The organism is Streptomyces sp. a15, assembly GCF_059026085.1.
The window spans coordinates 1-57,201 of the sequence record NZ_JBWLKM010000048.1 but is presented as its reverse complement, the minus strand read 5'-3'; the positions used below and the strand labels follow the sequence as shown (position 1 = coordinate 57,201).

The following is a 57,201-nucleotide window of genomic DNA, read 5'->3' as shown; positions in this document are numbered from 1 at the left end:
CCATGGTGCGATCGGCGATCAGCCGCGCGTTGGGCACGGTGCCGGCGCGGATCGATCTGGTCGCGGAGTGGCTGCACATGCATCCGCGCACGCTGCAGCGGCGACTGTCGCAGGAGGGCACCTCGTTCCAGGCGATCCTCGACGACGTCCGCAAGAACGCGGCGCACCGGCTGCTGACGGGGACCGACATGCCGTTCTCCCAGGTCGCGTCGTTGGTGGAGCTGGCCGGACAGGCGGCACTCACCCGTGCGGCGCGCCGCTGGTTCGGCAGGACGCCGACGCAGGTCCGTCGTGACGCAAGGGACACACCTCCTGCACGGCGTGTCGTGCAGGGGTAAGTTTTTGTCGCCCAGAGTTAAGCGGCGGCTGTGGAGCCCTTCCATACTCGGGTGCCATGACCCATTCCCCACACCCAACCTCGCTACCCGACCATGTCGACGTCCTGATCGTCGGCGCGGGGATCTCCGGTATCGACGCCGCGTACCGGGTGCAGTCGCGGTGTCCCGATCGGTCGTACGCCGTATTGGAGTCCCGCGAGTCTCTGGGCGGGACGTGGGATCTGTTCCGGTACCCGGGCGTCCGTGCCGACTCCGACATCTACACGCTCAGTTTTCCGTTCCAGCCCTGGACGGGCGAGAACTCCATGGCCGACGGGGACGAGATCCTCGACTACCTGCGGCGCACCGTGGACCGGTTCGGCATCGACCGCCACATCCACTGCTCCACCAAAGTAATCGCGGCCAATTGGTCGGGCGAGACGGCCCGGTGGACGGTGACCGTCGAACGGAGCGGAGGCGAGGACGGGCCGCGGCAGTCCACCGTGACCTGCTCGTTCCTCTACCTGTGCACCGGCTACTACGACTACGAGCGCGGGCACGATCCGCAGTTCCCTGGCATCGAGTCCTTCGCCGGCACGGTGGTCAATCCGCAGTTCTGGCCCGACGGGCTCGACCACACCGGCAAGCGTGTCGTCGTGATCGGCAGTGGCGCGACCGCGATCACGGTGGTCCCCGCGATGGCGCGCGACGCGGCGAACGTGACCATGCTGCAGCGCACACCGACCTGGATCAGCGCGTTGCCGCGGCGGGACCGATTCGCCGCCTGGGTCCGGCGGCGGCTGCCCGCCGGGCTGGCGCACCGGGTCATCAGGGCGCGGAACGCCGCCTACTCCAATGGCTTCTACCACTACTGCCGACGCTTTCCTGACCGGGCGCGGACGCTGCTGTCCAGGGCCGCCGCGCGACGGATCGGCGAGGACGCGGTGCGTGAGCACTTCACCCCGTCGTACGCGCCGTGGGACCAGAGGGTGTGCATCACGGCCGACGCGGACCTGTTCAAGGCGATCCAGCGCGAGGAGGTCGACGTGGTCACCGATCACATCGACGGCTTCGTCGCCGAGGGGATCCGGCTGCGGTCGGGCAGGGTGCTGCCGGCCGACATCGTGGTGACGGCGACCGGGCTGCGCATGCTGGCGTTCGGCCATATCGCGGTGAGCGTCGACGGCGAGCCGGTCGAGCCGGCGCGTCACCTGCTGTGGCGGGGAGCCATGCTCAGCGACGTGCCGAACTTCGCGCTCTGCTTCGGCTACGTCAACCTCTCCTGGACGATGCGGGCGGATCTCACCGCGCGGCTGGTGTGCCGGGTCCTCAACCACATGCGCCGCGCCGACCTCGCGGCGGTCACCCCGCCCGCAGAGCCCGGCGTCCAGGAGCAGCCCATGATCGAGCTGGCATCCGGCTACGTCCAGCGGGGCGTCCAGAGCTTTCCCCGGCAGGGCCACCGCGCCCCGTGGCGGATGCGCCAGACCTATCTGCTGGACGTGGCCGACATCGCGCGCGCGAGCCTGCGCCACGAGTTGCGCGGCGTGCCCCGCACGGCGGTGCGTCCGGCCGGCGACGACGTCCGGACGGGAGGCTGACCATGGCGGATCTGGACGGAGTGTGCGACGAGCGCTTCGCGGAGCTGGCCGCGCGACTGTCCGAGAACCTCGACGCGGGCGACGAACTCGGTGCCTGTGTCGCGGTCACGGTCGACGGGGAGCCGGTGGTCGACCTGTGGGGCGGATGGGCCGACCAGGACCGTACGGCGCCGTGGCGGCGCGACACCATCACCAACGTCTGGTCATGCACGAAGACGGTCACGTCCCTGGCGGCGCTGCTGCTGGTCGAGCGTCAACTGCTCGACGTCGACGCCCCGGTGGCCCGGTACTGGCCGGAGTTCGCCGCGCGCGGCAAGGAAGGTGTGCTGGTCCGTCACCTGCTGTCGCACACCTCCGGCGTCTCGGGGTGGGACCGGCCGGTGACCGTCGCCGACGTCCGCGACGTGCCGGCGTCGACGGCCCGGCTTGCCGCGCAGGCGCCGTGGTGGCCCCCGGGCACGGCATCCGGCTACCACCTGCTCAACTACGGCCACCTGGTGGGCGAGCTGGTCCGGCGGATCGACGGACGCACCCTGGGCCGGTTCGTCGCCGAGGAGATCGCCGGTCCGCTCGGCGCCGACTTCCACATCGGTCTGCCGGACTCCGAGTTCGGCAGGGTCGCCGATGTCGTACCGCCGCCGTTCCGATCGAGCGATCTCGCCGGCGCCGATCCGAACAGTGTGGCGATGAAGACCCTCACCGGTCCCGTGGGCAGTGCCGAGGAGTCGTGGCGCCCCGAGTGGCGGCGCGCCGAGATCGGTGCCGCGAACGGCCACGGCAACGCCCGGTCGCTCGCCAGGATCCACTCCGCCATCGCCTGCGGCGGCACGCTGGACGGCGTACGCCTGCTGTCGCCGTCGACCATCGACCTGATCTTCCATCAGCAGACCGACGGCCCCGACCTGGTGCTCGGAGCACATCTGCGATTCGGCATCGGGTTCGGGCTGCCGTCGCCGGCGGTGCCGTATCTCCCGCCTGGACGGATCTGCTTCTGGACCGGATGGGGCGGATCGGTGGTCGTGATCGACACCGAACGCCGGGCCGCAATCTCGTACGTCATGAACAACATGGGCACCGGGCTGCTCGGCCAGGGCCGCACGGCCCAGTACGTGAAGGCCGCTTTCGCGGCCCTGGATTGAAGGTGCGCTGATGAGTTTCGCCAGTCCTCACGCCGACGTGGAGCTGCCTGATGCGGGGCTGCACGCCTTCCTGTTCGCGGGTCTTGGCCCCTCCGCCCTGGAGCGGGTCGCACTGGTCTCCGCGGAGTCCGGTGAAGCGCTGACGTACGGGTCCTTGCGGACGCTCGTCGAGGGGTTTGCCGCCGAGCTGGCGGCGCGTGGCGTCCGCCCCGGCGACACGGTGGCGCTGCTGTGTCCGAACGTGCCGGCGTTCGCGGTCGCGTTCCACGGGATCCTGCGGGCCGGCGCCACCGTGACCACGGTGAACGTGCTGTCCACCGCGGCGGAGATAGCCAAGCAGCTGACCGCCTCCGGGGCGCGGACGCTGGTGACGGTGACATCCCTGGCCTCGACGGCCGGGGAAGCGGTGAACGCGGCCGGGCTCGACGCGGACGCGACCCTGCTGCTGGACGCCGAGCGTCCGCCCGCGTCCGTCCCGGCACCCGCGCCCGACCGGTTCGACCCGGCCGAGCGAGTGGCGGTGCTGCCCTACAGCTCCGGCACCACGGGCGTGCCGAAAGGCGTGATGCTGACCCATCGCAACCTGGTGGCCGACATCACTCAGCTCGCACCGGTGCTGGACCTGCGCTCCGACGACGTGGTCCTGGCGGTCCTGCCGTTCTTCCACATCTACGGCATGACGGCACTGCTGAACTCGACGCTGGCCGCCCGCGGCCGCATCGTCACCATGGCCCGGTTCGACCTGAGCGCGTTCCTTCAGGCCATCCAGCGCCACCGCGTCACCTACCTGTTCATCGCGCCGCCGATCGCGGTGGCCCTGGCCAAGCACCCTCTGGTCGACTCCTACGACCTGAGGTCGCTGCGGGCGATCGTCAGCGGTGCGGCCCCGCTGGACGAGGGGCTGGGCGCGGCGGTGGCCCAGCGCCTGTCGGTGCCGGTCGTCCAGGGGTACGGCATGACCGAGCTGAGCCCGGTCAGCCACCTGGTGCCGGTGGCCGACGGCGGGGCGGGGATCGCGGGGCGTCGCGCGCCGATCGCGGCCAGCGGCTGGCCGCTGCCCAACACGGTCAACAAACTCGTCGACCCCGCGACCGGTACCGAGATCGGCGTACCCGCCGACGGGCTGAGCGAGCCGGGGGAACTGTGGGTGCACGGGCCGAACGTGATGGCGGGCTACCTGGGCAACCCGGAAGCCACCGCGGAGACCCTCGACGCCGACGGATTCCTGCACACCGGGGACCTCGCGCGGGTCGACTCCACCGGATGCGTCTACATCGTCGACCGCATCAAGGAGCTGATCAAGTACAAGGGTTACCAGGTCGCGCCGGCCGAACTGGAGGCGCTGCTGCTGACCCATCCGGACATCACCGACGCAGCCGTGATCGGGGTGTCCGACGCCGAGGGCGAGGAGATCCCGAAGGCGTTCGTCGTCACCGACGCCCCCGCGCTGAGCGCGGAGCGGGTGATGGAGTTCGTCGCCGCGCAGGTCGCGCCGTACAAGAAGGTACGGGCCGTCGAGTTCATCGACGCGATCCCCAAGTCGTCGGCGGGCAAGATCCTGCGCAAGAACCTGAGATCCGACCAGCCGCTGTGAAGAGCGGCTGCGACATCTGCCATGATTATGACGAACGTTATATCGAGAGGAAGAGGTAACCCATGGCCGAGCCGGTAGTCCTGGTGGCGACGATGGTCGCCAAGCCGGGCCAGGAAGAGCTGGTCGAGAAGACGTTGACGGCGGCGCTGCCCAAGGTGCACGCCGAACCCGGATGCCTGCGGTACGCGCTGCACCGCAAGGCGGGCACCACCGGTGAGTTCGTCATGATCGAGAAGTGGGCCTCGCGGGAGGCGCTGGGCGCGCACATGAAGGGTGCCGCGATGCGGGAGATCGGCGGCGCCCTCGCGCAGGCACTGGCCGGAGCGCCGGACATGGTCTTCCTGGACGCGATCCCCGCAGGAGATCCGGACAGCGGCGCCGTCTGACCGACCACGGGGACCCGGCCGACAGGCGAGACCGACCGGCCCGGCATCCCATGAAACCGAGGAGCTTTCCCATGAAGAGCCTGATGTTCGTCGCGCCCGGACAACTGCGCTTCGACGAGGTCGACGCCCCCACCCTCGTCGAGGGCACGGACGCGCTCGTGCGCCCGCTCGCGGCCACGACCTGCGATCTCGACCACCATGTCATCGCCGACAAGACCCCCTTCTCCGGGTTCGGCCCGTTCCCGCTCGGCCACGAGTGCGTGGGCACGGTGGTCGAGGTGGGCCCCGACTGCACGAACGTCGCGGTCGGAGACGTCGTCGGCGTCGCGTGGCACATCGCCTGCGGCACCTGTGCGCAGTGCAAGCTCGGCCACACCGCTCGCTGTCTCGTCCACGGCGACGCCCAGTACGGCCTCCCGGTCAACGGAGCCTGGGGCGGCACCTTCGACGAACTCATCCGCGTTCCCTACGCGGACTTCAACCTCGCCAAGCTGCCCGCCGGTGTCGACCCCGTGCACCTGGCCTCCATCGGCGACAACCTCGCGCTCGGCTGGGAGACGGTGATGCCGACCGTCGCCGGCATCACCGACCCGAAGATCGCGGTCTTCGGAGGAACCGGCTCCATCGGCCTGTACGCGGCCGACGTAGCGGTCCACTGCGCCGGCGCCCGCACCGTCTACTACGACGACGACCCGGTCAGGATGAAGGTCGCCGAGCAGCTCGGCGCCGAGGTCCAGGACATCCACGGCAAGCGGGAGAAGGACTTCCACCTCGCCGTGGACGCCAGCTGCGACCCCGAGCGGCTGCGCAAGGCACTGCTGTCGGTCATGCCCGAGGGCCACGTCAACAGCGTCGGCATCTACTTCGACGAGGTCCAGCTCCCCTTGCTCGCGCTGTACCAGCGCGGAGTTCACTTCCACAACGGCAAGGGGCACGCGCGGCCGAACATGACACCGACCCTGGAGGCGGTGGCCGCCGGCACGCTCCACCCCGAGCTGGTCACCAGCGGGATCTACGGCTGGGACGAGATCCCCGACGTGCTGACCTCCGACCGCGCCGGCCACAAGCCGATCTTCGTCCTGGAGAACTGAGGCACCCGGACCTCGGCCCATCGCCATGAGCACCGCTCGAATGACGACGTCGAGCTGATCGGCGGCCCGTTCGAGCGGTTCGGGGCCCGCGGTGGGGCCGGGGCACCTCCGGTGTCCACGGACCGACCCGCCGCGCCGGGTGCTGTGCCGTCGCGGGCGCGGGACTCCGGTCGGCACAACACGTGCCGATATCGAGAGGTCTCCGGCGCCTGCAGACGTATCACGCGCGATCCTGCAGAGGGTGTCGGGATCGGTACGGCCGGACTTCGGCCCCTGGACGAGGTCCGGCCGGTCGCTGACCTTGCGGGTGTCGGGGGGTGTCGTCGACACTGCCTGTCGATAGGTGAGGGAGCAGTAGCGGCAGGCCACCTCCGGCCCTGGATGTTCGCGCAGTCATCGGCTGGACTGTTCGGCGTCTCTGCCTTCCCGGAGCGTCAGAGGGAGTCTGGTCGGCGTCGACCAGGAGGGTGCGGGTGTCGTCGCAGAGCGCGAAGTCGTCCACGCCGAGCACTCGGGGTGTCACCGGCGGCGGCACTGGCACCCGCATCGGCTGGGCGAGCACGGCGCACCGCAAGAGTCCGAAGTTGAGGATGCGCAGCATTCTCGCCCCGGTCGCCCGGCACGACGCCGATCGACTCGACGAGTTTCGGCAGCAGCGGAGTGGCGTCGCTGACAGCGCACGTTCACGTCGATACGGACCGGCCGACCGCCGAGCGCGACACCTCCGAGGTTCCGTATGTCGCCACTGCGCACCCACTCGCTCAGCGGGCCGCACCCCGCGTACCTCGCCGGAGAACGCGATCTCGTACGGCCGGAGACCACCACAACAAGACCAGAGACATCGATCGAGACCACGAGCACGCCTGCCAACTGCGAGAGCAACTCAGCAGTTCGACAGAACACAGCCCAAGGCTGCCCGTTGCGTGGGTGGACCGCCCACCGCGTCAAGATGACCTCCGCCTACGAAGATCTTGCCATGGCCGCGTTCACGTGTACTCCGACAGCTTCGGCCCATCCGGTCCTGACACCGCCGTCCGATCCATCCGGCCGTCATCCCGATCGCGGGACAGATCCGGCCAGAGGTGCCTTGACCGCACCGGAATCCGCCATGGCGGACGAACGCCTCCTGCAGCGGATGGTCGACCCGTTCGATCGTGCTGATCTCTCGACCGTCGCACTGCACGGCCGGCGAGACATGAGTCGATCCGCACCCCGTCCACCAGCACGGTGCAGGCGCAGCACACTCCTCCCCTGATCGCACCCCTTCTCCGTGCCCGTCAGGCCAAGGTGCTCACGCAGGGCGTCGAGGAGCGAAGTGCGGTGGTCGACGGACAGCACGCTTCTCACGTTGATCCTCCTTTCTCGGTTCCCGAAACATGCCACGGCGACGATCCGACAGGCAGACGGATCAGGGACGCGTCCGGAGACGGATGCCGGGTCGGCAACCGGCCATGCAACAGACGACCGCCGCCGGTCACACGTGTCATTAGCCATTCACATCGACCGTACGGCCGGTTATGGTGACAGCGGAACTGAAGCGGACAACAGTCCGGTACCGGAAAGGTAGCGGATGGGTATCCGGTTAGCAGGAGGAAGGCCGGGCACGCCCGGGAGGAGGACGAGTGGAACCAAAGAGCGAGATACCTCAACGTTCGGACGCGCAACGCAATCGCGAGCGCATCCTGGAGGTGGCACTGACCGAGCTGTCACAGTTCGCGGACGCTCCACTCAGCCTGATCGCCAAGAAGGCGGGAGTCGGGCAAGGGACGATGTACCGCAACTTCCGCAACCGCGAGGCGCTCGTCCTCGAGGTCCACCAGCGCGAGGTGCAGCATCTCGCCGACAGTGCGTCCACGCTGCTCCTGATGAATGGGAAACCCGACGCGGCCCTGCGCGAGTGGATGAGCCGCCTCGCCTGCTTCGCCATGGCCAGGGCCGATCTGGCCGATGCACTACGTCAGGCCATCAGCGCGACGGGAGGCCCGGCGAAGCCCGGATACTCCCTGGTGGCCGACGCGATCGAACTCCTGATCAACGCCAACCGTGAGGCCGGCACCATCCGGCCGAACGTGACCACCGACGACTTCATCCTCGCCATAGCCGGCATCTGGCAGATCGACAGCCATGGGGATTGGCGGGCCAAGTCCGGTCGACTGCTGGACCTTGCGATGGATGGCCTGCGCGTGGGAGCCCCTGGGCCACGGTGAGTTCCCCTTGATTCGGGTCCTCGTTGCCGGTGGGCGATTACCCGATCGGGGTCGCTTTTTTGGGGCACCGCCCTGTCCGGCACAACGCCGCACGCCACTGAAGTCCCGTGGTCAAGCAGAGACAGGTGATGTCCTCGCGAGCGGCGCCGAGAGCCAGAAACTCGCCGCTCTCCCCTGCCTGCCACCGCTGCGGGAATCGGCACGCGTGCTCACCTCGTCGAGCACCGGCCTGGTCACCGGGGGTCCCGGGCCGGAGCCACTACCCCGCGGCGAGGCCACTCAGCTCGTCGGCGATTTCCGCGTCGCCGGACCACGACTCATCCCCTTCCCGCCGGGCCGGCGGTGGAGACGGGTGACGCCGGATGGAGATGCCGCGGCCTTCTTCTCGGTCCCGGGCGCAGCGTCGGCACGACTGCGGGTGGCCGCCGGGGACGGTATCTGCGCCGCTTGACCGCGGCCCGGGACCCCGACACCGTCCTCCGCCGGCGGGGAAGGCGCGGGCAAGGGGGATGGCGAAGGAACGGGAGCAGGGGCAGCGGAGCCGGCCACCGGGTAGCAGTCCGACAGCGCCGGCGCGAGCGTCGCACGGGCCGGGAGCCGGGACACCGACACGACGCCGGATGTGGCGGCCAATGCCGCGGCCTGCCGGCCTGTGAGCCGGGCGGTGAAGGCAGGGGGCGCGTCACCGAAGGTGTCGCTGAGCCGCACCGCGTAGAAGCCATCCCGTCGCCCCACCGGCCCCGGAGCCTGGACGGTCGCCGTTCTGGCCTGCATGACAGTGAAGGCGAGCACCAGGGCTCCGGCGAAGACCGGGGTCAGCAGCGCGCCGATCACCCGGCCGCTTCCGTGATTCTGTGTCAACTCTGCTCCAAGGCGGTCTGTCCGACATGGCATACGTCCCATGACCTCCACGGACGGCCGGTCACCTCTGGCGGGTATAGATTCCGGGTCCATGTAGGGCGCCGACAGGTCGGCAAGGTGGGGGAAACACGGTCTGGAATGCGGTCAGAAGCCTGGCCACAAGGCCCCTCGTCACGAAGTACCCAGGGCCGGGACACGCACGGCGATGGCGGACGCATCGTCATCGCCGGGGCCCCGTCAGACGCCTGGGGCCCTCAGCGACGCCGATGTCCGGGCCGGCCGGACCCGGGCGGGAGCAGAGGCCGAGGCTCCGCGGTTCGTGCGACTGCCGCCCGCCCCGCGCGCACTGTCGCGCGGTATCGGCGCACCGGTCTCGGTCACTGATCACGTGCCGTGGTGGTTCCGCTCGCCATCGTGGAGTTCAGCCTCTGCGCGGGGCTCGACAACGCCGAAGGCGTGACCGAATGCGCTCCAACGGGCACGTCCTGGTGCGACGCGGCGCCTCCGGTGACCTGATCGGCCAGGTCACCCAGAGCCACCGGGCCACGCACCAGGGACGTGACCGAATCACCGGAACTCAGGGCCAGGTCGTGGCGACCCGTCACATCGAAAACGAGTAGTTCCATGGCAAGGGGTTCTTCCGCGTGGGGGCAGGTGAGCATCGAGCGAACGCCCGTCACGTGCCGGGCACGTGTGAGCCGTGACGGCGAAAGCCAACCGGACAACCGTCCGATACCCCGATGGTACCGGAGGGCCGTCCGGTTAACAAGATCGCGTCTCGCGTCAAAGAAGCAGGACGCCGACGCGCGGGAATCCGTCCACACCCATCGCCTCGGCATCCTCACGGACCGGATTGCCCGGATCAGGAAGTAACAAGAACTCCCGCCCCGACACCGACGTCATTTTCCCCACCCGAACGCTTGAGTACGGCTCTCGGAGGTTCCGCCGGGCCTGTCGCCGGCTGGGCGTCTTCCAGTCCATGGGCCGGGTCGGCTCGTGCCTCGACTGTGAGGATGATCGGGTACCGCTCCGGGCGGTGGCCTGACCCGTGCTTCGACTGGCGTTGTTGCCTTGGCGCACGGTCCCGGGTCGAGAGCCGATCAGCGGCTGGTGGCATGCCTACCGCCGCGGTGCGCTTCGATCTCCGGCAAGGCGGAGTGTGGCGGATTCTGTCGGTGCACGGAAGACTGCCTACGCCTGCTTCGAGGCGAGTTCGACGACGGTGATGTCCGACGGCGCGCCCACGCGGACCGGCGGGCCCCAGGCCCCTGCGCCGCGGCTCACGTACAGCTGGGTGTCGCCGTACCGCTCCAGGCCGGCGACGGTGGGATTGGCCAGTTCGGCGAGGAGGTTGCCGGGCCAGAGCTGGCCGCCATGGGTGTGGCCGGAGAGCTGGAGGTCGACGCCGTGACGGACGGCGTTGTGGATGACGATGGGCTGGTGGGCGAGGAGGACGGCGGCGCGGGAGCGGTCGCGGTCGCCGAGCGCCTTGGCGAAGTCGGGGCCCTGGCCCTCGCCTTCGCCCTGGATGTCGTTGACGCCCGCGAGGTCGAACCCGGGCATCTCGGTGCGGACGTTCTCCAACGGACGCAACCCCAGCTCCCGTACCTTCTCGACCCACTGTTCGGCACCGGAGAGGTACTCGTGGTTGCCGGTGACGAAGTAGGAGCCGCGCCGTGCCCGCAGCCGGGCGAGTGGTTCGACGGCCGGGCCGAGGTCCTCGACGCTGCCGTCCACCAGATCACCGACGACGGCGATCAGGTCGGGCCGGGTGGCGTTGATGGTGTCGACGACCCGCTGGGAGAAGCCTCTGCCCAGGATCGGGCCGAGGTGGATGTCGCTGACCACCGCGATCCGGAAGCCGTGTGCGCTGCGAGGCAACTTGGCCAGCGGAATGGTGAGCCGCTTCACCTCAGGTCCACGGAGTACGCCGTACGTGCCGTAGCCGACGGTGCCAAGGGCCACGGCCGCGGCCGCGCCGCCCACCACACGAGAGACGAAGAGGCGGCGCGACGGAGCGGCGCCGGACGAGTTCTCAGGCTCCCGCCCGCGCGGGCGTTCCGGCGCCGATACCGGCTCGGCCGTTCCCTGCGCGATACCGGAGTCGCCCAGCTCCGCCCTGCCGACTCGCTTGTCGCCGATCAGGGCGAGACGTTCTTGGCCCTCCGTCAGGCCGGGCTCGACGGGCCGTGCGGCTGTGGAGTCCTCCGCCGGTGAAGCCCGTTGCTCAGTGTCGGCGCCGGCGCCCGGGCGGGCGAGCCACCACCGCAGCACGGGGCGGACGGCCTCACCTGCCAGCAGCGCGAGCAGCAGATACAGGAAGAGGGCCAGCCACAGGTTTCCGGGCCAGGCGATGACGCGCTGCAGGCCGAACGGGATGTCCGTGAATCCGCCCGTCAGGGCACCAACCGTGAGCACCGGCCCGGCCACGAAGACTGCGTTCCCGACTCGCCGGTGGACGGAGCCCGGGAGCGAGGTTTCGCGTATGAGACGGCGCCACGCGTACCAGTGGAGCGTGACGAACACCGCCAGAACGGCGACTGCGACGACTACGAAGACGATGACCACGGCCTGGCGCAGTCCTTCCCTTGAGAACGCGGTATCCATTCCGCGATCGCCGAACAAGGACAATGACACGGCACCGGCCTGGGCGCCTTCCGCCGGGTCGCCGAACGCACGATGTGCGGCACGAGGCGCGGCGCGAACGTTCGAGCGTGCGCCACCGCCCTGGGGAGGGATGCACGAGGGCCCGCAACTCGAGTGTCCTGGGCGCCATCGGCGTCATGGCCGGGTCGTGTGTCGCTCCTGGTGACGATCAGCCGTCCACCGTCTGCCATGGCGAGCAGGAGCATCCCTGTCGGCAGGCAGTGGACGAGAGGGTTGACGGCGAAGATCGTCTCGTAGTCACCGGCACTGCGCCGGTCCGGGTTCATTGAACTGCGGGTCGGTCGGCGGGAGGACGGGCCGCGTGCCTACCGATTCCGGCGGTCGGCCCGTCATCACGACGATGCTCATGGCGGCGGTTCTCCCCAGGGGCGTTCCGACAGCCCGTGGAGGTCAGGCGAGGTCCGCGAGATCTTCTTCGGTGAGGGTGATCTCGTCGGCGGCCATGTTCTCCTCCAGGTGAGAGAGCGAGCCCGTACCGGGGATGGCCAGGGCTGCCGGCGAGGAGGCCAGCAGCCGGGCCAGGCTGATCTGGTGGGCGGTGGCGCCGTGCCGGGCCGCGACCTTGGGCAGCCGCTCGTCGTCGAGCCCTCCACCGCCCCCCACCGGGAAGAACGGCACGAAAGCGATGCCGGACTCCTCGCAAGCGGCCAGAAGGTCCGCTTCGTGGCGCTGACCGGCGTGGTTCTGCACGGCCGCCACGGGTGCGATGGCGCGAGCCTCCGCGAGATGGTCGGTGTCGACGTTGCTGAGGCCGAGGTGACGGATCAGGCCCTCCTCACGCAACGCCGCGAGGGCCTCGAAGCGGTCGGCGAGGGACTCGCCGCGCGGGGGTTCCATGGGACCGATGCGCAGGTAGACCATGTCGAGGCGGTCCACGCCCAGGCCTTCGAGGTTGGCCTCGACAAGGCCACGCATGTCGGCCGGGGTGGCGTGGTGGAGGCCACCGTCGCGGATGATGGGGCCCACCTTGGTGACGATGACCAGGTTGGACGGATAGGGGTACAGGGCCTCGCGAATCAGGGTGTTCGCGCGCACCGCACCGCCGGCGCTGACGTAGAAGTCGGCGGTGTCGATGTGGTTGACGCCGAGTTCGACGGCGCGGCGCAGTACGGCACGGCCGGTCTCGGGGTCGCGGGCGGGACCCCCCATGCCCTGCTGGGACGGCAGGCGCATGGTTCCGAAGCCGAGCCGATTGATGGCCAGGTCGCCGCCGAGACGAAAGACTTTGCTCATGGGCCCAGCCTCCACGGCCCGAAACGCGCCGACCAGGCTTTGGCACCTTGCTGCCAGAGGCACAATGAACGCATGCCACAGTTCATGGTCCTCAACGGTGATCTTGAGCTCCGGGCGCGGATCAAACCCTTGACGGAGTCGAACGACGCGGAATGGGTCAACACCGCGCGCGACCTCGATACCTGGCCCGGCGCCCGCGAGGCGCCCCGCCTGCGGATACAAGGTGACGGAGCACGTCGAGCCCGGAAGCTCTACAGTGCCGCCGTGCTCACCGACGAGCGGGACCGGCAGATCGTGCGCGAGATGGCCGAACACGGCATTCAGGTACGCATCGCCGCCACCCCGTTGCTCCAGGGAACGGTCTTCATAGACCGGCGCACCATGATCCTTACCGGCCCCACGCTCTCGCCCCCGTCCCCTCGCGGTCGTCGTCACCGCACGTACACGATGAGTGCCGAACCCGCCCTGGTCAGCGGGGCGTACTCGCTGTTCGAAGCCGCGTGGGAGACGGCCACCGACCTGGCGGCCTTCCTCGACCCCGACCGACCCCGGATCGACGCGCAAGCCCGCAAGGTGCTGTACGCACTGGGCTCCGGCGTGACCGACGTCCTGGCCTCACGTGAACTGGGCATGTCGCTGCGCACCTACCGCCGCAGGGTCGCCGAGCTCCTCGTCGCCCTGGGTGCGGACTCACGCTTCCAGGCCGGCGTGCGCGCGGGCGAGTTGGGCCTGACCCGCGGGTGAGCGGGGCCTTCACCCCTACCGGAGCGAGTCGGGCGTCGAGGTGTCGGTTCGAAGTGGTCGAGGTCCCGCCTGATCGGGGCCGGCGTTGCCTCGGGCCGGGATCCTCCGGCGTCCGGTTTCTCCGACCGCATCCCCATCGCCGGGTCGGCCATATACCGGGCGGCTTCCGCATCCGTGCAGTGATGGTCGCCGGGGTGGTGCCACCAGCGGAGCCGACGCAGAACGCCGTTGCCGCACGGGTCGGCTACGGCGGCATGGAACGTCACGGCCGCCGTCCCCGACATCAGGACAGCCGGTTCGGCCCGAACAGGCGCAGGTCCTGTAACCCGCTCACCGGATACCAGGACGGGCCCGAACAGGCGATGGAGCACCGCCGAGTCGGGGCCGCGAAGGTACTACCGCTGCTCGGTTGACGTACGCCGAGCATCTCGTTCGGCTTCCCAGCCGTTCTTCTCGACGCCGGGCCGACGCCCAGGAAACGTTCCTCGCGACCGCGGTCGCGGTCGCGGTCGACGGAGCCGAGCGTCTTGGTGAGGACGACCTCGGAGGACCGTTCACACGGGATACTCCCCCATCGGGCACGAGGCCGCCGGACCCGAATCGTCTGGAACAGCGACCACACCCCCGGGCCAGCACGCCGCCGCGGCGCGTGATCCGTTTGCCAGTTCCGGCGAAGGGACGGTTGCCCACACCTCACTTTCAATGTAGCTTTCCATAAAGCTTTTCCATGAGAGAAAGATCGAGCCATGACCGACACCCGCTTTCTGCTGCGCAACGGCTACGTCATCGACACCGAGCTCACGCCGGTCGCCCGGCCCGGCACTGACGTCCTGATCGAGGGCGACCGGATCACCGAGGTGGGACCAGGGCTGTCGGCGGACGGCGCCACCGTGATCGACGCCACCGACCGGATCGTGATGCCGGGGTTCGTCGACACCCACCGGCATCTGTGGCAGACGGCGCTGCGCGCTGGGGCCCCGGACCTGGACCTGGGTGCTTACATGGGTCTGGTCCTGGGGCAGTACGGTCCGCGGTTCCGGCCGCAGGACGTCCACGCCGCGACCCTGGTCGGCGCGCTGGAGGCCTTGGACGTCGGCATCACCACCCTGATCGACTTCTCGCATGCGCTGCACACCCCCGAGCACGCCGACGCGGCCGTCGACGCCCTGCACACGGCGGGGCTGCGCACCGTGTTCGGCTACGGCTTCCCGGCGCACGGCGCCCCGAATCGGGACGACGTACGCCGGATCCGCAGGGAGCGCCTGTACGACGACCAGGCCCTGGTCACCATGGCGCTGGCCCCGCTCGGGCCGTCTTTCGCGCCGATCGAGACCGTGAGCGCCGACTGGCACCTGGCCCAGGATCTGGGCCTCCCCCTGACGATCCACGTCAGCAGCGGTCCGGTCGCCGCGCGGCCGATCACCGCCCTGCGCGAGCACGGCCTGCTCCGCGCCAACACCCTGTACGTGCACGGGAACTCGCTCGACGACGACGAACTGAAGCTGATCGCCGAGTCCGGCGGCACCGCCTCGGTCACGCCTGCCACAGAGGCTCAGATGCGCGTCGGCGCGCCAGTGGCCGACCGACTGCGCCACGCCGGCGTGACCGTCGGCCTCGGCGTCGACGCGGTCTCCTCGCTGCCCGGCGACATGTTCTCCCTGATGCGCGCGGCGTTGCTGGCCAGCCAGATCGCCGACAACCCTCCGCTGACCGTGGGAGACGTCCTGAAGATGGCCACGCTGGACGGTGCCGCCGCCCTGGGACTGGCCGACCGTATCGGCTCACTACGCCCCGGCAAGCAGGCCGACGTCATCATGCTGCGCCTGAACGACCTCAACATGCTCACCGCCGAACGCGACCCCATCGCGGCCGTGGTCACGGCAGCGCAGCCGCACAACGTGGACACGGTCCTGGTGGCCGGACAGGTCGTGAAGGCCAACGGCAAGCTCGTCCACGGCGACCCCGACCAGGCCGCCCGCGCCCTGCGCGCCACCGCCGCCGCCGTCAACGATCACTGACCCGCGGCCCGGCCACCATCGCGTGAGACCACTGCTCCGCCGGCCGAGCAGGCCACCGTCGGCGTGCTCGGCATCAAGGTGCACAACGTGCTCCCCCTGTGCCTGGCAACCGAGGGACTTGCCACCCTCGCCTCCGGCACGGCCCGCGGCAAGATCGTCGTCACGATCGGCGACTGAGAACGTGCGTCCACGCCTACTTGCCCGGCCTTCGCAGGCCGGCACGCCCTGTCGGGTGCGCAGCCGGTCAAAGCCTTCCTCCAGGCGCTGAACACCGCCTGGACCGCGCAGACAACACCCGTCGAAGCGAACACGAACGACACATCCATGCAGCTCCCGGCCCCAGGGAGTTGCGAGCGCGGAGTTCACTCCCGAGTCCAGACCGCCGCCGCTCTTGCTTTGGCAAAAGCTTTGCACGGAGCGGAAGTTGGTCTCAGGATCTGGCTGCCGACGCCATCGCGCGCGTCTCCCGGAACCTGCATCACCATCACACCCACATGTAAAGGAACGAACATCATGGCGAAGAAGCTGGACGGCAGGATCGCCGTCGTTACGGGTGGCGCCGCCGGAATCGGCCGCGCTATCGCGCAGAAGCTGTCCGAGGAAGGCGCCGACATCGCAGTCCTCGACGTCAACCCCGCAGAGGAGACCCAGGCGATCGTCGAGGCGAACGGCCGACGCTTCTTCAGCGCCAAGGGCGACATCTCCGACCAGGAGTCGGTGAACGCATTCGCCCAGCAGGTCCACGCGGAGTTGGGCGCGGTCGACATCGTCGTCAACAACGCGGCCATCCCCTTGCTGGCCGTCCTTGAGGACACGTCGCTCGAACAGTGGACGAACCTGTTCTCGATCAACGTCACCGGCGCGTTCCTGGTCACGAAGGCCTTCGTCGAGGACCTCAAGAGGTCTGCGCATGGGCGGGTGATCAGCATGTCCTCGTCGAGCTACTGGGAAGCCCCGGCGGCCTTCGTCGCCTATGTCTCCGCCAAGGGCGCCATCAACGGCTTCACCCATGCGCTGGCCACGGACCTGGCACCTTACGACGTCACGGTCAACGCCCTCGCTCCCAGCGTCGTCCCCACGCCCGCCACCCTGACCCACCTCTCCGAGGAGGCCTTCGCCCACTACGTCGACATTCAGAACCTGAAGCGACAGCAGGCCCCCGAGGACGTCGCCAACCTCGTCTCGTTCCTCGCCTCCGACGACGCCTCGTTCATCACCGGCCAGGTCCACCTCGTCGACGGTGGCCTGCGGCGTCGCTGAAACCGCAAGGGCGCGTAGGTCGTCGCACAGATAAAGCCCGTGTGACGCGCCCCCACCGACACATTCAAGCGCTGGAACGGGCCTTGACACAGCCCAAGTTCAGTCCGAGGAGCCCCGAGCGCAACGCGCGGGGCTCCTCGCGAGATCAGGCCAAGAGTCACAACCTGTCGCTCGGGGGCGTCGGCCGCGGGTACCGGCACGGTCGTAGGGCCGGGGTCGGGAGGCCGGTTCCCGACGCCCTCCGCCGATGTCCGCCACCGCTCACAGCCCCGCTCCACCACGCGGCCGAACATCGCTCGGCGCACGTCCCGGCAGAACCGCAAGACCGCCGGATAGCCCCCGAAACCGTGGCCGCGGTGATGGGCGAAAGCCGAGATCGCGTCGGCCGCCACCATGAGAGTGTTCCCGAACCGCCGGCGGCAGGGGTCCGGACACGAGAGGCACTCGGACCGGTCGCCTCTCGACGCCGCGCGCACGGCGATTACAGACCGCCCCCCTCCGCCCGGAGCCGCTCGGCACCGGCGTCGCTATGCGTGACGGCAGTGCCGCCCCATGCCCCGACGCAGCGACCCGCGCAGCATCACCGGACGTCCGACTGCCCGGGACCCACCAGCGACCACGATTTCGCCGCTCACACCGACTCCCCCGGCGTCGGCCAAGCGAGCGGGAGCCTGCTGTCCAGGCCCTCCGCCCCTTCGCCCTCTTCCGATCCACTGTCACGACGCGATACTGCCGCCCGCGTGCACATCAGCCAGGCAGGTCAATGGACGCACCGCCGCCCGCGGGCCCCTCCGGCGCCCTTCGACACGCTCGGCGCCCCCGAGGATGCGGCGACCCTCAGGCCTGGCCCTGGGCTCGGGCGGCTGATGCCCCGGACCCACGGGGGAGCAGGCTCGGGCAGGAGGTGATGAGGTCCCGAAGTGCGACGGTCGCCGCGTCCATGACTTCTGCCGGCACCCCCTCGAAGAAGGCGTCGTGCTCGGCCGAGATGGCGAGGACCGCGCGCTCGGCGAGGGCAATGCCATCCGATGTCAGCCGTATCCAGGTACTCCGGGCGTCAGCCGGGTCGTCCTCCCGCGCGACGGCGCCGCGGGCCACCAGGCGGTGAGTGACGTTGGTGGTACCGCCGGTGGAGAGCATCAGGGAGCGGGCCAACTGGTTGGGCTTCATGCGGTACGGCTCACCGGCCCTGCGCAACGCCACCAGCACGTCGAACTCAGCCGCCGTCAGTCCGAGTTCAGCCAGATCGCGCCGCATCACGCGGTCCAGGGCCGCGGAGAGGAAGATGATCCGCTTGCTCAGCTCGGACGAGGCGAACAAAACCTCGGGCAGTTCCGCATGCCACGCTTGCATCCACGCGTCCACGGGATCTGATGTCGCTGTCACGCTTACACTATAGGTCACTAGCGCGATAGCTTCACAGAAAGCTTTCCCCTCAGGGGTGACGGCGCCGCTGCCGCTGATTCGACTCCTCGGCACGTGTGAGCGGCAGCCGAGCACACGCCGAGCAGGTTCTCGGCCTGACCGCCGACGAGGTTGGCCAAGCAAGATCTGGTTCAACCCTGGAGCCGCAGACCGGATTCAGGACAGCAGCCGACAGGACACCGGCACGAGGCGGGGCGGGGCGGGGCGGGAAACCATCGACTCCCACCACCTCGTCGGCCTCACGGACCGGGCTTTTGTCGCCCGGGCGCTCCCGCGCGCAAGCCGTCCATGATGAGGTTCAGGAGGCGGGCGGCCTGAGAATGCCAGTCCCCGCTGACGTCGATCTGCCAGATGCCCGCGATGGCAAGGAGGAAGTCGTCGGCGGTCAGTCCCGGGCGGATGGCGCCGACCTTGTGGTTGGCGTCGAGAAGCAGCTCGATCGCGTCGACCACCAGGGAGTACCCCGGCCTTTCCGGGCCACCCGTCGCAAGGGTGGCCTGCCGCAGCGCGTCGGCCAGACCGGCCTTGGCCATGGCGAAGCGGGCGAGGCGGTCCATCCACTCACGCAGGGCCAGGTCGGGTTCCCTGGTCTTCAGCAACTCGGCCGCGCTGTCGGTGAGCTGCTGCACCTCATGGCGGTGCACTTCCAGGACGAGCGCCTCACGATGGGGAAAGTTACGGTAGAACGTCCCCTGTCCGACGCCCGCCTTCCTGGCGATCACAGTCAGCGGGACGTCCGCCGAACGCGACAGCTCGACCAGCGCCACCTCCAGAATGCGCTCACGATTGCGCTGCGCATCGGAGCGCTGAGGCACGTCGTTCCTCGACTCCACTCATCCTCCCTCCGGGCCCACACCGCAAGCCCCTCACCGACCGGACAGCCGCCCGATACAGCTGCCCCCGATATCGGACTACTGTCCGCTTAAAAGGACACCATAGCGGGCGAACGGCTTCGACTGGAGCGGTCGGCAGTACGCATGACCGGCACGTGTCCCCTGATGCGCGTCCGGGGCGACAACCTGGCCCTCGTAGACCAGCTCCGACAACCGGGCCGGGGGACCCAGCCACCGCTGACCAAACTCCCCCGGCGCCTGATGCAGCCGCGCCCCCGGATGCGGGGGAACCGCGGCCGCCGGCGCTGGAAGCGTGAGCGCCACCGCTACCTGGTCGGGCACGGTCGCCTTCGGGACGGTCGCGATCCCGTCCAACTGTTCGCGGCCACCGAAGCGCACACCGGGCGGCTTCATGAGATCCACACCGCCGACGGCAGCCGAGCGGTGGCCGCACCGCACGACGGTGACCGTACTTCTCCATGCGGCCCACCGGAGTGAACCGGTGCGGCGCAGCTTCAGCGAGGTACTCGCCGACCTGCATCGGTACGCCAACAGCCAGTACGCCCTCGACCGGCGAGTGCGTACTTGATCTCCGTGGCCTGCGGCCAGAAGCGGTGGGCTGCGGCGCTGCTCTGGTGGGCAGCCCTTGTCTAATGAGTTGAACTCAACTTACACTCGGAGCATGGCCTCACCGAGGACGTCACGATCCGCGAACTCGCGGGAGAAGCTGCTGCGCGCCGCAGCCGAAGAACTCGCCGCCACCGGCGAGTTGGAGGTGGCCGCGGTGACCCGCAGGGCGGGGGTGAGCACAGGTTTGCCCTACCGGTATTTCGGCACCCGCAGCGGTCTGCTGATCGCGGTGCTGGACGACTTCTACCAGCGGCTCGGTGCGGCAGCGGCCCTACGCGAGTACGCCTCCACCACCTGGGCCGAGCGGGAACAGCAGCGGATTCGCGACTGGGTGGCCTTCCTGTACGCCGAACCTCTGGCGCCCGTTCTGCTGGGAGGCCTGGTCGGCGACGCGGAGGTCGCCGCGGCCAACACACGTCAGCTGCGCACGCTCATCGAACTGGGCGCCCGCAACATGGCGCGCGCCCAGCACGCCGGCGAACTCCCGGCCGACCGCGATCCGGAATTCCTCGCCGCGGCCACACTCGGCGGCACTCATGCCCTGATCTCCACCGCCCTCACCCGCACCCCGCGCCCGCCGGCCAAGGACCTCGTCGCCCAACTGTGGGCCTTCGTCTCCGGCGCCGTGGGACTGATCCCACCACCGTCCTTCTCCTGAGGGGAGCACAACGCCGTGTCTCACATGCCCGTCCCTCCCGCCGGCCACAACCCCGTGGACACCATCGACTCGATCGACGGCCTCCACACCGACCTGGCTCGACGGCACAGGGCCACAGAAAGCAGTGGAGTCACAGTCCCCGCCGCTGTAGTCGACGCCGATCTCGCCGCCCTGGAGCGCGACGGATACGTCATCCTGGACAACCTGCTCACCGAAGCCGAGTGCCAGGAAATCCGGGCGTCCGTGATGCCCCTGCTGGACAGGACCGGCCGCAACACCTTCGAGGGCCGGGTGACCCAGCGCGTCTACAGCGTCCTCAACAAGACCCGAGCCTGTGACCGTATGGTCGACCACCCGAGAGTGCTGGCCCTGCTGGACCGGTTGTTTCTGCCCAACTACCTGCTCTCCCAGCTCCAGGTCATCAACATCCTTCCCGGCGAGGACGCCCAGTTGCTGCACCACGACGACGGTGTGTACCCCGCACCCCGTCCTCGGCCGCCGCTGGGTGCTGCCACGGTGTGGTCCATCGATGCCTTCACCCAGGACAACGGCGCCACCGTGGTCCTGCCGGGCAGCCACCACTGGGACGACAGTCGCCAACCGGCCGACGGCGACACCCGGGTGAAGGCCGTCATGCCGCCCGGCTCATGCGTCTTCTTCGTCGGCACACTGTGGCACGGGGGCGGCGCCAACACGTCCGACCAATCCCGCCTGGCCGTCACGGCCCAGTACTGCGACCCATGGCTCCGGCCGCAAGAGGCGTTCACCCTGTCCACCACCCGTGACACCGTCCGAGTGGTGTCCGAGGACATCCGCCGGATGCTCGGCTACAGCATCCATCCGCCCTTCATCGGGATGGTCGACGGCATGCACCCCAAACGCCTGCTCGACACCACGTGACACCGGCAAGGGGCGGGATCCAACGACGCCCGGCACCTCGCCGGCCTCCCGCATGCGCTGCGAGGTGGGAGGGGAGTGCCGCCCGTGACGTCGACGACCGTGGCCAGGGCGAGGGGGCGGGCCTCGCCACCCCAGCAGTGTGGTGTGTCCGCGATGGTCGGCATGGCGTGCGCTCAGGGAGATGCGTTGCCTGAGCGGGCCGCCGCCGTGCCCTGGGGGAGGGGGACGCCGGGGTGGGGGACGCGGCGGCGGCCCTGGTGTCCGGCGGCGGGGCGTCTGAAGCCGCCGGACGTTGGTGGGAACGCCCGGGTGGCCGGCGGGTGGACCGAGCCGCCCGGGCGTTCAGAGGAGGGCTTCGGGGGTGATGGGCAGTTCGCGGATCCGGCGGCCGGTGGCGTTGAAGACCGCGTTGGCGATGGCGGGCGCCACTCCGACGATGACGATCTCCCCGAGTCCCTTGACGCCGATCGGGTCGGCCTCGTAGTCCTCCCCGTCGACGTAGATCGCCTTCAGGTCCGCGGGGATGTCGGCGTGGACCGGCACGAGGTAGTCGGCGAGGTTGGCGTTGACGATCCGGCCGTCGCGGTGGTCGGTGACCGTGTGTTCCAGGAGGGCCTGGCCGATGCCGCCGACCATGGCCCCGATGGCCTGGCTGTCGGCGAGTTTCGGGCTGATGATCCGGCCGGCGTCGTACACACCGACCATGCGCCGGACCCGCACCAGGCCGAGCTTTACGTCGACGGCCACTTCCGCGAAGGTCGCGGCGTAGGCGTAGAAGGAGAACTTCTCCGATCCGGAAGCCCCGGCGTACGAGCCGAGCGCTTCCAGGTGGGTGAGGTTGTTGCGGGCCAGGAGCCGCTGGTACGTCTCCCCGCGCGCGGGGGTGTCCTTGCCGTACAGCCGGCCGCCGCGCACCACGACGGCGGCGGGGTCGACACCGTACAACGGTGATCCTTCGTCCTCGACCGCGAGCTTGATCGCCTGCTTGCGCAGTTTGTCGCCACCGTCCTGGACGGCGGAGCCGACACTGGCCATGGTCCGCGAGCCGGCATGGATGGTGGCCGGGGGCATGAGGGAGTCGCCGAGCCGGAAGGTCACCTGGCGCATGGTCAGGCCGAGGGCGTCGGCGGCGACCTGGGTCATGGACGTGGCCGTGCCGGGACCCATGTCGCTGGTGGCGGACTGCACCAGGGCGGTGCCGTCGGCATCCAGCCTGAACGAGGCCTGGGCTTGGCCGCGCTGGGTGTCGTAGACACCGGCGGCCATCCCCCTACCGATGAGCCAGTCACCGTCGCGCGTCGAGCGGGGTTTGGGGTTGCGCCGGTGCCAGCCGAACTCGCGGGCACCGATGGTGTAGCAGTCGCGCAGGCGGCGGGTGGAGAACGGCAGCCCGCTGGACTCGTCGGCGGAGGGTTCGTTGCGCAGCCGCAGCTCGATCGGGTCCACGCCCAGTTCGTGGGCGAGTTCGTCCATCGCCGACTCGACGGGATAGGCGCCGCTGGCGTAGCCGGGGCCGCGCATGTATTGCGGCGTGTTCACGTCCAGCGGTACGAGCCCGTACGCCTGGCGGACGTTGGGCGTGCTGTAGAGCATCCGGCCGGGAACGAGAACGCTTTCCCTGAACGTTTCGAAGCTGGAGGTCTCGGCGCGGACGTCGTGCGCCGACGCGGTCAGGCGGCCCCGCCGGTCGCTACCGAGGCGCAGTCCGTACTCGTACGCGGGCCGGTAACCTACACCGAAGTACGTCTGCCGGCGGGTGAGCGCGAGTTTCACGGGGCGCTTCACCTCGCGGGCGGCCATGGCCGCGATGACGGTGTGCACCCAGGTCCGGCCGGAGCTGCCGAAGCCGCCGCCGACGACCGGCGCGATGATACGGACCTTGTCCGGCGCCATGCCGAACTCGGCGGCCATGGTCATCACGGTGCCGCCCACCCAGTTGGTCTTCTCCCAGAGGGTGAGCCTGTCACCGTCCCAGCGGGCGACGGTGCCGGCCGGTTCCATCGGGTTGTGGTGGTTGCGAGCCATCTTGTACGCCAGGTCCAGCTTGACGTCGGCGGTCTCCAGTCCCCCGTCCGCGTCGCCGCGCGCATAGGTCTGGGGATTGCCCGCGGGGTCGGCGGCGCCAATGTCGGTCGAGGGAGACTGTGCGTCGTAGGAGACCTCCACCAGGCTCGCGGCGTGCTGTGCCGTCTCCAGCGTGGTCGCCACCACCACCGCGACGGGCTGCCCGAAGAACCGGACGCGGTCGTCCTGGAAGGCCCGCAGTGAGGTGGCGGGCGGCCATCCCCCCTGCAGAGGCGGGAGCTTGGGCGCGTTGAGGTGGCTGATCACCTTCAGCACGCCGGGCTGGGCTTCGGCGGCGCGGGCGTCGATGCCGGTGACACGGCCACGGCCGACCGTGCTGTCGACGATGACCGCGTGCACGACCCCGTCGGGGTTGTTGTCGGCGGCGTACTTCGATCTCCCGGTGACCCTCAGCCGTGCGTCGACCCGGGCGACGGAAGCGCCGACAGCTGCCTGTGGCTGGCTCACTTGGTGCCTCCTACGGTGCGCAGCTGGCGTTCGACGGTGCGCTTGAGCAGCTCGGCCTTGAAGCGGTTGTGTTGAAGGGGGCGGGCCCCGTCCGCCGCCCGCTCGGCCGCCTCGGCCCACAGGGCCTTCGACGGCCGCTCGCCGATCAGGGCTCTTTCGACGGCAGGCAGCTTCCAGGGCACGGTGCCCACTCCCCCGGCCGCCACCTTCGCCGCACGGATCACACCACCGCGGATGTGCAGCGCGACGGCCGCCGAGGTCAGGGCGAACTCGTACGACTGCCGGTCACGCACCTTCAGATAACCGGACCTGAGCGGGCGCGGGAGGGCCGGGATCTCCACAGCGGTGATCAACTCACCCTTCCGCAGGGCCTGTTCGCGGTTCGGGGTACTGCCGGGCTTCAGCAGGAAGTCGGCGAACGGGACCGTGCGCCGGCCGTCCGGCCCCAACAGGTGCACGCTCGCCTCCAGCGCCGCGAAGACCACAGCGGCGTCGGAGGGGTGCGTGGCCACACAGGACTCGGACGTACCCAGGATCGCGTGGGTGCGGTTGAAGCCGGCGCGGGCCGCACAGCCGGAGCCCGGCTCGCGCTTGTTGCAGGCGGCGGACACATCACGGAAGTACGTACACCGGGTGCGCTGCATGATGTTGCCGCCGATGGTGGCCATGTTGCGCAGCTGGGGCGACGCGCTCAGTTCCAGTGCCTGGGAGATGACCGGGTAGGTGGTGCGCACCTTGGTGTGCGCGGCAGCTTCGGACATCCGCACCAGGGCGCCGATGCGCAGGCTGCCGTTTTCGGCGACGGTGACCTCGCGCAAGGGCAGGGCGCTGATGTCGACCAGCGTCTCGGGGCGTTCGACGGTCTCGCGCATCAGGTCGACCAGGGTGGTGCCGCCGGCTATGTAACGTCCGCCTCGTCGCCCGGCGTTGAGCGCGCCCTGGGTGTCGGAGACCTTGGTGAGGGAGAAGGGATACATGGTGGCCGGGCCTCATTTCCCGCGGGCGGTCTGCTCGACCGCGCGCACGATCTTCACATAGCAGCCGCAACGGCAGAGGTTGCCGCTCATCCACTCCCGGATCTCCTCCGCGGAGTCGGTGTGGCCCTCCTGGACGCACGCGACACCGGACATGATCTGGCCGGAGGTGCAGAAACCGCACTGGAAGGCGTCCTGGTCGATGAACGCCTGCTGCAGCGGGTGGAGGCGTTCGCCCTTCTCCAGGCCCTCGATCGTGGTGACCTCGGCGCCTTCCAGCCGCACCGCCAGCGTCAGACAGGAATTGACCCGGTGTCCGTCGACCAGGACGGTGCAGGCGCCGCAGGCCCCGGCGTTGCAGCCCTTCTTGGCGCCGGTCAGGTCAAGGTGCTCACGCAGGAGGTCCAGCAGCGAGGTGCGGTTGTCGACCGTGACGGTGCGCCGGACGCCGTTGACCGTCAGGGAAACGCTACTGCTGGGCGATGCGTCGGCGGCCTCCGCTTCCTCGGTGCCGAGCGCGCGCGGCGCCACGACCAGGCCGCCGGCCAGGGCAGCCCCTCCGACCACGGTGGTCGTCGCGATGAAGGTACGTCGGGTCGGCGCCGAGGGGGGCTCGGCGGATGGAGATGCGGCTGCATCGGGAAGTTTGGTGGACATGTCCACTCTCCCTCGTCGGGGGTACAGGTGGTTGTGAGGGGCTGACCGGTGGCCGCGCCGTTCAGCGAGAGTGCCCCGTGCCCGTTGCTCGGACAGGCTGCTGTTGACGGGCGGCAGGAGAAGGGTGGTTACCTCCTCCGGGCTGCAGGACGGATTCGGCGGCCAGGAGCGCGGCGGACCGACCCTCGGCACTCCGACTCCCCCGGGCGCAGCACCACGAGCCGATCATGACCCAGCACAGCGCGGCGCCATTGTGTGACAGCCCTGTGTGGTCAGAACATGGTGTTGCCGTTGGCCGAGGTCTCGGGCACCGCCTGAAGGACGTCCCAGTGCTCGACGATCTTGCCGTTCTTGAACCGGACAATGTCGGCCACCGCGGTCCCTCGGTCGGTCGCGGATGTGGTCAGGCGGCTGTGAATCATCACGAGGTCGCCGTCGGCGAGGACCCGCTTGAAGTCCACCCTGACATCCGGTACCGCCTTGATGAAGTTCGTCGCCCAGGTGACGAACGCCTTCTTGCCGTTGGTGATCTGGGGGTTGTGCTGGATGTAGGGGTCGCGCAGGTAGAGGTCGGCGGCCTTCTGCGGCTGCTTCTTGTTGAGGGCGAGGTCCACGAAGGCGAGCGCCATCCGCTTGTTGCGCGCTTCCTTGGCAGCCTGGGCGGCGGGCCAGGCGGCCGCGGCGGACGACTTCGGTGCGGTCTCGGTGCCGGCGAAGGCGGTGGTGCTCACGGCCAGTGCGGCTGTGGTGAGGACACCGACGCCGGCAAGAGTGACGCGGCGGCTGAGTGTGGGGCGCTTCATGACGATCTCCAAATTGATCTGCGGGTATATGGGCGGGTCTTGCCGGTCTCGGAACCTGGAGGTTCGGAGTGGGTCGGTTGCCTTGCTTGTGACGCGCCGGGCGCGGCCGTCAGGCGACTCCCAGTACGGTCCGCAGTACGGCCAGCGGACCTGCGTCGCGGTGGATGGGCGAGCGGACATCGGTGAGGGGGACGCCGGTGCCGCCGTGTCGGGTGGCGATGATCTCCGCCGCGATGGACAGGGCGGTCTCCTCGGGCGTACGGGCACCGAGGTCGAGGCCGATCGGTGACCTGAGCCGAGCCAACTCCCGCTCCCCCAGCCCGACTTCGTGCAACCTGCGCTCGCGGTCGGCGTGGGTGCGGCGGGAGCCCATGGCACCGACGTAGGCGACGGGCATCCGCAGAGCCTCGTGCAGCAGGGGCACATCGAACTTGGCGTCATGGGTGAGGACGCACAGGACGGTGCGTGCGTCGGTCGGTGTGCTCCGCAGATAGCGGTGGGGCCAGTCGACGACGATGTCGTCGGCGTCCGGGAAACGGGCCCGGGTGGCGAAGACGGGGCGGGCGTCGCACACGGTGACGTGGTAGCCGAGGAACTTGCCGACGCGGACCAGTGCCGCCGCGAAGTCGATCGCCCCGAACACGATCATGCGGGGAGGAGGCATGTTCACCTCGACGAGCAGGGTGAGACCGCCGGGGCAGTGGGATCCGTCCTCGGAGATCTCGACCGTGCCGGTGCGGCCGGCTTCCAGCAGAGCGCGTGCCTGGGCAGCCGCGGTCCGGTCCAGCACGGCGCGGTCGCCTCCGTGCGATCCCTCGTAGGTGCCGTCGGGGCGTACGAGCAGGCTCCTGCCCAGGAGCTCGGCCGGGCCGCGGATCACCTGTGTGAGGGCTGCCGGTTCGTCGCGGACAGCACCGGTCAGGGCGGACCGGAACACCGCCCTGACCGGTGCGTCGACGGCGACCGGCGTGACCAGGATGTCGATGATCCCGCCGCAGGTGAGGCCGACTGCGAAGGCGTCCTCGTCGCTGTAACCGAACCGCTCGACGACGGTCCTGCCATCGTCGAGCGCTTGCGTGCAGAGGTCATGGACGGCCCCTTCCACGCAGCCGCCGGAGACCGATCCGATGGCGGTGCCGTCGCGGTCGACCGCGAGGGCGGCCCCGAGTCCACGTGGCGCGCTGCCACTGACGCCGGCAACGGTGGCCACGGCGAACTCCCTGCCTTCCTCAAGCCACCGACTCAACTCTTGGGCGATGTCGAGCACTTGGTCCCTCCGCAGACAGAACCCGATCGGGTCGGACGGGCAGGTGGTAGCGGCGTACGCCGGTCGCGTGCCAGAGCGTTCTTGGACACGAACGCTGGGGGGTCGGGCATGGGCCTTGGCCGTATCCGACGCTGCGGCTGCGCCAAACGGACTGCTGTCCGCTACTTCGGGGAGAACGTAGCGGACCACCGTCCGCTTAGCAAGGGGCTGGGGTGGACCCCACGAGGAGGCAAGTGGAGTTGAGGAAGCGACGTGCCTCAGCGCTCGGCCGCGCAGCGCGATCGGGAGCTCATGCGGAAGTGGCGCCGGCCGAGTTGTCTCATGGGTAGCGTTGTGCGGCAGGCCACGCGGTACCTTGCCGTGGTAGGCGGCGTCCGCGACCACATGCAGCGGGCACCGGTACGAGGACGCGCTGGTGGCGCTTCGGAGAGAGCCTCGCGGGGCCCTCCGCGACCACTGCGATCGCCGTCGCCTCTCACGTGTGTGCCTGGTGATGTCGGCGCCTGGTGATCCGGGTGCCGATCAGCCCGTGGCTCGGGCCGAAAAGGTACACGAGGGCGAACACGCTGCCCTGGACCAGGACGATCATGCCGCCTGACGCGGTGTCCAGGTAGTAGCTCAGGTACAGGCCGGTGACGGCCGCGGCGGCGGAGACGGCCGGTGCGATCAGCAGCATGCGCTGGAATCGGTCGGTCAGCAGGTAGGCGGTCGCGCCGGGGATGACCAGCATGGCCACGACCAGGATGACACCGGCGACCTGGAGAGCCACGACGCAGGTGAAGGCAAGCAGTCCGAGCAGGGCCGCGCCGAGCAGACGGGGGGACAGGCCGATGGCCTGCGCATGGGTCGGGTCGAAGGCGTAGAGGGTGAAGTCGCGGCGCTTGAGGATCAGCAGAGCGAGGGTGACCGCGCCGAGGGACGCGATCTGGATCAGGTCAGTGGTGTCGACGCCGAGCAGGCTGCCGAAGATGATGTGGTTGAGGTCCGTCTGGCTGGGGGTGACCGAGATCAGCACGAGGCCGAGCGCGAACAGGGTGGTGAACACGATGCCGATCGCCGCGTCCTCTTTGACCCGGCTGGTGTCCCGGACCACACCGATGAGCGCGACGGCCAGCACGCCGAAGACGATGGCACCCAACGCGAACGGCGCACCGACGACGTAGGCCAGCACCACGCCGGGCAGCACGGCGTGGGAGACGGCGTCGCCCATGAGCGACCAGCCGATGAGTACCAGCCAGCAGGACAACACCGCGCAGACCACGGACGCGACGAGCGTGGCCGCCAGGGCCCGGACCATGAAGCTGTACGTGAGGGGTTCCAGGAGGAACTCGTAGAGGGTCACACCGTCTCCTCTCGCCGGAGCACGTCCAGACCGAACGCCCGCGCGAGGTTGTCGGGCCGGAGGACCTCGTCCGGTGAGCCGTGGACGAGGACCGTGCGCATGAGCAGGACCGCCTCGTCGGCGAGGCCGGCAAGAGCGTGCAGGTCGTGGGTGGACACCAGGACGGCGGCCCCGCCGCGGGCCAGTTCGCGCAGCAGGCGCGTGATCGTGGCCTCCGAACTCTTGTCGACACCGGCGAAGGGCTCGTCCAGCAGCAGGATGCCGGCCCCCTGGGCAATTCCGCGGGCGACGAACGCGCGTTTGCGCTGGCCGCCGGAGAGCCGCCCGATCTGGCGGTCGGCCAGATCGGCGAGCTGCACTCGCTCCAGAGCGTGGTCCACAGCCTCGTGGTCGGCGCGACGCGGACGCCGGGTGAAGCCCATGTGCCCGTATCGGCCGGTCATCACGACGTCCCGTACCGACAACGGGAACGCCCAGTCCACGTCCTCGCTCTGGGGTACGTAGCCGATCGCTCCGGACTTGCGTGCCCGCGCAGGCGGGCCGCCGTTGACGCGCACTGTGCCGCTGTCCGGCTTCAGGGAACCCATGATGGTCTTGAACAGCGTCGACTTGCCCGAGCCGTTCATCCCCACGAGCCCGCACACCCGTCCGGCGGCCAGCGACAGAGTGACGCGATCAAGCGCTACGACGTCGCCGTAACGAACCGTTACCTGCTCGACGTTGATCGCCGGCGCGGTCATCGGACGGTCCCGGTCAGGGCGGTGACGATGGTGTCCGTGTCGTGGCGGACCAGGTCGAGGTAGGTGGGCACGGGGCCGTCCGGTCCGGACAGCGAGTCCACGTAGAGCACACCACCGAACCGCGCGCCGCTGGCCGAGACGACCTGGCGCATCGGAGCGTCGGACACGGTGGATTCGCAGAACACCGCGGGGACCTTGTTCTGTTCGACGAAGTCGATCGTGCGGGTGATCTGCTGCGGAGTGGCCTGCTGCTCGGCGTTGACGGCCCAGATGTACCGTTCGGTCAGGCCCGCGTCGCGTGCCAGGTAGGAGAAGGCGCCTTCACAGGTGACCAGTGCTCGTTCGTTGTCCGGCAGGCGGCGCAGCGCGCCCACGAGTTCGTCATGGACCTGTTGCAACTGTCGCTTGTAGCGCTTGCCGTTGGCCTTGAACGCGGCCGTGTTGTCCGGGTCGAGGTCGCTGAACGCCTTCACCATGTTGTCCACGTAGATCTGCACGTTCAGCGGTGACATCCACGCGTGCGGATTGGCCCGTCCCCGGTAGGCGTCCTCGGCGATGTCGATCGGCGTGACTCCTTCGCTGACCACCGCGTGCGGCACGTCGATTTCGGCCACGAACTGCGCGAACCACGCTTCCAGGTGCAGGCCGTTGTCGATGATCAGATCCGCTCTGGCCGCCTTCTTGATGTCGTCCGGTGTGGGCTCGTACCCGTGGATCTCCGCACCGGCCTTGGTGATGGACTCCACCCGGAGGTGGTCTCCCGCGACGTTGGCGGCGATGTCGGCCAGGACCGTGAACGTCGTCAGGACGACCGGCCGCTCGGCACGGGCCGCACTCGCGCTCCCGATCCCGCACGCGGCCAGCAGGAACACCATCGTCGTCGCACAGGCGATCCAGGCGCTGCGGGCGAATCTCTTCGGCATGTGTGGCTCCGCTGGACAGAAGTGGCAAGAGACAGGCTCATCAGGCACCCGACGCTCCCTGCGGGCGTCGGCCGAACCGACCGGTCAGCGCGAGAACGCCGCAGCCCGACGTGGTCACCTCCGTGGCGTGACCTCCGCCATCCGCGACCATCCCTGCCCCTCCGTCTCGACGTTGATGATGTCGGGCGTCACGGCCACCACGTCGGGCATCCAGGCCATCGCCTCCTTGAAGTGGTCGGAGTTGACGTGTTCGACGCCCGCCTGCTGGGAGGTGAACGCCTCCAGGAGGACGAAGCGGTCGGGGTCGACGGTGTCGACGGACCATTCGAAGAAGAGGTTGCCGGGCTCGGCCCGGGTGGCGGCGGTGAAGTCGGCCACGCGGTCGAGCCACTGGGCGCTGTGTGCCGGACGGACCGTGAAGCGTACGGCGATGAAGATCATTCAATGCTCCTTGAGACAGCTCCTTGAAACACGTACGTAGGGGCCGGGATCCGGCGCCCGAGGAAGCCACCCGTACGCGTCGCCGCGACGCTTGTCGGACGTGAGGCGCGGGCGTTCGGGCGGCCCAAGTGCGTGGCACCGCGGCGGAGCATGGCGGCGGAACGGGCGTTGCGCCCGCCTCGCCACCCGGCACGCCTCTGTTACGGGATGTTGGACGGCCGCGGCAGTCCCTCGGCGAGGTCACCGATCTCCGGGGAGTGAATGGAGCCGGGGTTGCCGATGATCTCCTCGACGATCAGCGTCTCGGTGGTGAGCAGCAGGGCGGCGATGGACGCGGCACTGAGCAGGGCGCTGCGAGTGACCTTGACCGGGTCGATGATCCCGCGCTCGTGCAGGTCGGCGTAGTCGCCGCGCAGGGCGTCCAGGCCGCTGCCGACGGGCAGCGTGGCCACCCTGGCTTCCGCCTCGTCGGGGTCGAGACCGGCGTTGATGGCGATCCAACGCAGTGGTTCGGCGAGCGCCTTGGCCACGATGGCGCGGCCCACCGCGGCGTCCCCGTCGCCCCGGCCGGGTCCGGGCCCGTCGAGCGCGGCGATGTCGGTCCGGGCGTGCAGCAGCGCCGCGCCGCCGCCCGCCACCACGCCCTCCTCGGCCGCCGCGCGGGTGGCGGCGAGCGAGTCCTCCAGGCGCATCTGCTTCTCCTTGAGCTCGACGCCGCTCGCGGCACCGACGCGGATGACGGCGATGCCGCCGGAGAGTTTCGCGATTCGTTCGCCGAGCTTGTCCTGGTCGTGCTCGTTGGTGGCGCGCTCCAGCTCGATCTTGAGGTTCTCGATGCGTTCGGCCACCCGCTCGTCGCCGCCGGCCCCGCCGAGGACGGCGGTGGAGCGTTCGGTGGCGATGACCTTCTCGGCGCGCCCCAGGTCGTCGAGGGTGACGCTCTCCAGGGTCCGGCCCGCGGTGCCGGTGATGACCCGACCACCGGTGAGCGCGGCCATGTCCTCCAGTTCGGCGATGCGCCGGAAGCCGAAGCCGGGGGCTCGTACCGCGAGTGAACGGAAGGTGCCGTGCGCCGCGTTGGTGACGAGCATCCCGAGCGCGGGTCCGTCGACGTTCTCGGCGATGACGACCAGCGGGGAGCCGGTGCGCATGACCTGTTCGAGGATCGGCATCAGCTCCTGCACCTTGGTGATCTTGGTGTCGCAGTAGAGGAGGTACGGGTTCTCCAGGACGGCTTCCATGCGTCCCTGGTCAGTGACCATGTACGGGGAGATCCAGCCGTTGTCGAACTCGAGGCCCTCGGCGTACTCGACGGTGATCCCGAACGCCGACGACTCCTCCACGGTGACGACGCCGGTGCGGCCGACGCGGGCCACGGCCTGGGCGATGGCCTCGCCGATGACGGGGTCGTTGTTGGCGGACAGGGCGGCCACCCGGACGAGTTCGCCGTCGGTGCGGACCGGACGGGACTGGATGGTCAGCGCCTCGACGACGGCCGCCACGGCGGCCTCGATGCCGTTCTTCAACAGCACCGGATTGGCGCCGTCGTTGACCGCCCTCAGCCCCTCGCGGACGATCGCCTGGGCGAGCACGGTGGCGGTGGTGGTGCCGTCGCCGACGTCCCCGTTGGTGCGGGTGGCCACCTCCTTCACCAGCTGGGCGCCCATGTTGGCGAAGGGGTTCCTGAGCTGGATCTCGCGGGCGATGGTGACGCCGTCGTTGGTGATGGTGGGCGGCCCGGTCAGCTTCTCCAGGACCGCGTTGCGGCCCTTCGGGCCGAGAGTGACGCGCACGGCGTCGGCCAGCGCGTTCACCCCGCTCTCCAGCAGTGCGCGCGCTTCGGCGTTGAAGCGCAGTTCCTTCGCCATGGCGGTGTCGTCCCTTCGGGTACGGCTCGGATGCGGCAAGGTACGGGCAGTGGCGGCGGGCGTACGGGGCGGTGGCGGCGGCCGGGTGTGCGGTTTCCGCGGTGCGCCGACCCTCGTGAACGAAGGTCCACGGATCGGCCGCCGCCACCTGCTCGGGGGTGCGGATCAGGGCACGAGCACGGCGCGCCCGCGCACCCGGCCCTGGTTCAGGTCGTCCAGGGCGCGGCCGAAGTCGGCCAGCGGGTAGGTGACGGTGTGGAGCGTGACCAGTCCCTGTGCCGCGAGCTCCATCAGCTCCACCAGGTCGGTGTAGGAGCCGACCAGGTTTCCGATGAAGTTGATCTCGGTGGAGATGATGTCGATGGTCGGTACGGACAGGGTTCCGCCGTAACCGATGACGTAGTAGTCGCCGGCCCGGCGCAGCATCCGTACTCCGTCCTCCAGGGCGCCGCCCTCGCCGACGAAGTCGAGCACGGCCTCGGCGCCCTGCCCTCCGGTGAGTTCGGCGACCTGGTCGACCTGGCTGCCGTCGCCGACGACCGTGTGGTGCGCGCCGAGCGTCTCGGCGAGCTTCAGTGCCTGCGCCGACCGGTCGACGACGATCAGCTCGGCGGGGGTGAGCGCGCGCAGCACCTGGATGCCGATGTGTCCGAGCCCGCCCGCGCCGATCACCACGGCCTTGTCTCCCGGAGCGAGCGTGCGGGCCGCCTTCTTCGCGGCGTGGTACGCCGTCAGGCCCGCGTCGGCCAGCGCGGCCACGTCGGCCGGGGCGAGGCCCGCATCGAGCGGGACGACCGCGCGGGCGTTGGTCCGCAGGTACTCGGCGAAGCCGCCGTCGGAGTCGATGCCGGGGAAGGCGCTCGCCGCGCAGTGCACGTCGTCGCCTCGCCGGCAGGCGGCGCACAGTCCGCAGGTGGCAAGCGGATGCAGGATCACCGGGTCGCCGGGAGCGACAGAGGTGACAGCGGATCCGACCTCCGCGACCCAGCCCGCGTTCTCGTGCCCCTGGACGTACGGCAGGCCCACCCCGCTCTTGGCCTCCCACTGGCCCTCGATGATGTGCAGGTCGGTACGGCACACACCGGCGCCGCCGATCTTCACGATCACGTCCAGCGGTGAGGAGATCACCGGGTCGGGCACCTCGTCGAGCTGGAGCTGGTGATCGTACTGGTGCAGTCGTACGGCTTTCATGACGTTTCCTCCCTTCCACGTCGTACTTCCGTCCAGCCGGCCGGCGCGTAACGAGTGGCCAGCAGGCCCTCGCAGAACTCGGTGTTGGCGCCGATACCGACACCGGCTGTACGGCCCATGAGCAGGTGCCGCTCCACACCGGCGGAGGGCACGGCGTGCCCCTCGTTGTCGGTGAACAGCGGCGCCGACACGTCCGCCGGGAGGCCGAGCAGGGCGCGTCGGCGGCGCAGCGTCACCGTCAGGCGCTCGGGCAGGTCGCCCAGGACCGCGTCGGCCAGCTGCCGGTGGGCCCAGCCCCGCTCCAGCAGCCGCTTGCCGAGCCGGGCCTGGGCTGCCAGGTGCCCCTTGCGTAGGAAGACGGCGCGCAGCTCCTGCATGCGGTCGGGATCGGCGAGCCCCGGGAACGCCTCGGCGAACGACTTTTCGCAGCCCACGCCCTGGTTGATCTCATCGGAGGCGAAGTGGTCCTCCAGGACCACCGTGCACTCCCCCACCCAGGACAGCCGGGCCAGCTCGCGCCGGGCGTCCTCCACCATCAGCCAGGCGAAGTTGGGAGCGCAGAAGTAGGTGGGCAGCCGGAGTCTGGCCTCCACCGAGCCGTCGGCGCCGACGCTGACGGAGCGGACGAAGCCGAGTTCGGTGATGGGGCGGTCGAGTTCCGGGTCGAGCACCGCCGCCAGTGCCGTGTTGACGGCGGTGACCCGGTCGACCGCCTCGGTGACGGCAGTCATGCCGTCACCGAGGCGGCAACGGGCAGTTGGGCGCTCCCGGGGACCTTCAGGTCGTACAGGCGCGCGTGGTTGAGGCCGAGGATCTTGCGCTTGGCGTCGGTGGTGAGGACGCCGTACTCGGACTGGAGGTCCTCGGGGATCTGGAAGTCGACGAACTTCTCGATCAGCCACTTCGGGCTCCAGATCGCATAGTCGCTGCCGAACACGATCCGGTTGTCGTCGAGCCAGTACAGCAGTTCGCCGATGATCTGGGCGAAGTAGCGAGGGCGGGAGTGGATGAACGGCATGACCACGGACAGGCCCGCGTACACGTTGGGTTCCTGGGCGGCGATCCAGCAGAAGTCCTCCAGGCGGGGCAGCCCGGAGTGCTCCACGATGAAGTTCAGCCCGGGGAAGGCGGTGGCCGCGTGGTCGATGTCGGCGACGTCGAACGCATCCCTGTTCAGCGGCCAGATGGTGGGGCCCTTGTGGACGTGAACGTTGCGGATGCCGAGCTCCTGGCAGAGCGCCAGGTAGTCCTGTGCCTCGGCGTCGCTCAGCTTCCAGCCCTTGGAGGAGCCGCGCCATTCGGCGGTGTAGAGCTTGACGCCCCGCAGGTTCCACTCGGCGTGCAGCTTCCGCAGCCGCTCCAGGCCGGCCTCGCCCTCACGCGGGTCGAAAGCGCCGTTGACGATAAGCCGGTCGGGGTACTTGCGGGCCAACTGACCGTTGCGCTCGGTGGTGTTGAAACCGTCGCGGTAGAACTCGTTGAGGTACGTGGGCTGGAAGATGCCCCAGTCGACGTATCCGGTGTCGAAGAGGTCGTGGACCAGGTCCTGTTCGCTGTACTTGCGGAACTTCTCCAGCGGCCACACCCACTCCTGGGGGCTGAGGTTGCGCTGGTAGTCGTAGAAGCAGCGGATGAAGCCCTCGCCGTACTTGTTGGCGGTGTTCTCCTCGCTGGCGTCCCAGAAGTGAATGTGACCGTCGACGATGAAGTAGTCGACGCCGTCCTTGCGGTACATGTGACCCCTCCTCCGGGAATCAGTCGACCGGACTGAGGTCGAAGTCGATGTACTCGGCGGCGTCCTCGGGGTTGGCGAAGAGCACCGTGCGGTCGTCGAGGTGGACCATGCGCCCGTAGTGGGTGGACATGATCTCCTCGAAGTCGGAAACGTCGAATTCGAAGCCGAGGGCGCCCGAGATCTCCTCGAAGTCGAAGGTGAGCACCCGCTCGCCGTCGACGCGGATCATCGACGGGAAGTCGGTGACAGTGACGTTCTCCTTGGCGCGCATCACATCGGCGACGACATGGCCGTTCTGGTTGTTCATCAGCGTCACGCCGCACATGTTCGACGAGGTGCGGTCGGCGCTGAACGGCTGCGGGGCGGTGGTCACTGGGCGGTCCTCTCACTCGTGCGGTCGGCGGGTGCCTCAAGGCCCAGGTCCTCGAGGAGGCGGGCGAAGCGCTCCTTGGCGCGGTCGAGACTGTCCTCGAAGCGGACGGGCTTCTCGGCGGGCTGCGACCACAGCGGCTGCAGCCGGCGTGCGGCATCGAGGCTCACCGGCGCCCAGCGCTCCAGCCACTCCTGGACGACCTGCTTGTTGCCTGCGCCGTGAGTGGCGTCGCCGAGCAGCAGGGTGAACAGGGCCCGGGTGTAGCGCAGGTCGCGGTCGTAGTCGTTCTCGCCGGCGCCCATCACGGTCGGGGTGGTGTAGTCGCCGTTGCGGGCGGCGATCTGCAGGACGAGGTGACTGCGGAACAGCTCGCCGACGAGGGGCTCGAAGACGAGGTTCGTGGCGAACAGGGCCTCGGCCCAGTCCTGGACGGCGGTGAGCCGTTCGGTGTTCTCCCGCACGCCCTGCCAGGCGGGGTCCGACTGCCACACCTGCCGGTGGGCGGAGCCGTCGAAGCCGTCGAGCTGCTCCTCGATGTCGAGGTTGTACAGCGCGAGGTCCTGGGCGAAGCGGAGTTTGTGGACGCTGTTCACCGCGAGCGCGTTGTTGATCATGTTGGTGGGCGCGGAGCGCTGGATCGCGACGAACACGTGCATGCCCAGGCCCTGTTCGGCGTGCATCCACGCGCCGACGTGCCGCTCGACGAAGGTGCTCCAGGAGCGGCTCCACTGCCCGTAGGCCTCGGCCTTGCGAGCGTTGGCGAGGTTCTGCTGGACCTGCCGCACGACGTTGGCGTTGTTGCGGTAGATCGTCTGCTCCCACTCCTCGTTGGGGTCGAGGAAGCGGTGCCAGTCCGAGGACTTGACGGCGGTCCAGTCCTGCGGGTAGCCCGAGGAGCCGTCGGCGAAGCCGTAGATCCAGCCCTGCAGCAGGTGGCGCTCCGGGTCGGGCTGGACGTCGAAGGTGACGTCCTCGTACATGCTGGCCCGCATCTTCTGCGGCTTGTAGTAGGAGAAGGTACGGCTGGTGGAGCTCGGGAAGACGAGAGCTCCGGCTTCGGCGTCGGTGAACTGCGGTTTGGGGAAGCTGCGTTCGGCCTTGGCCGGCTTGTCGGCTTGAGTGGTCATGCGTACGGCTCCTCGCAGTGGTCAGTAGGTCAGGTGTGGGCGCGGATCAGGCGTCGGTGGACGTGGTGAACTTGTCCAGGAAGATCCGCTCCTCGGGCATGCCCTTGCCGGTGAGCAGCTCGAAAGCGGCGTCGCACATCGGCGGTGGGCCGCACAGGTAGGCGTCGGCCCGCGACAGGTCGCCCTCGTGCCGGTCGACGACCTCGGTGATCAGCCCCTGCTCGTACGCGCCCGCTCCGTCCTCGGACAGGGCCGGTACGAAGGCGAAGTCGCTGAGGCCGCGACCGAGTTCGGCGATCTCGTCGAGCGCGAACAGGTCCCGCTGGGTGCGCGCCCCGTAGTAGAACCGGGTGCGCCGGGCGCTGCCGGTGGCGGCCAGGCCGCGCAGCTGGGCCAGGATCGGCGCCATGCCGGCGCCGCCCGCGAGCAGGATCAGGTCACGGTCCGGTGCGTCCCGCATCACGCAGGTGCCGTAGGGACCCTTGACCGTGAGCGGGTCTCCCGGGGTCAGGACACCGTCGAGCAGCCCGGAGAACAGGCCGCCGGGGTAGCGCCTGATGATGAACTCCAGTTGGCCACCGGGCCCTTCGGCGGGCAGGCCCGCCATGGAGAACGACCGCCACTGGTCGGTACCGGGCACCTGGATGTCCAGATACTGCCCGGTGCGGTACGGCAGTTCGTCAGCCGGGTCGATCAGCAGGCCGAGCCGGACGATGTCGTGGGTGAGCGGCTGTACCGCGGCGACGGTGGTGCGGGCCTCACGCGGTGGGATGCCGGAGAGGAGCATCTCCTCGTCGTAGTTGATGAGTTCGACGCTGAGGTCGCCATAAGCGTGCACGCGGCACAGCAGGACGTATCCCTCCTCGCTCTCGTAGTCGGCGAGCGCGAAGGTGGAGTAGCGCTCCATCTGCTGGTCGCCGTCGAGCAGAAAGGACTTGCAGGACGAGCACTGGCCCTCCTTGCAGCCGTGCATGAGATTGACGCCCTGGCGGAACGCGGCGTCCAGTACGGTCTCTTCCTCGTCGGCCTCGATCTCGATGCCGACCGGTTCGAATCGGATGCGGTGCTTGTCGCCCACAAGGACCAGCCTTCCGGGGCGGCGACCCCGCGACGGGTACGTCGCCGCCCCTGCCTGGGGTTCGGTCAGGGCCTCGACGGTGTGATGTTGGTGCGGCTGCGGTAGTCCGCGACGTGCGCCTCGCGCTCCTCGTCGGACATCTCGTTGAGCGCCACGTTGGGGCTGATAAGCGTGTTGCCGCGGATGTCGTCGAGCGTCCACAGCTTCTTCGGGTCGTCGAGGTCCAGGTGCGGCTGCGGGATCAGCGTCTTGCCGTCGTCGCGAACGTAACCGAGGTCCTGGACGATGTCGGCGAGGTCCTGCCCGTGGTAGCAGCTCTCCCATTCGCGCTTACCGGTGAGGCGTCCCATCGACGGGGTGGGACGGCCCTCGTACTCGGGCCGGAACGCGGTGGTGTCGGTCCACGCGCAGGTCTCCGAGCAGTACGTACGCCACTGCCCGTCCACCTTGTCGACCACCATGTCCTGCCGGACCAGGCAGGGCACCATGCAGGACCAGCAGCGGTGCGGGTACTGATAGCCGACGTCCTCGAAGGTGATCGGCTTGTTGGCACCGGGATGCCGCATCCGGTTGTACGCCTCCCACCAGGCGCCGTACTCGGCGTACCAGCCGGGGTACTTGGACTCGAACCACTCGAAGTCGTCGTCGGTCATCCCGTCGATGCGCCAGAAGTTCACCGGCCAGCCGGTGGCGAAGAACTGGGCGGTCTTGTGGACGTAGCCGTCGTTCCAGATCCGCTTCCACGCCGCCTCGACGAGGTCGTGCGGGATCTTCAGGCCGTACTTCTCCAGCGGGATCAGGTACGACCGGTAGTAGTCGTCGTAGATCCAGCGGCGCCACATCTCGGCGTAGCTGTCGCGGTCCTTGCGGCGGTCCTTGCTGCCGTACTCGATGAACGTGCCGATGGCGGCGTCCACCACGCAGTGGTTGTTCCACCAGGCGTAGCGCAGGTCACGCTCCAGGAGTTGCCGGTTGCCCTCGTCGGCCAGCGCCATCAGCAGAATCGAGTAGCCGTTGGAGATGTGGCGGGACTCGTCCGACTGGACCGAGTGGAACACGGTGGGCAGCAGGTAGTCGCCGTTGGCGGCGGCCTCGGCGGGCATGGCCACGAACAGGGTGTTGGTGAAGGCCGTCTCCGCCACCAGCGTCAGGTAGACGTTGGAGGCGGTGATCGCGTCTCCGGTGATGAACCCCTCGCCGAACTGCCGGCCGATGGTGCCCGCGTAGCAGTTGGCGAACGCCTTCTCGGAGATGTCGAACCCGGCGGGGTCGATGTAGTGGTTCATGTAGAGGCGCTTGAGGTTCATCTGGATCGTCGAGTGACGTACCTCGTCGATCATCTGCACCGCGAGCCCGTTGTGCAGCTCCGGATTGGGCACCGCGCCGATCGCCATCGGCATCGCGCGGGCGGCGCTGATCTCGGGGAAGGGAATGATGGACAGGAACAGCTTCTGCCACTCCATCCAGCGCTCCTGGACCTGGCGGAACATGTTGCCGCGGATCGCGCCGTCCATCGCGCCGTAGACCCGGTTGTCCTTCTCCTCCTCCATCGGGAAGTAGGAGCACAGGACCTGCTTGAGCGGGTCCTTCTTGGGGGCCTTGTCGAAACGGTAGTCGGTCGCGAAGCGGGTGGCAGGCGTCGCGAACGTCGGATCCCACGACAACTCGGTGATCTTCTTGTGCGCCTTGCTCAGGCTCTGTCGGCTCACGGGTGATACTCCTCCGGCTGACTCGGCAGCGATGGGGGTTCCCTCCGGCTCCCGGCACGGCCGGTGTCGGAGGGAGGGGACCTCGTTCGGCCCGGCGCTCGTGGCGGCGCACTGCCGTCGGTGACCGGGACGTCGACCATCGTCGGGGCGCGTGCGGCAGCCGCGCGTCTCACGTTGAGACAGGCGTCACATCCCGGGTATGGCCACTATCGGACCCCCGGGCTTAACGTGCGGGAAATGCCGGAACCCCGAGAGTCATCGCACGGCAGAAGGCGCAGAGCCGATGGAACCTGTGGAACCCGTGGAACCCCTGGAGACGGCGAGACGGTCGCACACCGGCTCCCTGCTCGGCCAGGGCCGCCCCGTCCCGCACCTCAACCCCGTCCGTGAGCGCGTCCGGTTCCTGGAGGGCGGGGACGTCTCGTCCTCCGAGGTGCGCCCGCCCATCCTCGACTCCTGGCAACGCTCACGCTTCTTCGGCGTGGACGCCGACCGCATCCAGGCCCCCTACAACGCCAACTTCGACCCGCACTCCCGGCTCGCCACGGCCGCCCGACCGGTCCTCGACCGGCTCTCCGACGCGCTTCAGGGCACCCCGATGTGCCTCATCCTGACGGACTCCAAGGGACGGGTGCGTGAGCGCAGGACCGGCGACCGGGCACTGCACCGGCATCTCGACGACATCAGCCTCGCACCCGGCTTCAGCTACGCCGAGGAGTACGTCGGCACGAACGGCATCGGCACCACTGCCGAGGACGGACGTACGGCGATGGTGTATGGCTCGGAGCACTTCTCCGATCAGTTGCAGCAGATGTCGTGTGCCGCGGCGCCCATCCGCAATCCGGTCAGTGGCCGGGTGCTCGGCCTGATCGATCTGACGTCCTGGCAGCACACCGCCTCGCCACTGATGGTGGCGCTGGTCCAGGAGGCCGCCGCCGACATCGAGGAGCGGCTGCTCGACATCGGTTCGGAACGCGAACGAGCGGCACTTCGCGCTTTCCTTACGTCTCGGCAGAGCTCGCGCAGGGCATTGGTCACGCTCACCGACGGTCTGCTGCTCGCCGACGTGGCCGCGACGGAGATGCTCGGCCCGGACGACCACCGGCGGCTGCGGGAACTCGCCGCCCATCCGTCCGGGCCGCGCGAGCAGCGGATGCTCCTCAGCGACGGGCGGACCGTGCAGCTGAGGGGCCGCCAGGTGGAGGGTGATGTGCCCGACGGACACCCTGCCGCGTATCTGATCGAACTGCGGCTGGTCGCGGAGCGGGACGAGTCCGCCCCGCGCCCCGTGGTCCGGGTGCCGCGGCTGGCCGGCATCAGCGGTTCGAGCCCTGTGTTCCGCGGTGCCGTCGGTCAGTTGGTCCGCCGCTGTCTGCAGGGACACTGGACGCTGGTGGACGGGGAGGCGGGCACCGGCAAGCATGCGCTGGTCCGGGCCGTGCACCGGCATGTGGCGCCCACGGCGCCGATCGGCGTGCACGACGCGGCGGACGCGAGGGGCGGCGGCGCGGGGGCGTGGCTGCAGGCCGTCTTCCGGGATCTGTCCGAGGACCGCGGCACGGTCGTGCTACGGCACCTCGATCTGCTGTCCGCCCACGTGCTCGGGCAGCTCGACGGGGTGCTGCGTACCACGGCCGGGCGTTCCGGCTGGGTGGCCGCGCTGCTCACCCACGACCGGCCCAGGCTGCCCGGCGCGGGCGTCGAAGCGCTGCCGGGTGCCGACCCGGTGGCCGCGTCCCGGCAGGCGGATGCCGCTCTCGTGCTGGGGGCGCGGTTCGGGGCCGGGGTGACCGTCCCGCCGCTGCGGCACCGTACGGGTGACATCCCCGCGCTCGTGACCTGCCTGCTGGCCAGCCACGGCGGCGACAGCTCAGGCGTGCGGTGCACGGACGGCGCGTTGCGGGCCCTCTCCCGGGCGCCTTGGCCAGGGAACGTCCGCCAGCTCGACGGCTCGCTCCGCTACGCGGAGGCGCACCGGTCGGGCTCTCTGATCGAGGAGTCCGACCTTCCGCCTTCCTTGCTCTCCCAGGCTCAACACCCGTTGTCCGCCTGGGAGTCCACAGAACGCGACCTGATCGTCCAGTCCCTCCTCGACCACGGCGGAGACAAGGCGAGGGCGGCAAAGGCGCTGGGCATCTCCCGGGCGACGATCTACCGCAAGATCACGGCGTACGGGATCCGGCTGGGGCCGGAGAAGGGATGACACCGGGACCGGAGAAGGGGTGACACCGGGAGGTGACGTGGCGCCCGCAGCGTCCGGTCCGACGAGGGGACGCTGTCAGCGTCGTGTGCACTTCCTCGGTCCTCCGGTCCAGGAGTTCCACAGCCACAGCCCGCACGCCTCCCAGCAGCCGAGTACGGCACCCGTGAGGGCGATTCCGGGGCCGGACGGGGCACCTGCCACCGTCGCCACCGCACCGCACACCGCCAGCAGGACCCCGAACCCGCCCAGGGCCAGCAGCCGCTCTCGGTGCCCCCACGACTGTTTCGCCATGTCCGCCCCCACTCCTCAGGCTCCGCATTGACGCGTCGTCCTGAGCATGCCGGTCGGCAACGATGGGATGGGTCTCACTGTGAGACGCCTCCGGCTCGTGGCGTCGGCCCGGTGCCGCTCGGCGACAACGGCGTTCCGGTCGGGATGGCGGTCAGCTCATTCACCTCGTGTCCCTGGCGCCCGGCTGGTCCCGGTCTGCGACAGCGCACGTCCACGACATGGCCGCGGCTGCGTCGCCTCGGCCGACTCCGCGTCAGCGTCCTGGCCGAGGGGGACTCCGTGGCGCGCTCCCTCGCGGCGCGGACCGCAGACCGCTTCGCGGGCGTCGAGCGGAGGATGACCGAGGAGGACGCCGTCCTCGTCGGCGGCGCGACGGGCCGGCTCGGCTCCGAGATCGCGGACGAGTGCGCTGCCGGCGACCACACGGTGGTGCTGCTGCGGGTCCGTTCGCTGTTCGCCTTGCCAACCGGACAGCCGTCCGTTACGTTTCTGCCCACCAAGCGGACTACGGTCCGGTTGGTTCCATCCGCAACGGCCACGGGCCTGGCGGGTGGCCGGAGGTGCGCGCGACCTGTGTCGGTGACCCATTCCCGCTCTGTGAAAGAAGGCTGACGATGGCCCCTTCGACGACCAGCATCGTCACGTTGCACACCAACAGCGAGAAACACACACTGCTCTTCGACAACCGCACCACGCTGCTGCTCGACGCTCTGCGCGAGTCCTTGGGGCTGACTGGCACCAAGAAGGGCTGCTACCCAGGACAGCGTGGTGCCCCGCACCGTCCTGCTCGACGGGCGCCGAACCATTTCCAGTCCGCAACTCGCGGTGGCGGCCGAGGGCCGGGAGATCACCGCTGCCGGATTGCTGGTGGCCGTCTAGCGGCTGCACCAGCGGGTGCGGCAGGCATTCCTCGACCTGGACGGCCATCAGCACGGCTACCGCACGCCGGGACAGATCTGCTCGGCCGCCGCGATGATCGAGGAACACGCGACCGGCGTGCCCCGCCGCCCCCTGCCGCTCCGGCCCGACCGGGTCCTGACCGCGGGGGCTCCCGATGCTTTACATCGCCGAAGAGTTGAGCAGTTGGATCGAAGCGGCCCGGACCTTCGCCGTCGCCACCGTCGTACCGGTGAGCGGCAACGGCCCGTACACGCCCTGCGCCGCCCTCGCGTGTGCCCGTCCGCTCTGCTGGCCGCCGCCCGCGGTGAACCAGCAGCACTCGTCCGGGTGGTGCGCGGCCCCGCCGACAAGGTCGGCACCGCCCTCCTCGTGCGCCCCGACGGCTCGTACGAGGGTGGACTCGACGGCCCCCGGAGCTGGACCGGTCGGCGGCAGCCAAGGCACACGCCCTGCTGAAAGCGGTCGGAGCGGCACGCTCGACCTGTCGGAGGACGACTCGCCCAGGCCCGGCAGCCTCACCCTGTTCGTCGAGTCGTACGTGCCACCACCGTGATCGCCTTCGGCGCGATCGACCACGCAGCCGCACTCGTCCGCAGCGGCAGATTCCTCGGCCACCACGTGAACGGTCAATGTCGCCCGCCCGTCCTCACCCCCGCCCGGAAGCCCGGAAGCCCGGAACCCCACGAAGAACGGGAAAGAGATTGACTTCCCCCCTCGTAAACGAGGGGGATTCCTACGGCTCGCGCCGTGGGGGTTTCTGCTTCATCGCCGACTGCCCCGTCCGGGAGGACTCCCGTTGTGGTCTTACACCGGCTCCACAGACAGACACCGCCAGCCCGGCGGCCAGAATGTTCTTCGCGGCGTTCACGTCCCGGTCGTGGACCACGCCGCACTCACACGTCCACGTACGGACGTTGAGCGGCAGCTTCGCCCGGATCGTGCCGCAGGCACCGCACAGTTTCGAGCTGGGGAACCAGCGGTCGACGACCACGAGTTCCCGCCCGTACCAGGCGGTTTTGTACTCCAGCATCGTCCGCATGTCGCTCTACGCCGCGTCGGAGATGGCGCGGGCGAGCTTGCGGTTCCTGACCATGTTGCGGACGGTCAGGTCCTCGATCACGACCGTTTGGTTCTCACGGACGAGCCGAGTGGTCAGCTTGTGCAGGAAGTCCCGGCGCCGGTCGGCGATCCGGGCGTGGACGCGGGCGACCTTCCGGCGGGCCTTGGCCCGGTTGGCGCCATCACCCTTGGCCTTGCGGGACAGTTCCCGCTGGGCCCTGGCGAGCCGGATGCGGCCCTTGCGCTCGTGCTTCGGGTTGGTGATCTTCTCCCCGGTGGAGAGGGCCACCAGGGACGTGATCCCCGCGTCGATGCCGACCGCATTCGTGGTGGGCGGGGCCAAGGTGGTCGTGTCGTCGCAGAGCATCGACACGAACCAGCGCCCGGCCGCGTCCTGGGACACGGTCACCGTGGACGGCGTCGCGCCCTCAGGGAGCGGCCGGGACCACACGATGTGCAGCGGCTCCGCCATCTTGGCGAGGGTCAGCCTGCCTTCACGGAAGCGGAAACCGCTGGTGGTGTACTCGGCGCTCTTGCGGGACTTCTTCCGCGACTTGAAGCGCGGGTACTTCGCGCGCTTGCCGAAGAAGTTGGTGAACGCCCCCTGCAAGTGCCGCAGCGCCTGCTGGAGCGGAACCGACGACACCTCGCCCAGGTAGGCCAGTTCCTCGGTCCTCTTCCACGCGGTCAGCAGCGTGGAGGTCTGGGTGTAGTTAATCCGCTCCTGCCGCGTCCATGCCTGCGTACGGGCGTCGAGCGCCATGTTGTAGACCTTGCGCACGCATCCGAAGGTGCGCGACAGCTCAGCTGCCTGCGCATCCGTCGGATAGAAGCGGTACTTGAACGCCCGCTTCACGTGGTTCGTGGCCATGCTCACAAACTAGAGCCACTACTGGTCAAGTCCAAATCTGCGAGTCAGAGCACTGCGATCCACCCTGGCGGCGAATCCCAGCCCCCTGCCCTGCTCCGCAGGAGTCCGATTCCTCCCCGGCCTGAAGGCCGGGGTTTCCTCGGAGGTATCCGATGAACGAACACACCATGCCGACCACTGGGGCGGCCGACTCACACGCCGACTACCTGCTCGGAAGCTCGGACTTGGAACACCGGCGTCTCATGCTGCAGGCGCGGATTCTGCGTTCCTCGACGGATCGCTTCCTGCGCCTGGGCGGTCTGAGGCCCGGGATGTCCGTCCTGGACCTCGGTTCGGGGATGGGTGACGTCTCGATGCTGGCCGCCGAGATCGTGGGACCGCGTGGCCGGGTCCTGGGCATCGACCGCGACCCGGTGACCACGGACAAGGCCCGCCGCAGGGCGCGGAACGAAGGCTTCGACGGAAGCCTTGAGTTCGAGGTCACCGAACTCGACGACTTCGACACCACGGAGCGTTTCGACGCCGTGGTGGGCCGCTACGTCCTGCCGTACCAGAAGGACCCCGCCGTCACACTCCACCGGTTCGCCCGTTTCCTGCGGCCGGGCGGGATCCTGGTGTTCCACGAGTTCGACTTCGGCGTGCAGAACCCCACGTGGCCGCCGGTCCCGCTGTGGGACGACAGCTACCAACTCCTCACCAAGGTGTACGAGGCCACCGGAACGCCGCCGGACTTCGGGCGACGGCTGAACCGCGCCTTCCTCGATGCCGGACTGCCCAGCCCGACGGTCGAGTGCCAGGGGCCGGTCGCGGCGGGCGCGGACTCGCCGCTCTTCCCATGGCTGGCGTACTCTCTGCGCGTCCTCGAACCGGTGCTGGCGAAGGTGGGCCTGTCCCTGCCCGCTGGTCTCGTCGCCGACGACACCCTGGAGGACCAGTTGGAGAAGGCCGTGCTGGAACAGGGCAGCCAGGCCCTCGGCGTACTGCAGTACGGCGCCTGGACCCGAGTGCCATGAGACACGGCCGGCAGGAACGGGCCGAAGTCGAGGGCTGGTTCCTCCCCGGAAGCCGACGGAGCGGCCTCCACGGAGAGGTCGCTCCGCCCTAGGCCGCCGGCCGCCTGCATGGTCCTGGTCGGTGCCAAGGCAATCACCAGGTCGGCCACTTGCCCCGTGGCTTCGCATTCGAGAGCTGATGGTCGCGGGGATGGTGCGGCCACGCGACCTGCATGCCCTCCCCGACGGTCTACGGCGGCTGCGCGCCGCGTGGCAGGGGACGCCCGCTAGCGATCAACGGCGAAGCCGGCTGATGACGCAGAAGACCTCAGCCCGTGGCCGGTGCCCGCGGCGGCCGGAGCCGCTCGCGCCGGAGCGGACGCCGAGGGCCGGTTCCGCCTGGACGTACGGCTGCCGGCGCCCACAGCCGAAGCACAGGCGGCCGACACGCCATCACATCGGCCCGGGACAGCGTCGCGTGCGACCGCCACACAGAGGAGGCAGAGATGACCGTCCGCATACTGCTCGCCGACGACCAGACCCTCGTCCGCTCCAGTTTTCGCATTTTCCTCCAGTCGGAGCCGGACATCGAGGTCGTCGGGGAAGCCGCGACGGGCCGCGAGGCGGTCGACCTGGCCCGCAGCACCCGCGCCGACGTCGTCCTGATGGACATCCGGATGCCCGACATGGACGGCCTCGCCGCCGCCCGCGCCATCACGGCCGACGAGGACCTCGTGGGCGTACGGGTGCTGATCCTGACAACCTTCGAAGCCGACGAGTACGTCTTCCAGGCGCTGCGCGCCGGGGCCAGCGGGTTCCTCGGAAAGGGCGTGGAGCCCGCCGACCTCCTGTACGCCATCCGGTTGATCGCCCGGGGGGAGGCACTGCTGTCCCCCAGGGCGACCAAGGCCCTCATCGCCCGCTACCTCGCTGTACCGGACCCCACGAGTGTTCCGGCGCCGGAGCTGAAGACCCTGACCGCACGCGAGAGGCAGGTACTCGGCCTCGTCGCCGCCGGCCTCTCCAACGACGCCATCGGGGAACGACTCCACGTCTCGCCCTGGACCATCAAGACCCACGTGAACCGCATCATGGCCAAACTCGGCGCCCGGCATCGTGCCCAACTCGTCGTGATCGCGTATCAGTCCGGCTTCGCCGGTCCTGGCATACGAGCGGGCACATGACACCACAACGCCACGTCGGCCCGGCCGCTGCCTGCGGACGCCCGCGCCCGGCTGATGCGCCTGACAGAGAAGGCACGCACCATGCGCTCCATCGCCCTGACGGCGATCGCCGAGTTCGCGGCCGAATGCACCGCTCACCTCGGCAAACGTCGCATGGAGCAGCCCTGCGCAAGTCACCGGTCCCCGAGAGATCACCCACCCCACGTCGACCGGTGAAGCCGTCCCCTACCGAACCTGACGAAAAGGCAAGACTCGAGGCGCGGGTGTTTCGTTGGCCTTCAGCGACGCGGAGATCGAGCGTCAGCGGCTCGTGGCCGGAGTACGGGCCCAAGATTGGGAGCGGGGCTGTGGGTCGTCGCCGGAGTCGTCCACCGTGACAGCGTCCGCCGACGCCACGCCACCGGGCCGCCCGCCGAGAAGGGGCCCGCGCGCACCTACCAGATGTCTGCGACGGCGAGGAGGATGTCGTCGGCGGTCATCCCGGACGAAGGGTTCTTCAGGCTCCTGTGCGCCGCACCCTCGGTGGGTTGCCGTACCTCACGCCCGGTACCCACTTCATGCCGGTACACCTCCAGGACGCGCTCGCGATTGCGTGGTGCGCGTCCGACCGCTGGGCACCATGCTCCTCAACTCCGCCCATCCTCCTCCGGGATCACACCCGAAGCCTTGCTGACCGGACTGCTGTCCGCTACCTTCGTTCTCGTAACGGACGACTGTCCGGTTAGGTCGTCCATCACGGGTGGCCGCATACGGCGTGGACACCGGTGGTCTGCGCGACCGGCACGCGTAGGTGCGCGTCTGACCTGTTCAGCCCCGGTTGTGCCGCGCCCCCACCACATCCGTCTGCAGGACCGTCCTGACGTGTTCCAGATCCGCGAAAGAGGACTGATCATGCCTTCGGATCCCTCATCGACGACCAGTACCGCCGCCCTGGGCATCGACGGCGAGAAGGACATCCCGTCCGTCGACCACCGCACCCCCTGCTCCACTCCCTGCGTGAAAGGCTCGATCCGGCCAAAGCAAGGAAGAGCTGCGACCAGCGGTAGGCGCGCCCCCACCCCGCTGGAGAGCGACAGGACCTACGTGGTCCTGCGCAACCGTCCTTCCCACACGGCCGTGTCCTCGGCCTTCAGGGTGCCTTGGAACGCTTCTTGAGCAGGGGGCGTGTGCGCGGCGTCAGGCAAGTCCGCCTGACACGGCTGAGCCACACGTCGACGGGATCCGATGTCGCCGTCGCCCTTACGCCACAGGCCACTTTCACCAACGAAATGCCTTACTGCTCGCACGCCACGAACCACCAGCGGCACGTCTTGCCTTGCCCACCCCAGCCCTGCCGAGACAACGGAGACGAACCATGAATCTGCCTCGCCGAAACCTGCTGACCGGGGCAGCCGCAGCCGCAGCCACTCTGACCGCATCGCCGGCGGCCGCGGCTCCCGGCGGAAGTCGACCCACCGGCTCAGCACATGCGGCGCAAGAGATGAGCCGTGGCATACCGAAGGGCCGCATCCTGATCCGCAACGGCCACGTCATCGACACCGAGCCCCAGCCGGTCGCCCACGCCCACACCGACGTCCTGATCGAGGAGGGCAGGATCACCGCCGTCGGGCGCAACCTCCGCCCCAAAGGCGCGATGGTCATCGACGCCACCGACCGCATCGTGCTCCCGGGCTTCGTGGACACCCATCGGCACGTGTGGCACTCAGCGCTGCGCAGCGCGGCCATCGACATCGATCTCGGCGCCTACTTCCGCCTTCTGGGGCAGGTCGGCCCGAAGTTCCGGTCGCAGGACGTGCACATCGCGACCCTGGCCGGCGCGCTGGAGTGCCTCGACTCCGGCATCACCACCCAGCTGGACTTCGCGCACATCGCGTACTCGCCGGAACTCGCGAACGCCGCCGTCGACGCACTGCAGTCGGCGGGGCTGCGTGCGGTCTTCGGCTACGGCACCCCGGTCAACGTCACCGGGGGCGGGAAGCTCGCCGACGTCCGCCGGATCCGCGAGCGTCTGGCCGACGACAACGCGCTCGTCACCATGGCGTACGCCCCGCTCGGCCCCTTGTCCACCCCGATGGAGACGGTGGCCAAAGACTGGCGCATAGCCGACGAGCTGGACCTGCCGCTGACGATCCACCTCGCCAGCAGCCCCGCCAACGAACATCCCATCTTCGCCCTGCGCGAGGCCGGCCTCCTCCGCGAGAAAACCCTCTACGTCCACGCCAACGGCATCGGCGACGACGAACTGAAGCTGATCGCCGACTCGGGCGCCACCGCCTCGGCCACGCCCGGCGACGAGGCAGGCCGCCTACGACGCGCCGGTATCACCACCGGCACCGGCATCGACACCGTCGCCTTCGCCCCCGGCGACATGTTCTCCACGATGCGGGCAGCACACCTCGCCGGCCAGATCGCCGAAGACCCCGGGCTGACCGCCAAGGACGTCCTGCGGATGGCCACCCTGGACGGTGCCGCCGCGATGGGACTGGCCGACCGCACCGGCTCGCTGCGCCCCGGCAAGCAGGCCGACGTCATCATGCTCCGCCTGGACGACCTCAACATGCTCACCGCCGAGCGCGACCCCATCGGGGCCGTGGTCACGGAGGCACAACCGCACAACGTGGACACGGTCCTCGTGGCAGGCAAGGTCGTGAAGGCCGGAGGCAGACTGGTCCACGCCGATCTCCGCCGTACGGGCCGGGCCCTGCGCGCCACCGCGGCCGCGATCAACGCTCGCTGACGGGAAGCCACCACCGCCGGCCCGGACCGCAGGGACCTTGAGGGAGTCGCCTGAACAGGCCGTTATCGGCGACGAGTTCGCCGAAAACGGCCCCGGATTCGTCGCGCGTTCGCAAGGGCTCCCGGGGGCGATTCGCCTTGGGCAGACGTCTTCGGGGGCCTGGGTTCATGCTGCGGACTGGTGGGCGATGGGTCTGACACCTCGGACGTAGCCGAAAGTACAGGCACTCGTACAGCAAGGACGACGCCTCGGCAGGGCCCGTCGGCGCGCGACGACGCGGTAGAAGCCCGCCATCCGCGTTCGTCACAGTCTTCGGCCCCGTCTCCGTGGAGTCTTCGCTGCGGTGCACGCGGCCGTTCGCCCGATCGCGGACTGAGCGGCGGTGGGGTGGAACAGTCGGCGGCGGACGCGTCGAGTGCATGCTGCTGAGGCCAGGGTCGCCCGTACCGTAGCCGCCGGTTTACTGAGGTTCTCAGGGTGGGGTCGGTAGGTCGACAGCCAGGCCGGTGGCGGTGAGGCAGCCGTCGGTCAGGTGGGATCGGAGGGCGGGCCCGCGTCTCCGTGCCGGGGACACGACGCTACAGCGGCCGACCGCGTCGGCCTCGGACGCAGTTGGACTACTCGGCCGGCGCGCTCACGACCCTCGTCAGGTGGAGGCATCGGCTGAGGCTCGTTCGGCCAGGAGTGTCTTGCTCAAGTCGCCTCAACGGCGACCGAATTCGATTCGATGGCACCGGCGACGCACTCTTGCGATGCGAGGTGGTTTGGTAACCTACTGATCCTGCCTTCATGAAGCCGACGACGAACGCCACCGGCTGTGGTCGGCCGACACGACACGTCGGAACGCCTGCTCCAGCAGGTCCATACCGTCGCAAACGCTGCGGACGAAATCGACTGGGCCATCTCGACCGACCCGATCCGCCACCGACGCCCGGGGTAAAGGGGCCGTAGCGGCAGAACAGCAGGGCGAATCGCCCTGGCAGAGCCTTCTCGCCCACCTGGCGGAGGTGGTGCGGGAGGTAAGGGCCAGGGCCGTTCGCGCGGCGGGTTCACCAGCACAAACCCCACCTGAGCGCCGGTGGCCGCTGCCGCCCGTTGTCCGAAGCCATCCTCGTCCGTCCCGGTCACGTCCCGATTCAGAGGTGGTTCACCAGGCCATGCACCTCGCTCGGTTCAGCTGCGGACGCGGAGGTCGCGCCAGTTGGCGGTGAGTCCCTGTCCACGCAGGGACGTGCTGGCACCATCTGCAACCTGGTGCACGGTGAAGATGCCCATGCCGATCTTGAGCGACGCGGGGAGCTCGGTGACCAGCTCTTCGTGAACGGTCTTTCCGTCCATCTGCCAGGTGATCCGTTTGACGGCAGTGTCGATGGTGATCTCGCAGTGGTGGAGCTGTCCGGGCGTCGCGGAAGGGCCGAACAGCGGGTCGCTCACCACGCGGGTGAAGGGTGAGGTCACCCCGTGGTACGCCAGGCGTTCGGTGATCGCGAACGCGGTCTCGCCGCTCGTGCACAGGTCGTAGACCCAGCCGTTGACCGGGTCGCAGAGCACGAAGGCCGCAAAGCCGTCTCGGTAGTCGTACGCCGTCGCGTTGATCGCCTCGGCTGCGATCGAGGCGGAGAAGCTGATCCTGCCCGCCTCGGGCAAGGCGAAGTCCTCGGTGGAGAGCACGAGGAACTTGCAGTTGTCGGCCATCTGGACGGGGTGGCTCTGGGTGAACTGGTCAATGGCGACCCGCACGCCACCATCGCCGAACGTGACCTTGGCTCCCGGCTCATCGGCGACGAACGTCGCGCCGTCGGGGAGTGGGAAGCTCAAGTGGAACCAGCGGGTCATGTCCAGGGTCGGCCCCTCGAAGCCGTTGTAGACGATCTCGTGTCCGGTGTCGGTGCTTTTCATGGTTGCGTCTTTCCTTTCGCGCTGACGGTCTGGCTGGGACGGGGGTCGAACCGGCCGGTCTTCACCAGGCCACCGCACCGTGACGGTCGCGGAAGGTCCCGGTCGGTCCGTCCGCCCCGATGGTGGCGAGTTCGACGATCGCGTCGGTCCCCTCGGTGACTGTCTGCGGGCCGCTGTGCCCGTTGAAGTCGGTCGCGGTGTAGCCCGGGTCGACGGCGTTCACTTTCACGTCCGCCCAGGCCTTCGCGTACTGCGTGGTCAGCATGGTCACGGCAGCCTTCGACGATGTGTAGAGCGGCGCGACGGGCTTCGACTCGACGCGCTCGGGGTCGTGGGTTGCCGCAAACGACCCCATACCGCTCGACACGTTGACGATGACCGGGCTCGCGGACTTGCGCAGCAGGGGCAGGAACGCGTGGGTCACCCGGACGAGCCCTATGACATTGACCTCGAACACCGCGTCGGCGTGAGCGGCCGTAATCTGATCGGCGGGGATGTGGGGTTCGTAAACTCCTGCGTTGTTGATGAGGACATCGATGCCCCCCTCGTGAGCCGGGGGTTCAGGCGGTCCTACCTTGTTCGTGGGTTGGACGGGCCGTCGTAAGGTCCAGAGGCCCAGAGACACCGGGTATGGCTTCCAAGCGGTTGCCCTCGATGGTTCTATCCACCTGGCCGCCCGGTGTCTCACGACGACTCGGCCGCTGATTAGGAGCTGCGAACGCCTTCGAGCGGATCGCTGAGTAGGACCACGCCGGCGAGGTCGTCCGGGAGGACAGAGCGTCATCGAACGACCGGAGGAACTGGTGGCCCAGATCTGGGCAGGTACGGACATCGGCAAGACCCATCACCACTGCGTGGTCCTCAACACCGAGGGCGAACGGCTGCTGTCGCGGCGTGTCCTGAACGACGAGCCGGAGCTGCTGGACCTGCTCGTCGACGTCCTGGCTATCGATGAGGACGTGGTCTGGGCGGTCGACGTCGCCGACGGAATGGCCACACTGTGGATCAGCGTGCTCCTCAACCACGGCCAGCACCTCGTCTACATACCCGGCCTCGCGGTCAACCGGGCCTCGGCCGGCTACCGGGGCATGGGCAAGACCGATGCCAAGGACGCCACGGTCATCGCCGACCAGGCCCGGATGCGCCGGGACCTGACCATCCTGCGACCGGACGACGAGCACTCCATCGAGCTGCGCGTCCTCACCAACCGCAGGACCGACCTGACAGCCGACCGCACCCGCCGGATCAACCGCCTTCGCGGTCAACTCACCAGCATCTTCCCGGCGTTGGAACGAGCTCTTGATCTTGGCAACCTCGGGCCTCTGATTCTGCTGACCGGCTACCAGACCCCGGCCGCCCTGCGCCGGACCGGTGGGAAACGGCTGGTGGCCTGGCTGCGCAACCGCAGCGTGCGCAGCCCCGAAGCCCTGGCCGAGACCGCGCTGGAGGCAGCCGAGCGCCAACACACCGCGGTCCCGGGGGAGAAGATCACCGCACAGGTGATCCACGCCCTGGCCAAGGAGGTGATGAGCCTCAACGAGCAGATCAGCGAGATCGACAAGCTCATTGCGGCCCGGTTTCGCGAGCACGAGCTCGCCGAGGTGATCTCCAGCATGCCCGGCATCGGCCCGCTGCTGGGCGCCGAGTTCCTCGCGGTCACTGCCGGCGATATGAGCCGCTACGGCACAGCCGACCGCCTCGCCAGCCTCGCCGGAGTCGCCCCCGTCCCACGCGACTCTGGCAACATCAGCGGAAACCTGCACCGCCCCCGGCGCTACAACCGCGGCCTCCAACGCGTCTTCTACACCTCCGCGCTGATCAGTATCCGCAGCTGCGACCAGTCGCGCCGCTTCTACGAACGCAAACGCGCCGAAGGCAAGCGACACACCCAGGCCGTCCTCGCCCTGGCCCGCCGACGCGTGAACGTCCTGTGGGCCCTCATCCGTGACGGACAGTGCTACCAAAGCAACCTCCCCGTCACCACGGCAGCTTGACAACCTCATTAGGAGGTGGATCGTCGAGCGCCTCTTCGCCCACCTGATGCGCACCCGCCGCCTGGCACGCGACTTTGAGCGCCGCACCACCAGCGCCGAAGCGATGATCTACTGGTCGATGACCCTGCTCATGACCCGCCGCCTCGCCCGGCCACACCCTGAGCGAGCGTGAACCGGCCCGCCTGCCGCTCGGCCAGCCAGCCCCGCGCGACCAGACGCTTCGCCTTCGACCGCAGCGCCTCCACCCGGGCCGGCACCACGTCCATGCCGAACACGGCGGCCATCTCCTGGCAGGTCAGCGGACCTTGATGAAGCCGGTCCCGGTCCGCGACCGCCTGCAGAATGCGCTGGTAGTCCACCGAGAGCACCGACCAGGCCAGCCCCTCATGCCACACCGGCACCTGCGACTTCGACCTCGCCGCCTGCCGGGACGTCGAGCCCGCGACCGGTCCGGAGACGACCTCCTCGACAGCGATGCTGCCGCCGTCCGGAGCCAGGACCGTGCCCACTCGCCTGCGGGCGATCACCCACTCCTGCCATTCCTCCTCGGCCGCGGCCAACTCGGCCTGGATGCGATCGGCTTCCTCACGCAACCCCTCGACACGACGACGAGCAGCGAGCTCGTGCTGTTCCAGCAGTCCGACCACCGACGGCATCCGCGACCTCCCGGGGAGCGACGACACGACACGCCACCACTCCCACTGAATCGCCGACCCTATGCCTGACCAGCGAAAACATCGCCCTCAGATTCGGAACAACAACAGCTTCTAATCCCCCCAGGGCTCCACTGGCTCGATGCCTCCGCAAGAGGCCTGTCAGGCACCAGTGGGCCTGTCTCACAACGCACGAAAGGCATCTGAGCATGCGACGGTACGTTCTCACTGGCACGCCCGGCGCGGGCAAGACATCGATTCTGCGGTGCCTGGCAAAGCATGGCTACGAGGTGTCGAGGAAGCCGCGACCGCAGTCATCGCACGAGCGCAGGCTCAGGGCGAGGGCGAGCCGTGGACACGGGCATCCTTCATCGATGAGGTCGTCGATCTGCAGAAGCGACGGCAGTTGGGAGCCTCCGCCACAGACTCTGTCCAGGTGTTCGACCGGTCGCCGGTCTGCACACACGCGCTCGCGAACTACCTGGGACGGCCGGTATCCCGTGCGCTGACGGCGGAGATCCAGCGGATCACTGCCGAGGAGATCTACGAGCGGCAGGTGCTCTTCGTCCGCAATCTGGGATTCTGTGAGCCCACCAGTGCCCGTCGGATCAGCTTCCAGGAGTCGCTGGTATTCGAGAAGATCCACGAAGAGAGCTACCGCGCGTGCGGCTTCGAGCTCATCGACATCCCTGCTGGCGACCTGACCGACCGTGTCGCCGCGGTCAGCTCGGTGATCTCGCGGCCCGACTCATGAGCGACACCGGTCGTCATCCGTTCGCCGGTGGCGTCTCGAGACCTGGTGCCCCTGATCCATGTTCGTCACGACGGCCATACAGGCCCAAGGCCACCAGGGATCAGAAGCACGCACTTACGCGGCTTGAGGACGGTCGTCCGCTTCTGCGTCGGCCGTTCCAGGTCGCGCAGCCGGTGAGCCACTCAAGGGATCAGCGCGGCGATCAATAGGGCGAGGGGCAGGAAGATCAGGGGAGTTGCCATCAGCCAGCCCATGCGCGAGGACGTTTTCGCACCGATAAGGATGCAGAACGGTGCCATGAGGAGCACGTAGAAGAAGAACACTGCCCAGATGATGACGCCTGCGCCCGACCCCACGATGCCCTCCTGGCGGTACCTGCCGCGTGCTCGCGCCAGCTGCTGTGCGGTCACCCACACAGCAGCTATTTGAACACGTTCAACTTTACAGCTCTAGTAGGACTCCGTTAGGTTGCTCTGGCTCTTCCGCTTGGGCTGGTGGCGGATGTTCTGGGCAGAGGGCGGTGGCAGGTGGTGCAGGTGCCGGTCCAGCAGTTCAGCAGGTTTTGGATGGTGTCGAGGATCTGGTAGAGGGTGAGTCCGCTGTATCGGCTTTTGGGGCCAGGCGCTGTTCGGTGAGGAACGCGTGGGCGGCGGTGACCAGGGTGACATGGTGGTGCCACCCCGCCCAGGAACGTCCCTCGAAGTGGTCCAGGCCGAGGGCGTGCTTGAGTTCGCGGTAGTCGTGCTCGATGCGCCAGCGGATCTTGGCCAGACGGACCAGTTCGGCCACCGGGGTGTCGGCGGGCAGGTTCGACAGCCAGTAGTCGGTGGGTGCTTCGGCGCCCTCGGGCCACTCGGCCAGCAGCGTGACCTCGGGCAGGACGCCGTCCCACAAGCCCTCCTGCGCAGTGGCGGCGGCCTGGGCCAGGCGGCGGGACCGGACACCGGCCGGCCGCACCCGCAGCGCCAGAAAGCCCGAGCTCATCGGCCCGCGGGAGCCTTCACGCCAGGTCACCTCGGTGAACGCCTGTCGCCCGTGACCAGCGGCCAGAACGGACACAGAGGACGGCTTGTCCCGGTAGCGGGGCTGCGGCTTGCGGCCGTTGCCGGACCACACCGGGGCGGTGGGCTGCGCGTTGTGCGGGTGCACGGTCACGTCCGAACGGACGGCCACGACATAGCCGATGGCCCGCTCGCTCAGGCCGTCGCGGAAGTCGGCGTTCTGCCCGTAGCCGGCGTCTGCCACCACCACCGGCGGCACCAGCCCCCACCCGGCCAGCTCGTCGAGTGTGTCCAGGGCCAGGCGCCACTTCTCCCGGTGCCCGACCTCATCGGGCACCT

The 57,201-nt window shown here is 69.1% G+C and carries 50 protein-coding genes and 3 pseudogenes (1 of these 53 only partly in view); 24 read left to right on the top strand and 29 right to left on the bottom strand.

What is annotated here, in order from left to right; all coding sequences use genetic code 11:
• The 6 genes from AC5P09_RS34625 to AC5P09_RS34600 form a co-directional block, all read left to right on the top strand.
• Positions 1-338: the 3' portion of an AraC family transcriptional regulator gene (locus tag AC5P09_RS34625; RefSeq protein ID WP_493877672.1), read on the top strand. The gene continues 706 nt to the left of window position 1, outside the view; only the last 338 of its 1,044 coding nucleotides appear in the window; its start codon lies off the left edge, out of view; the stop codon is at positions 336-338.
• Positions 339-394: 56 nt separating this feature from the next.
• The gene (locus AC5P09_RS34620; protein WP_493877671.1) at positions 395-1,918 is read left to right on the top strand and encodes a flavin-containing monooxygenase; all 1,524 of its coding nucleotides are present in this window, start codon (positions 395-397) and stop codon (positions 1,916-1,918) included.
• Between the two features lie 2 nt (positions 1,919-1,920).
• On the top strand, positions 1,921-3,057 hold the full coding sequence (locus AC5P09_RS34615; protein WP_493877670.1) for a serine hydrolase domain-containing protein: 1,137 nt from the start codon (positions 1,921-1,923) through the stop codon (positions 3,055-3,057).
• A gap of 10 nt (positions 3,058-3,067) precedes the next feature.
• On the top strand, positions 3,068-4,651 hold the full coding sequence (locus tag AC5P09_RS34610) for an AMP-binding protein (protein ID WP_493877669.1): 1,584 nt from the start codon (positions 3,068-3,070) through the stop codon (positions 4,649-4,651).
• 62 nt (positions 4,652-4,713) lie between these two features.
• Entirely contained in the window at positions 4,714-5,037 is a 324-nt protein-coding gene (locus AC5P09_RS34605) for a putative quinol monooxygenase (RefSeq protein WP_493877668.1), read from the top strand.
• A 71-nt stretch (positions 5,038-5,108) separates the two neighbouring features.
• A complete protein-coding gene (locus AC5P09_RS34600) occupies positions 5,109-6,128 on the top strand; it encodes a zinc-dependent alcohol dehydrogenase (protein ID WP_493877667.1) in 1,020 nt (339 codons plus the stop codon).
• A gap of 883 nt (positions 6,129-7,011) precedes the next feature.
• On the opposite strand, the pseudogene AC5P09_RS34595 reads toward AC5P09_RS34600, so the two are convergent.
• A pseudogene (locus AC5P09_RS34595) lies at positions 7,012-7,520 on the bottom strand (CoxS/CutS family dehydrogenase iron-sulfur subunit).
• A 230-nt stretch (positions 7,521-7,750) separates the two neighbouring features.
• Between AC5P09_RS34595 and AC5P09_RS34590 the strand changes: the two are divergent.
• Together AC5P09_RS34590 and AC5P09_RS34585 are read left to right on the top strand one after the other, a co-directional pair.
• Positions 7,751-8,335 (top strand): TetR/AcrR family transcriptional regulator, encoded by a 585-nt coding sequence (locus tag AC5P09_RS34590; protein ID WP_493877666.1) that lies wholly within the window; start codon positions 7,751-7,753, stop codon positions 8,333-8,335.
• Between the two features lie 1,325 nt (positions 8,336-9,660).
• Positions 9,661-9,816, top strand: a complete 156-nt coding sequence (locus AC5P09_RS34585) for a hypothetical protein (RefSeq protein WP_493877665.1) — start codon at positions 9,661-9,663, stop codon at positions 9,814-9,816.
• Between the two features lie 571 nt (positions 9,817-10,387).
• On the opposite strand, the gene AC5P09_RS34580 is transcribed toward AC5P09_RS34585, so the two are convergent.
• The gene (locus tag AC5P09_RS34580; protein WP_493877681.1) at positions 10,388-11,764 is read right to left on the bottom strand and encodes a metallophosphoesterase; all 1,377 of its coding nucleotides are present in this window, start codon (positions 11,762-11,764) and stop codon (positions 10,388-10,390) included.
• Positions 11,765-12,253: 489 nt separating this feature from the next.
• Positions 12,254-13,096, bottom strand: coding sequence for an aldo/keto reductase (locus tag AC5P09_RS34575; protein WP_493877664.1), 843 nt, complete (start codon positions 13,094-13,096; stop codon positions 12,254-12,256).
• A gap of 72 nt (positions 13,097-13,168) precedes the next feature.
• Between AC5P09_RS34575 and AC5P09_RS34570 the strand changes: the two genes are divergently transcribed.
• The 3 genes from AC5P09_RS34570 (at position 13,169) to AC5P09_RS34560 (ending at position 17,118) form a co-directional block, all read left to right on the top strand.
• Entirely contained in the window at positions 13,169-13,840 is a 672-nt protein-coding gene (locus AC5P09_RS34570; RefSeq protein ID WP_493877663.1) for a DNA-binding response regulator, read from the top strand.
• A gap of 746 nt (positions 13,841-14,586) precedes the next feature.
• On the top strand, positions 14,587-15,858 hold the full coding sequence (locus AC5P09_RS34565; protein WP_493877662.1) for an amidohydrolase family protein: 1,272 nt from the start codon (positions 14,587-14,589) through the stop codon (positions 15,856-15,858).
• 513 nt (positions 15,859-16,371) lie between these two features.
• Complete coding sequence (locus tag AC5P09_RS34560; RefSeq protein WP_493877661.1) at positions 16,372-17,118, top strand: SDR family NAD(P)-dependent oxidoreductase; 747 nt, start codon at positions 16,372-16,374, stop codon at positions 17,116-17,118.
• An 837-nt stretch (positions 17,119-17,955) separates the two neighbouring features.
• Here the strand turns inward: AC5P09_RS34560 and AC5P09_RS34555 are convergent.
• Together AC5P09_RS34555 and AC5P09_RS34550 are read right to left on the bottom strand one after the other, a co-directional pair.
• Positions 17,956-18,504 (bottom strand): MarR family winged helix-turn-helix transcriptional regulator, encoded by a 549-nt coding sequence (locus AC5P09_RS34555; protein ID WP_493877660.1) that lies wholly within the window; start codon positions 18,502-18,504, stop codon positions 17,956-17,958.
• Positions 18,505-18,782: 278 nt separating this feature from the next.
• The gene (locus tag AC5P09_RS34550) at positions 18,783-19,376 is read right to left on the bottom strand and encodes a TetR/AcrR family transcriptional regulator (protein WP_493877659.1); all 594 of its coding nucleotides are present in this window, start codon (positions 19,374-19,376) and stop codon (positions 18,783-18,785) included.
• A gap of 313 nt (positions 19,377-19,689) precedes the next feature.
• On the opposite strand from AC5P09_RS34550, the gene AC5P09_RS34545 reads away from it, so the two are divergent.
• From AC5P09_RS34545 to AC5P09_RS34535, 3 genes are all read left to right on the top strand, one after another.
• Positions 19,690-19,965 (top strand): hypothetical protein, encoded by a 276-nt coding sequence (locus AC5P09_RS34545; protein WP_493877658.1) that lies wholly within the window; start codon positions 19,690-19,692, stop codon positions 19,963-19,965.
• A 93-nt stretch (positions 19,966-20,058) separates the two neighbouring features.
• Positions 20,059-20,664 (top strand): TetR/AcrR family transcriptional regulator, encoded by a 606-nt coding sequence (locus AC5P09_RS34540; protein ID WP_493877657.1) that lies wholly within the window; start codon positions 20,059-20,061, stop codon positions 20,662-20,664.
• A 24-nt stretch (positions 20,665-20,688) separates the two neighbouring features.
• A complete protein-coding gene (locus tag AC5P09_RS34535; RefSeq protein ID WP_493877656.1) occupies positions 20,689-21,564 on the top strand; it encodes a phytanoyl-CoA dioxygenase family protein in 876 nt (291 codons plus the stop codon).
• A 342-nt stretch (positions 21,565-21,906) separates the two neighbouring features.
• Here AC5P09_RS34535 and AC5P09_RS34530 read toward each other — a convergent pair whose 3' ends face one another.
• From AC5P09_RS34530 to AC5P09_RS34450, 17 genes are all read right to left on the bottom strand, one after another.
• Positions 21,907-24,096, bottom strand: a complete 2,190-nt coding sequence (locus AC5P09_RS34530; RefSeq protein WP_493877655.1) for a xanthine dehydrogenase family protein molybdopterin-binding subunit — start codon at positions 24,094-24,096, stop codon at positions 21,907-21,909.
• The gene (locus tag AC5P09_RS34525) at positions 24,093-25,073 is read right to left on the bottom strand and encodes an FAD binding domain-containing protein (RefSeq protein WP_493877654.1); all 981 of its coding nucleotides are present in this window, start codon (positions 25,071-25,073) and stop codon (positions 24,093-24,095) included. Before AC5P09_RS34525 ends, AC5P09_RS34530 begins: the two co-directional genes overlap by 4 nt.
• Before the next feature lie 12 nt (positions 25,074-25,085).
• Positions 25,086-25,727, bottom strand: coding sequence for a (2Fe-2S)-binding protein (locus tag AC5P09_RS34520; RefSeq protein WP_493877653.1), 642 nt, complete (start codon positions 25,725-25,727; stop codon positions 25,086-25,088).
• A 272-nt stretch (positions 25,728-25,999) separates the two neighbouring features.
• Positions 26,000-26,530, bottom strand: coding sequence for a nuclear transport factor 2 family protein (locus tag AC5P09_RS34515; RefSeq protein WP_493877652.1), 531 nt, complete (start codon positions 26,528-26,530; stop codon positions 26,000-26,002).
• A 109-nt stretch (positions 26,531-26,639) separates the two neighbouring features.
• Complete coding sequence (locus AC5P09_RS34510; protein ID WP_493877651.1) at positions 26,640-27,797, bottom strand: XdhC family protein; 1,158 nt, start codon at positions 27,795-27,797, stop codon at positions 26,640-26,642.
• Positions 27,798-28,272: 475 nt separating this feature from the next.
• Complete coding sequence (locus AC5P09_RS34505; RefSeq protein ID WP_493877650.1) at positions 28,273-29,139, bottom strand: metal ABC transporter permease; 867 nt, start codon at positions 29,137-29,139, stop codon at positions 28,273-28,275.
• Entirely contained in the window at positions 29,136-29,879 is a 744-nt protein-coding gene (locus tag AC5P09_RS34500) for a metal ABC transporter ATP-binding protein (RefSeq protein WP_493877649.1), read from the bottom strand. Before AC5P09_RS34500 ends, AC5P09_RS34505 begins: the two co-directional genes overlap by 4 nt.
• The gene (locus AC5P09_RS34495; RefSeq protein WP_493877648.1) at positions 29,876-30,802 is read right to left on the bottom strand and encodes a metal ABC transporter substrate-binding protein; all 927 of its coding nucleotides are present in this window, start codon (positions 30,800-30,802) and stop codon (positions 29,876-29,878) included. The genes AC5P09_RS34500 and AC5P09_RS34495 overlap by 4 nt, the downstream gene beginning before the upstream one ends.
• Before the next feature lie 114 nt (positions 30,803-30,916).
• A complete protein-coding gene (locus AC5P09_RS34490) occupies positions 30,917-31,243 on the bottom strand; it encodes a putative quinol monooxygenase (RefSeq protein WP_493877647.1) in 327 nt (108 codons plus the stop codon).
• 200 nt (positions 31,244-31,443) lie between these two features.
• Positions 31,444-33,111, bottom strand: a complete 1,668-nt coding sequence (groL, locus tag AC5P09_RS34485; protein ID WP_493877646.1) for a chaperonin GroEL — start codon at positions 33,109-33,111, stop codon at positions 31,444-31,446.
• A 165-nt stretch (positions 33,112-33,276) separates the two neighbouring features.
• Positions 33,277-34,302, bottom strand: a complete 1,026-nt coding sequence (locus AC5P09_RS34480; protein WP_493877645.1) for an NAD(P)-dependent alcohol dehydrogenase — start codon at positions 34,300-34,302, stop codon at positions 33,277-33,279.
• Positions 34,299-35,033, bottom strand: a complete 735-nt coding sequence (locus AC5P09_RS34475) for an iron-sulfur cluster assembly protein (RefSeq protein WP_493877644.1) — start codon at positions 35,031-35,033, stop codon at positions 34,299-34,301. Before AC5P09_RS34475 ends, AC5P09_RS34480 begins: the two co-directional genes overlap by 4 nt.
• Complete coding sequence (locus tag AC5P09_RS34470) at positions 35,030-36,037, bottom strand: amidohydrolase family protein (protein WP_493877643.1); 1,008 nt, start codon at positions 36,035-36,037, stop codon at positions 35,030-35,032. Before AC5P09_RS34470 ends, AC5P09_RS34475 begins: the two co-directional genes overlap by 4 nt.
• 19 nt (positions 36,038-36,056) lie before the next feature.
• A complete protein-coding gene (gene mimD / locus AC5P09_RS34465) occupies positions 36,057-36,410 on the bottom strand; it encodes a propane 2-monooxygenase effector subunit MimD (RefSeq protein ID WP_493877642.1) in 354 nt (117 codons plus the stop codon).
• On the bottom strand, positions 36,407-37,537 hold the full coding sequence (locus AC5P09_RS34460; protein WP_493877641.1) for an aromatic/alkene monooxygenase hydroxylase subunit beta: 1,131 nt from the start codon (positions 37,535-37,537) through the stop codon (positions 36,407-36,409). Before AC5P09_RS34460 ends, mimD begins: the two co-directional genes overlap by 4 nt.
• Before the next feature lie 46 nt (positions 37,538-37,583).
• On the bottom strand, positions 37,584-38,615 hold the full coding sequence (locus AC5P09_RS34455; protein WP_493877640.1) for an FAD-binding oxidoreductase: 1,032 nt from the start codon (positions 38,613-38,615) through the stop codon (positions 37,584-37,586).
• A 65-nt stretch (positions 38,616-38,680) separates the two neighbouring features.
• Complete coding sequence (locus AC5P09_RS34450; RefSeq protein WP_493877639.1) at positions 38,681-40,324, bottom strand: ferritin family protein; 1,644 nt, start codon at positions 40,322-40,324, stop codon at positions 38,681-38,683.
• 283 nt (positions 40,325-40,607) lie between these two features.
• Here AC5P09_RS34450 and AC5P09_RS34445 point away from each other — a divergent pair, with 283 nt between their 5' ends.
• On the top strand, positions 40,608-42,527 hold the full coding sequence (locus AC5P09_RS34445; RefSeq protein ID WP_493877638.1) for a sigma-54-dependent Fis family transcriptional regulator: 1,920 nt from the start codon (positions 40,608-40,610) through the stop codon (positions 42,525-42,527).
• Between the two features lie 75 nt (positions 42,528-42,602).
• Here the strand turns inward: AC5P09_RS34445 and AC5P09_RS34440 are convergent, their stop codons facing one another.
• Positions 42,603-42,818, bottom strand: coding sequence for a hypothetical protein (locus AC5P09_RS34440; protein ID WP_493877637.1), 216 nt, complete (start codon positions 42,816-42,818; stop codon positions 42,603-42,605).
• Between AC5P09_RS34440 and AC5P09_RS34435 the strand changes: the two genes are divergently transcribed.
• The 3 genes and pseudogenes from AC5P09_RS34435 to AC5P09_RS34425 all read left to right on the top strand — a co-directional run bounded on the left by AC5P09_RS34435 (position 42,795) and on the right by AC5P09_RS34425 (position 44,174).
• Positions 42,795-43,430, top strand: a complete 636-nt coding sequence (locus tag AC5P09_RS34435) for a flavin reductase family protein (RefSeq protein WP_493877636.1) — start codon at positions 42,795-42,797, stop codon at positions 43,428-43,430. The two genes, AC5P09_RS34440 and AC5P09_RS34435, sit on opposite strands and share 24 nt — an antisense overlap.
• A gap of 2 nt (positions 43,431-43,432) precedes the next feature.
• Positions 43,433-43,820, top strand: a pseudogene (locus AC5P09_RS34430) (CoxS/CutS family dehydrogenase iron-sulfur subunit); the annotation flags it as partial.
• Positions 43,815-44,174 (top strand): XdhC family protein, encoded by a 360-nt coding sequence (locus AC5P09_RS34425; RefSeq protein WP_493877680.1) that lies wholly within the window; start codon positions 43,815-43,817, stop codon positions 44,172-44,174. The pseudogene AC5P09_RS34430 and the gene AC5P09_RS34425, both read left to right, overlap by 6 nt.
• A 277-nt stretch (positions 44,175-44,451) precedes the next feature.
• Here AC5P09_RS34425 and AC5P09_RS34420 read toward each other — a convergent pair.
• Positions 44,452-45,648: pseudogene (locus tag AC5P09_RS34420) on the bottom strand (RNA-guided endonuclease InsQ/TnpB family protein).
• 152 nt (positions 45,649-45,800) lie between these two features.
• Between AC5P09_RS34420 and AC5P09_RS34415 the strand changes: the two are divergent.
• The 3 genes from AC5P09_RS34415 (at position 45,801) to AC5P09_RS34405 (ending at position 50,561) form a co-directional block, all read left to right on the top strand.
• The gene (locus AC5P09_RS34415; protein ID WP_493877635.1) at positions 45,801-46,661 is read left to right on the top strand and encodes an SAM-dependent methyltransferase; all 861 of its coding nucleotides are present in this window, start codon (positions 45,801-45,803) and stop codon (positions 46,659-46,661) included.
• A gap of 485 nt (positions 46,662-47,146) precedes the next feature.
• Positions 47,147-47,824: a response regulator gene (locus AC5P09_RS34410; RefSeq protein ID WP_493877634.1), complete on the top strand. Its 678-nt coding sequence runs from the start codon at positions 47,147-47,149 to the stop codon at positions 47,822-47,824.
• 1,480 nt (positions 47,825-49,304) lie between these two features.
• Positions 49,305-50,561, top strand: coding sequence for an amidohydrolase family protein (locus tag AC5P09_RS34405; RefSeq protein ID WP_493877633.1), 1,257 nt, complete (start codon positions 49,305-49,307; stop codon positions 50,559-50,561).
• 1,173 nt (positions 50,562-51,734) lie between these two features.
• Here the strand turns inward: AC5P09_RS34405 and AC5P09_RS34400 are convergent.
• Both AC5P09_RS34400 and AC5P09_RS34395 read right to left on the bottom strand, forming a co-directional pair.
• On the bottom strand, positions 51,735-52,460 hold the full coding sequence (locus AC5P09_RS34400; RefSeq protein WP_493877632.1) for a DUF6081 family protein: 726 nt from the start codon (positions 52,458-52,460) through the stop codon (positions 51,735-51,737).
• Positions 52,461-52,521: 61 nt separating this feature from the next.
• Positions 52,522-53,244 carry an SDR family NAD(P)-dependent oxidoreductase gene (locus tag AC5P09_RS34395; protein ID WP_493877631.1) on the bottom strand — a complete coding sequence of 241 codons (723 nt, stop codon included), beginning with the start codon at positions 53,242-53,244 and terminating at the stop codon, positions 52,522-52,524.
• A gap of 19 nt (positions 53,245-53,263) precedes the next feature.
• On the opposite strand from AC5P09_RS34395, the gene AC5P09_RS34390 reads away from it, so the two are divergent.
• Positions 53,264-54,454 (top strand): IS110 family RNA-guided transposase, encoded by a 1,191-nt coding sequence (locus tag AC5P09_RS34390; protein WP_493877630.1) that lies wholly within the window; start codon positions 53,264-53,266, stop codon positions 54,452-54,454.
• A 46-nt stretch (positions 54,455-54,500) separates the two neighbouring features.
• On the top strand, positions 54,501-54,626 hold the full coding sequence (locus AC5P09_RS34385; RefSeq protein WP_493877629.1) for a hypothetical protein: 126 nt from the start codon (positions 54,501-54,503) through the stop codon (positions 54,624-54,626).
• Here the strand turns inward: AC5P09_RS34385 and AC5P09_RS34380 are convergent.
• On the bottom strand, positions 54,583-55,110 hold the full coding sequence (locus AC5P09_RS34380; protein WP_493877628.1) for a hypothetical protein: 528 nt from the start codon (positions 55,108-55,110) through the stop codon (positions 54,583-54,585). The genes AC5P09_RS34385 and AC5P09_RS34380 overlap by 44 nt on opposite strands.
• Positions 55,111-55,249: 139 nt before the next feature.
• Between AC5P09_RS34380 and AC5P09_RS34375 the strand changes: the two genes are divergently transcribed.
• Positions 55,250-55,861 (top strand): ATP/GTP-binding protein, encoded by a 612-nt coding sequence (locus AC5P09_RS34375; protein WP_493877627.1) that lies wholly within the window; start codon positions 55,250-55,252, stop codon positions 55,859-55,861.
• 182 nt (positions 55,862-56,043) lie between these two features.
• Here the strand turns inward: AC5P09_RS34375 and AC5P09_RS34370 are convergent, their stop codons facing one another.
• Both AC5P09_RS34370 and AC5P09_RS34365 read right to left on the bottom strand, forming a co-directional pair.
• Positions 56,044-56,271 (bottom strand): hypothetical protein, encoded by a 228-nt coding sequence (locus AC5P09_RS34370; RefSeq protein WP_493877626.1) that lies wholly within the window; start codon positions 56,269-56,271, stop codon positions 56,044-56,046.
• A 142-nt stretch (positions 56,272-56,413) separates the two neighbouring features.
• The coding region (locus AC5P09_RS34365) for an IS701 family transposase (protein ID WP_493877625.1) at positions 56,414-57,201 on the bottom strand (788 nt) is incomplete at its 5' end.

Excerpts from the sequence above, each read along its gene's own strand:
- AC5P09_RS34570 (WP_493877663.1), top strand. The coding sequence starts at position 13,169 with ATGCCACAGTTCATGGTCCTCAACGGTGATCTTGAGCTCCGGGCGCGG.
- AC5P09_RS34415 (WP_493877635.1), top strand. The coding sequence starts at position 45,801 with ATGAACGAACACACCATGCCGACCACTGGGGCGGCCGACTCACACGCC.
- AC5P09_RS34540 (WP_493877657.1), top strand. The coding sequence starts at position 20,059 with ATGGCCTCACCGAGGACGTCACGATCCGCGAACTCGCGGGAGAAGCTG.
- groL (WP_493877646.1), bottom strand. The coding sequence starts at position 33,111 with ATGGCGAAGGAACTGCGCTTCAACGCCGAAGCGCGCGCACTGCTGGAG.
- AC5P09_RS34575 (WP_493877664.1), bottom strand. The coding sequence starts at position 13,096 with ATGAGCAAAGTCTTTCGTCTCGGCGGCGACCTGGCCATCAATCGGCTC.
- AC5P09_RS34620 (WP_493877671.1), top strand. The coding sequence starts at position 395 with ATGACCCATTCCCCACACCCAACCTCGCTACCCGACCATGTCGACGTC.
- AC5P09_RS34520 (WP_493877653.1), bottom strand. The coding sequence starts at position 25,727 with ATGTCCACCAAACTTCCCGATGCAGCCGCATCTCCATCCGCCGAGCCC.
- AC5P09_RS34375 (WP_493877627.1), top strand. The coding sequence starts at position 55,250 with ATGCCTCCGCAAGAGGCCTGTCAGGCACCAGTGGGCCTGTCTCACAAC.
- AC5P09_RS34395 (WP_493877631.1), bottom strand. The coding sequence starts at position 53,244 with ATGACGCTCTGTCCTCCCGGACGACCTCGCCGGCGTGGTCCTACTCAG.
- AC5P09_RS34400 (WP_493877632.1), bottom strand. The coding sequence starts at position 52,460 with ATGAAAAGCACCGACACCGGACACGAGATCGTCTACAACGGCTTCGAG.
- AC5P09_RS34380 (WP_493877628.1), bottom strand. The coding sequence starts at position 55,110 with ATGCCGTCGGTGGTCGGACTGCTGGAACAGCACGAGCTCGCTGCTCGT.
- AC5P09_RS34535 (WP_493877656.1), top strand. The coding sequence starts at position 20,689 with ATGCCCGTCCCTCCCGCCGGCCACAACCCCGTGGACACCATCGACTCG.
- AC5P09_RS34525 (WP_493877654.1), bottom strand. The coding sequence starts at position 25,073 with ATGTATCCCTTCTCCCTCACCAAGGTCTCCGACACCCAGGGCGCGCTC.
- AC5P09_RS34445 (WP_493877638.1), top strand. The coding sequence starts at position 40,608 with ATGGAACCTGTGGAACCCGTGGAACCCCTGGAGACGGCGAGACGGTCG.
- AC5P09_RS34615 (WP_493877670.1), top strand. The coding sequence starts at position 1,921 with ATGGCGGATCTGGACGGAGTGTGCGACGAGCGCTTCGCGGAGCTGGCC.
- AC5P09_RS34470 (WP_493877643.1), bottom strand. The coding sequence starts at position 36,037 with ATGTACCGCAAGGACGGCGTCGACTACTTCATCGTCGACGGTCACATT.
- AC5P09_RS34565 (WP_493877662.1), top strand. The coding sequence starts at position 14,587 with ATGACCGACACCCGCTTTCTGCTGCGCAACGGCTACGTCATCGACACC.
- AC5P09_RS34460 (WP_493877641.1), bottom strand. The coding sequence starts at position 37,537 with ATGACCACTCAAGCCGACAAGCCGGCCAAGGCCGAACGCAGCTTCCCC.
- AC5P09_RS34480 (WP_493877645.1), bottom strand. The coding sequence starts at position 34,302 with ATGAAAGCCGTACGACTGCACCAGTACGATCACCAGCTCCAGCTCGAC.
- AC5P09_RS34515 (WP_493877652.1), bottom strand. The coding sequence starts at position 26,530 with ATGAAGCGCCCCACACTCAGCCGCCGCGTCACTCTTGCCGGCGTCGGT.
- AC5P09_RS34610 (WP_493877669.1), top strand. The coding sequence starts at position 3,068 with ATGAGTTTCGCCAGTCCTCACGCCGACGTGGAGCTGCCTGATGCGGGG.
- AC5P09_RS34490 (WP_493877647.1), bottom strand. The coding sequence starts at position 31,243 with ATGATCTTCATCGCCGTACGCTTCACGGTCCGTCCGGCACACAGCGCC.
- AC5P09_RS34405 (WP_493877633.1), top strand. The coding sequence starts at position 49,305 with ATGAGCCGTGGCATACCGAAGGGCCGCATCCTGATCCGCAACGGCCAC.
- AC5P09_RS34385 (WP_493877629.1), top strand. The coding sequence starts at position 54,501 with ATGCGCACCCGCCGCCTGGCACGCGACTTTGAGCGCCGCACCACCAGC.
- AC5P09_RS34585 (WP_493877665.1), top strand. The coding sequence starts at position 9,661 with ATGCGCTCCAACGGGCACGTCCTGGTGCGACGCGGCGCCTCCGGTGAC.
- AC5P09_RS34600 (WP_493877667.1), top strand. The coding sequence starts at position 5,109 with ATGAAGAGCCTGATGTTCGTCGCGCCCGGACAACTGCGCTTCGACGAG.
- AC5P09_RS34605 (WP_493877668.1), top strand. The coding sequence starts at position 4,714 with ATGGCCGAGCCGGTAGTCCTGGTGGCGACGATGGTCGCCAAGCCGGGC.
- AC5P09_RS34475 (WP_493877644.1), bottom strand. The coding sequence starts at position 35,033 with ATGACTGCCGTCACCGAGGCGGTCGACCGGGTCACCGCCGTCAACACG.
- AC5P09_RS34560 (WP_493877661.1), top strand. The coding sequence starts at position 16,372 with ATGGCGAAGAAGCTGGACGGCAGGATCGCCGTCGTTACGGGTGGCGCC.
- AC5P09_RS34500 (WP_493877649.1), bottom strand. The coding sequence starts at position 29,879 with ATGACCGCGCCGGCGATCAACGTCGAGCAGGTAACGGTTCGTTACGGC.
- AC5P09_RS34495 (WP_493877648.1), bottom strand. The coding sequence starts at position 30,802 with ATGCCGAAGAGATTCGCCCGCAGCGCCTGGATCGCCTGTGCGACGACG.
- AC5P09_RS34440 (WP_493877637.1), bottom strand. The coding sequence starts at position 42,818 with ATGGCGAAACAGTCGTGGGGGCACCGAGAGCGGCTGCTGGCCCTGGGC.
- AC5P09_RS34410 (WP_493877634.1), top strand. The coding sequence starts at position 47,147 with ATGACCGTCCGCATACTGCTCGCCGACGACCAGACCCTCGTCCGCTCC.